This is a genomic window from uncultured Polaribacter sp. (assembly GCF_947501385.1).
Taxonomy (GTDB): Bacteria; Bacteroidota; Bacteroidia; order Flavobacteriales; family Flavobacteriaceae; genus Polaribacter.
This window is the reverse complement of record NZ_CANMVP010000012.1, coordinates 57672-115342: the sequence shown is the minus strand read 5'-3', so window position 1 is coordinate 115342 and position 57671 is coordinate 57672. Positions and strand designations below refer to the sequence as shown.

Sequence of the window (57671 nt, the reverse complement as noted above, 5' to 3'; positions counted from 1 at the left end):
TGATGTATTTATAAAAATTAATATTTCTTGTATTCCGTTTTTCCAGATTTCAAATAATTAATGATATGATCAATAGATCTTTCTTTTGCTTCTTGAAGTGTTTTTGTAAAGTTGAATAAAAAAACAGCTTTTTCACCTATAGAAACAAAATCTAGAACTTCTCTATTCTTTTTTGCATCATAAATCTCTACCTTTACATTAATAATACAATACTCTACAGAAGTTGTTTGCATTCCCCCTACTCCATTCATGCCCATACCTCCTGTATTTCTCCACTCTACTCTATTTGTGATTTCAAAGTTTGAAAAATGAATTACATAATCTGCATTTTCTTTATTTACGGAAGCGTAGGTTGAATTCTTAGTATCAATAGACACGTCAGCATACAAATAACTCGCACTTAATTTTTCAGAAAATTCGTTCAAATAATTTAAAGAAAAATCTCTCTTCTCAGCAAAGTTTTTTTCAAATGTTTTTTTAAATTCATTTACAGTAACCTCTTCTGTAGCGATTACTATTACATTTTTTGTTTTTGGTGCTACAATGTCTGCTTTTTTAGAGATGTGTTGAACATATTGTCTAGAAACTTTGCAAGAAGTAACCAGAATTGTAATAATAACTAGTAAAAGAAGCTGTTTTTTCATCGTTTTTTTTGACTACAAACATAAAGATATCATTTGATGTAAGAAAAATTTTAAACACGATTTACAAATAATCTCATTTATTTGCATCTTTTTCGTAACTTAATGTTCTATTAGGTGAACATTAAATAAAACGATCATGATAACTAAAAATGAATGCACTTGTAATTGTGAAGTTTGTAAAACTGGAGATTGTAAAAATTGTACCTGTACGGATTGCACTTGTAGCAATTGTAATTGCTAGTACTGAACTTATTTCAGTATCTTTTATCAGGAACTGAATTCATTTCAGTTCCTCGAATTATAAATAACTCTTATGACGACAAACCAAATTTGGGATTTATATTCTAAAGATTTAAAAACATTTATCATCAGTAAAGTTAAAAACCCAACGATTGCCGATGATATTTTGCAGGATACTTTTATCAAAATTCATACAAAAATGCATACTTTAAAAGAGGTTTCTAAACTAAAAGCTTGGTGTTTTTCGGTGGCAAGGAATTCGGTTTTAAATTACTGGAGAGCAAACAACAAAACGGTTGAAATTGCTAACCTAAATGCATCAGACAGGTTTTATAAATCGGAAACTGCTATTTTAGAGCATACACATACAGAACAAGATTGTTTACAAGAGATTCTTAAAACGTTGCCAAAGAAATACCGCGACCCACTTTTTCTTTCAGACATCAAAGGCTTCAAACAGCAAGAAGTCGCCAATCAATTAAACCAGACTTTATCGACAACCAAATCTCAAATTCAGCGTGGAAGGAAATTAATTTCGCAAGGTTTTATAGACTGTTGTGGGTTTATAGTGAATAAAAAGGGAGATTTAGTGGGCGAAATTCAAGACAAAGAAGACTGCAACATCTGTAATTAACAAAGTTTTAATTTTCAATTGTTTCTGTATAAATATATTTATGTTAGCTTCGCTTTATAAATCTTAAACAAATTCTTTTCGATGAAAAACAACCTTGCAAATATGATGTGTTTAGATGTATTTCTTTCATCTCAAGAAACATCAGAATACGAAGCTATCAAAGATTTATTGACTCCAAATGTATCTATAAAATCACCACTAATTAGTTTCGATTTTTACAATAATTATTTTTCTTCAGAAATGGAATTTCTTGATTTAGAAAACGATATCAATCATGTAAAAGGTTTAGCCTGTAAATTTAATTGGAAAAATAATTTTGATAAACTGTTTAACGATCAAGAATTTGATGCCATTGTAATTACAGACATCAACCAAAAAATTGTTTGGGTAAATGATGGATTTTCTAAAATGACGGGGTATCATAAAAGTTTTGCGTTAAAAAAATCGCCTTATTTCCTTCAAGGTGAAAACACTTCTCTCGAAGCGAAAAAAAGAATCCGAAAAAAAATAGCAAATGATACGCCGTTTCAGGACGTTGTTATCAATTATAAGAAAAATAAAACTCCGTATACATGTGAGTTGAAAATTTTCCCTCTTTTTTCAGAAAAAACGACTCACTACATCGCTTTAGAAAAGAAGGTAGTGTCTTTTGAGACCTAAAAAGTTAGTAACATTATACCTATTATTATTTTTTGTAACTTAGATGGGTTTAAATGCTTTGCTTTAAATCCTTAAATAATTACGCAATGAAAACACTTAAAAAAGAAGACATTAGCCAAGAAGTATTCGATTTATATGATGATTATGCCCATAACAAAATAGATCGAAAAGAGTTTTTACAAAAACTTTCTTTATATGCAGTAGGTGCAATTACAGTATCTTCTTTGTTAAGTTTTATTTCTCCAAATTATAAGGATTCGATTATAGTTCAGCCAGATGACCCAAAATTAAGATCAGAAATGGTTAACTATGCTTCACCAAAAGGCGGACTAAAAATGAAAGGTCTATTTTCTATTTTAAAAGATCGAAAAGAAAAATTACCCGGAATTATTGTGGTGCATGAAAATAGAGGTTTAAATCCGTACATAGAAGATGTTGGCAGAAGAGCAGCGCTAGAAGGCTTTGTAACCTTAGCTCCAGATGCATTATCGCCTTTGGGTGGTTATCCAGGAAATGATGATGATGGTAGAGCAATGCAAAGAAAAAGAGACAGGAATGAAATGTTAGAAGATTTTATTGCTGGGTACAAGTATCTAAAAAACCATAAAGACTGTAACGGAAAAGTAGGTGTTGTTGGTTTTTGTTTTGGTGGTTGGATTTCGAATATGATGGCGGTAAAACTTCCTGATTTAGCAGCAGCAGTTCCTTATTATGGAAGACAGCCTTCTAATGAAGAAGCCTTAAAAATTAAAGCACCTTTGTTATTGCAATATGCTGGTTTAGACAAAAGAGTAAATGCAGGTTGGCCTGCTTTTGAAAAAGTTTTAAAAGCGAATAATATTGAACATGAAGCACATTTTTATGCTGATGTAAACCATGGTTTTCATAACAATACTACGCCACGTTTTGACAAAGCAGCTGCAGATTTGTCTTGGGAAAGAACCATTGCTTTTTTTAATGAGCATTTGAAAAATTAATTGAAAATTATACAGTAAACTAAATACAATTGTTTAACCAAATGTCAGATTGAGCGTGTCGAAATCTACAAAAGACTTCGACAAGCTCAGCCTGACATTATTAGTTTTAATTATGATTGAATATTCTTTTAATGTATTGTAAGAAGATTAACATTGTCAAACTAATGGTTTCCAAATTTTAAAGTGCCGCAAAAAATTAAAAGAAATAGCAGCGATTTTAGGGAAAAGATTAAAAATAAAACTACCTCCTCTTTTTAGGAGCTCTACTTACCTTTTTCTTTCTTCTATTAAACGGAATCGTATCATCAAAAGTATGTTGCGCAGTTTTATGAGTGGTTTTATTCTTTTTCCAAGAGTTATTTTCTGGTAATAAACGTTGTAACAAATCTTGTCTTCCAACTTTGTTCAAGGTATTTTTAATCCAATCTTTATTTTCTTTTTTGTACCAAAAGAAAAACTTGTGTTGGTCTTCTTTCTCTTTTTTAGTTTTCGGAGTTTTTGTTGGTTTTAAAGTATAAGGATGATAACCAGAATAATAAATAACCGTAGCAACCGTCATTGGTGTTGGTGTAAAACCTTGTACTTGCTCTAACTGAAAACCCATATCTTTGGTTTCCGCGGCCAAATTCGCCATATCTTCTACCTCACTAGCTGGGTGACTTGAGATAAAATACGGAATCAATTGTAAGTTCAATTTCTTCCTCACATTAATTTTATCAAAACGTTCTTTAAACTTATGAAAATAAGTAAAAGATGGTTTCCGCATCAACTTTAATACAGGATCTGATGTATGCTCTGGTGCCACTTTTAATCGTCCAGAAACGTGTTTTGTCATTACCTCTTCTGTATAGGCATCCAATTCTTTTGGGTCTGCATTTTTATTGAATTCAGGCACCAACATATCGTGACGAATGCCACTTCCAATAAACGATTTTTTAATTTTTGGATGCTTATCAACAGCTTGATACAATTCCGTTAAGGGTTTATGTGAAGTATCTAAATTCGAACAAATTACTGGCGAAATACAACTTGGCGCCACACATTTGTCGCAAATTGCTTGTACTTTACCCTTCATCTGATACATGTTTGCAGAAGGACCACCAATATCAGATAAATACCCTTTAAAATCGGGCATATTTGCCACTTTATCTACTTCTTTTAAAATAGATTCTTGACTTCTGCTTGCAATAAATTTCCCTTGATGTGCAGAAATTGTACAAAAGCTACAACCCCCAAAACACCCTCTGTGAATATTGATCGAAAATTTTATCATTTCAAACGCAGGAATAGGACCACGCTTGTTATATTTTGGGTGTGGCAATCGGGTAAAAGGCAAATCGAAAGAACCATCAATTTCTTTTTCGGTCATGGTAGCGAAAGGCGGATTTATCACCAACGTTTTTCCTTCCACATCTTGCAAAATTCGTCTTGCTTTTAATTTATTCGATTCTTGTTCAATCGTTTTAAAATTCGATGCAAATGTTTTTTTATCGCCTAAACAAGCTTTATGAGAATTGATTGTTACATCTTCCCAATCATTTACAACAGGTATTTTTTCTTTCTTTTGGTCTATTAAAACAGCCGTTTGTTTGATGTTTTTTAAGCTCGAAAACGGAACGCCTTTCTGCAATAATGCTACAATTTCTCGCAAAGGTTGTTCGCCCATTCCATAGACCAACATATCTGCTTTAGAGGTTTCTAAAATAGTTGGCAACAGCTTATCAGACCAATAATCGTAGTGTGTTACACGTCTTAATGACGCTTCAATTCCGCCAATTAAAACAGGAACCTCTGGGAACTTTTCTTTTAATATTTTTGAATAGACAGAAGTTGCATAGTCAGGTCTAAAACCCTTATCACCATTTGGCGTATACGCATCTTTATCACGTCTTTTTTTACTTGCAGTGTAGTTAGAAACCATCGGATCCATACAACCACCTGTACAGCCAAAAAATAATCTTGGTTTTCCTAATTTCTCAAAATCCTGCAAATTATCAGTAACACTTGGCTGTGGCACAATCGCCACACGCAGACCATAACTTTCTAAAATTCGTCCAATTACTGCAGGTCCAAATGATGGATGATCTACATATGCATCTCCACTAAATAGAATTACATCTAATGCTTCCCAACCACGAATTTTTACTTCCTTGTTTGTGGTTGGTAACCAGTCTGTTAATTGATGTTTATTCGTTTCTTGCATAGTTTGCAAAAATACAAGAAATTTAATGGATTAAATTGTTTTTTTGAAGCTATTTCCTGCTTTCAACACTCGCTTTTTTTCGTACCTCAAAAAGAGCTCAAACAATTAGCCTGTCTTGAGCGTAGTCGAAAGGTTCAATCAGGGCTAAGCTGTTTGCCAACTTATTGCATATTTTTGGAAGGAAAGCTCTAGTCCTGCAAGGTTTCTTTTAACATATAGGGAAAATGGAACTCTAAATTTATACCTACAAGGTTTTGGAAACCTTGCAGGAAGATCAAACCTCATCATCAAAAGGATTGTTAAAAGGCAAATCATCATCAATATCATAATCGTCATAGTTTACTCCTGGCGGATTAAACAAACCCCATCTATCAATACTATAATTCCATTCATCGAATGTTTTTACCCATTCTGCAAACAGAATTCTAAATTCTTCAATTTCATTACGAATCAAATCTAAATAATCTATTTCTTTAAAGCCTGCCATCTTTAAACCCGAAGTTGTTACTAGAATTGTGCGCGCTTCTTTTCTAATAATAGTCGCATTTTCCATTTTAAAATCATACAAAGTATCTTCATTAAAAACACCTGCTATTTTTGCAGGGATTCGTAAAGCACTTTCTTGAAGTTGCTTTTTGTACTCAACTAATAAATGATTTCCAAAATCATCTTTATCTTCATTGCCCTCAATTAATATCGAAACTTTATGCACCAAATCATAAATTTCTTGGGCTTTTATAAAAAGAGGGAATTTCTTTAATCTTTTATCCATACATACAAATTTAGCATTTATGAATGAAAACAGCTAAAATCATTAAATTTTAGAGACTCTTCAGATTTAAAAACCTGAAGAGTCTTGCCTTTTTGTTAAAAATACTGTTGCTATTCGAAAATCATAAAACTATGCAAACAAGTTTAGCCTATTCCCAGAATTTCGGGAGAAGTGGCATCCTTTGTATGCCAAACTTTATTCAGTACCTGTTACAGATTATGAGATGGCTTGTTTTCATAGCGAGATGCTTGAAATAAATTCAGCAAAAAGAGAGAGAACAGAAAGCTGGAAATAGCTTCAGAAAAAAATCGCATTTCATTTTAACAAAAGAATTCTCAACAACTCTTTTTAGTTTTGTAAATTTAGCATTCAAATAAACCAACCTTACAATGAAAAAATATCTTATTCTTTCTATTTTTAGTTTTTTATTCATTGCTAGTTGTAGCAAAACTGAAAAAGAAGAAACTCCAAAAAAAAGTACTTTTGTTGCTGATAATTACACAAAGAAAGAAGTGACTATTTCGATGAGAGATGGTGTAAAACTCCACACCACCATTTATTCTCCAAAAGATACTTCTAAAGAATATCCTATCTTAATGCAAAGAACTCCATATAGTTCTAAGCCTTATGGTGAAGGAATGAAAACTAAAATTGGACCTAATGTGCATTTAATGAAAGAAGGGAACATTGTAGTGTATCAAGATGTTCGTGGGCGCTGGATGAGCGAAGGTGTGTACGATAATATGCGCGCGTACATTCCCAATAAAAAGAAAAATCAATCTGATGAAGTTTCGGATACTTATGATACCATTGATTGGCTCGTAAAAAACGTAGAAAATAATAATGGAAATGTAGGTACTTGGGGAATTTCATATCCTGGGCATTACGCAACCGTTTCTACCATTGATGCGCATCCTGCATTAAAAGCAGCTTCTCCACAAGCCTGTATTGGTGATTTTTTCTTTGATGATTTTCATCATAATGGTGCCTTTTTATTGAGTTATTTTAGAGCCATTTCTTTGTTCGGAACCTATAAAGACACACCAACAGATACTGCTTGGTATTCTTTTCCGAAAATGAATTCACAAGATCAATATCAATTTTTCTTAGACAAAGGACCTTTAAAAAACCTCAACGAATATTTTCAGTATGATAAATTAGATGTTACCAATACAGAAAAGAAAGACAAAATAGATGATTATTTCTGGAAAGAAATTACAGAGCATCCTAATTATGATGCTGTTTGGAAAAGCAAAGGAATTATTCAGCATTTAGATAAAGTTCCATCTACCGTAGCCACAATGATTGTGGGTGGTTGGTTTGATGCCGAGGATTTATATGGTCCTTTAGAAACTTATAAAGCAATTGAAAAACAGGGTAAAGACAATTACAACACAATGGTTTTCGGACCTTGGGATCATGGTCGTTGGGCAAGTTCTGGAGTGAGAAATGCTGTTGGAAATTATTATTTTGGAGATTCTATTTCACTAAAATTTCAAACAAATGTTGAAACTAAGTTTTTCAATCACTTCTTAAAAGGAAAAGCAGATCATAATTCTGGTTTGCCAGAAGCTTATGTTTTCGATTCTGGAAAACTAGCATGGAAATCCTATGATGCTTGGCCTCCCGAAAATGTGGTAAAAGAAGATTGGTTTTTATCTAAAAATCAAGAACTAACTGCGGATAAAAAATCAACAGAAAAAATAAATTTTATAAGCGATATCAAACGTCCTGTGCCCTATTCTGAAGATATTAAAACGGTTTTTACACCCAGAAAGTATATGACAGACGACCAACGTTTTGCGGCAAGAAGACCCGATGTATTGGTTTTTGAAACCGATATTTTAACCGAAGATTATACCTTAGCTGGAGATATTGTAGCCAAATTAAAAGTGGCAACTACAGGAACTGCAGCAGATTGGATTGTAAAAGTAATTGACGTACATCCTTCTGACGCAGAAGAAAATAATGACAAATTACAAGACCATTTAAAAATGAGTAATTATCATCTAATGGTTAGAAGTGAAGTGATGCGTGGACGATTTAGAAATAGCTTTGAGTTTCCAGAACCTTTTATTCCCAATAAAAAAACCGACGTAAATATCAAACTACAAGATGTTTTTCACACCTTTAAAAAAGGACATAAATTACAAATTCAAGTGCAAAGTACTTGGTTTCCTTTAATCGATTTGAATCCGCAGACCTATGTAGAGAATATTTACAAAGCAGATGAAAAAGACTTTAAAACACAAACACATACTGTTTTTACAGATTCATCCATCCAATTTTCAGTTCTAAAATAAAGCAATTAACATGAAAAATAAATTCCAATTTATCCTATTATTTCTTATAGCATATTCTTTGCAAGCACAAGAAAAAGCTACACCAATTTTTAAAGATGGAGAAGCACAAATTGTAGCAGCATTTAACAATCCAGAAAAATGGATTCGTCATGATTTGTGGGTAGAAACTACTTTTGATTCTGACGGAGATGGAAAATTAGACAGAGTTCATGTAGCTGTTACGAGACCTGAACAAACAGATTCAGAGGGTTTAAAACTGCCTGTTGTGTATGAATCGAGTCCGTATTACGCAGGAACTGCAGGAAACGCTCCGGGTTTATTTTGGGAAGTAAAACATGAGATTGGTGCAAAAGAAAAACCAAGAACCAAAGTAGAAGTTGTTAGAAGAGGAAAACGACCAATTATTTCAAATTCACAAATTAAAACTTGGGTACCAAGAGGCTATATTGTGGTGCATTCTTCATCACCAGGAACGGGCTTGTCTGATGGTGCACCAACCGTTGGTGGCGATAATGAATCTTTAGCGCCAAAGGCTGTTATAGACTGGTTAAATGGTCGTGCAAAAGGATATGCTTCAAGAGAAGGAAATGAAACAGTTGCTGCTTTTTGGTCTACCGGAAAAGTAGGAATGACAGGAACTTCGTACAACGGAACAATTCCTTTAGCCGCAGCTACAACTGGCGTTGAAGGTTTGGAAGCCATTATTCCTGTGGCACCAAATACTTCTTATTATCATTATTATCGTTCTAATGGCTTAGTGCGTTCTCCTGGAGGATATTTAGGTGAAGATATTGATGTTTTGTACGATTTTATCCACAGTGGAAAAGAAGAAAATAGACCCAGAAACAACAAAATTGTCAGAGATACTGAAATGGCAAATGGTATGGACAGAGCTTCAGGAGATTACAATGATTTTTGGGCAGGAAGAGATTATTTAAATGATATAAAACCAATGAAAGCGGCACTTTTAATGTCTCATGGTTTCAACGATTGGAATGTGATGCCAGAACACAGTTATCGAATTTATAAAAAAGCATCAGAAATGGGCTTGCCAACTCAAATTTATTATCATCAAAACGGACATGGTGGACCACCGCCAATGAAAATGATGAATCGTTGGTTTACGCGTTATTTACATGGCATTAAAAATAATGTTGAAAACGATGCAAAAGCTTGGATTGTTAGAGAAAATGACAAAAGAGAAGAACCAACAGCTTATGCAGCATACCCAAATCCTGAAGCAGAAAACGTTACTTTTTATCTAGGTGCTGGTGCGCCAGGTGTAGGAAGTCTAAACGTTGATAATTCGGCGTCAAAAGGAAAAGAAACGTTGGTAGATAATTATTCTTTTTCTTCGGAAGCTTTGGCAAAAGCAGATTATACAAACCATCGTTTATTATATGTAACTCCTATTTTAAAAGAAGATGTACACATTTCTGGAGTTGCTACAATTACCATAAAAGCAGCAAGTTCTAAGACAGCTGTAAATCTATCTGTTTACTTAGTATCACTACCTTGGAATTCTAGCAGAAGAGCAAAAATTACCGATAATATTATCACACGCGGTTGGGCAGATTTACAAAATTACAAGTCGTTAACTAAAGGTGCTCCTTTAAAAGTTGGTAAATTCTATGAAATGACATTTGAATTGCAACCCGATGATCAAATCATAAAAAAAGGACAACAAATTGGTTTGATGATTTTTTCTAGTGATTCTGAATATACTTTATTACCAAAACCAGGAACGGAATTAACGGTAGATTTATCCGGAACTAGCATTACAATTCCTGTTGTTGGTGGTAAAAATACTTTTAAAAAGTCTGTTGAATAAATTTTAAACATAAGAAGGTTTCGATAAATATTTATTGAGACCTTATTTTTTTTATGAAAGCAATTCTAATTTTTTTTATGTTTTTCTCGCTATTTTCTTTTGGTCAAAATATCAAAAAACATCAATGGGAAAATCGTGTCATTTTAATAATATCTGATAATAAAAATACTTCTGAATTTCAAAATCAAGTTCAGGTTTTAAAAGATAAATCATCAGAATTAATAGATAGAAAATTAGTTATTTACCAAATCATTGAAAAAAGTTATTCTTTTAATTTTGATGAAAATTGGATTTTGTCATCGAAATTATATTCAAAATTTAACGCTAAAAAAAATCCTTTTAAAATTATTTTAACTGGCTTAGACGGTGGAATAAAACTATCTCAAACCGAAATTTTATCTGCAAAAAAATTATTTGCAATTATAGACGGAATGCCGATGCGAAAAAGAGAACTTATAAAAAATAAAAAATGACCTCGACAGAAATAGCATTGCTTTTAAACAATGATGCCGAAAAAATTACCAGAATTGGAGAAATTATTGGAAAGAAAATTCAAGAAAAAGATAATTTTGATCAATTAAATGAATATGAAAAAACGTTTATATACATCGATGTATTAGAGCAACATGTAACTGAAGGTGGCTTTATTCAATTCTTCTTTAAATCTTCTGGTCAGTTTACCCATGAAATTTTTCAAGCCTACCTCGCTATAAAAGCAAAAAAAACGGTGGATCTTTTAACGGAAGCCATTTTTTTATTTCCAGAAATTCCTGTTCCAAAAAATTTAAGAATACGTCAACAAATTTTAATGGAAAAGGAATCTAATATCGATTTATGGGACGATTTAGACCTTCAGTTTGAAAAATATGAAGACGATATTCTACAACTCACTTTACATTATGTTAGAGAAAATATTGCTCATTTTGATTAAAATTTTGTCATGTACAACCAGAAACGAATTGAAAAATATAAGATTCTTCAGTTATGCGCTTTTTTTGGTAGCTATTGTGTACCCGTAAGTATTTATTAAATTGATTTATGAACGATTTGTTTTGATTCCAGATCAAAAGTATCATTTACCTGTACGCCTTAGAACCACTAGAAAGCTAATAAATAGAGAAAATCTTTACAAAAGTGTAGAAGCTGAACCTATAGCAATAAGTGATACCATTACACTTCCTACCGACAGTAGAAAGCATCAATACAAAAGATAAGCAGAAATAGAACTACGCTTTACTTTATACTCCATTAAGTGTCCATCAAATTTAAAAAAATAAAGACTATCCCGAATCTTTAGAGGTAATTTGTATTTCTGTAAAAGAGGCTACAGCTAGTTTACATGCGATTCATTGAAAATTATTTACTACTCATAAAGTGGAGAGCTATCAAAACCTTTTAACCATAAGTAGAATGTTATAGTGTACAATGGTATATATAAAAACTGTTTAGATTACTAAAAAACAGGGCTTTAAAATATAACAAGTAGATTTAGAAAGTGGTTGGGTGGCTTGGTTTATCGATCCCTTAGAAACCTGGAAAGAGTATGATTCTTAAGAACCGTAAAGTGTAGTAATTTAAAAAAGAGGTTTAGACAGGCTTCTATATAACAAAGGAATTAACATAGCAAAAGATGCGGGTGCATAGTAGCTGCTGCAGGTAGGTCAACTGTTTCCTATTATATATTTTTTTAAAATAAAAAAAGGATGCCATTTCTCCCGAGAATTCAAGAAAGGCTAAACTTAATAAGCAGCAAATATAAAATAGATACACATTTAATAATTTTAAACTAATTATTGTAATCAATTAAAAAAGATTTCGTCTACATCATTAAGAAAAAACATCCAATGAAAAAAATACTGTTACTATCCATTACACTTTTTACTTTCTCACAAGTACATGCGCAAACCTCAATATTTAACGATTTACTACAAAAGCATGTTACGGAAGACGGAATTGTAGATTACAAATCCTTTAAAGCTGATGAAGCGAATTTAGATACGTACATCTCTTATTTAGAAAAAACATCTCCGGCAAATTCTTGGTCAGATAATAAACAAAAAGCTTTTTGGATAAATGCTTACAATGCATATACCATCAAACTCATTTTAGAAAATTATCCACTAAAAAGTATCATGAACATCAAAGAAAGTGGCAAAACCGCTTGGAAAATTCCGTTTGCTAAAGTGGGCGGACAAACATACACCTTAGATCATATAGAGCATGAAATTTTGCGTAAAAAATTATTTGACCCAAGAATTCACGTAGGTGTAAATTGCGCCTCTGTTTCTTGTCCAAAATTAGGAAATATGGCTTTTACAGAAGAAAACGTAGACGCTTCATTAGAAAAATTAATGAAAGAATTCATCAACGATACTTCTAGAAATAAAATTTCTAACAAGAAAGTTCAAGTCTCTTCAATTTTTGATTGGTTTAAAGAAGATTTTACTAAAAATGGTTCTCTAATAGAATATTTAAACAAATATTCTGAAACAGAGATCAACAAAAAAGCAAGAACAAATTATTTAAAATACGATTGGTCTTTAAACGGAAAATAATTTTTTTATCTTTCGATTTTAATAATAAAAATAAGATGCATGTCTAAAAATTATTACGATGCTAACGATTTAAGAAAATTCGGAAAAATTACTGAATGGAGCGAAGATCTTGGCAATAAGTTTTTCGATTATTATGGAAAAGTATTTGAAGAAGGTGCTTTAACGGCCCGAGAAAAGTCTTTAATTGCGTTGGCAGTTGCCCATACAGAACAGTGCCCTTATTGTATAGATGCGTATACAAAAGATGGTTTACAAAGAGGTATTACCAAAGAACAAATGATGGAAGCGATTCATGTGGGTGCAGCTATAAAAAGTGGCGCCACTTTAGTGCATGGAGTTCAAATGATGAATAAAGTGAATAAATTGGAAATGTAAGCAGACTCTAATTTTTGCTTTTCGCAAAAATTTTAGAGGTTGCTTATCCCAACGAAAGTTGGAATCTAAAAAATAGGTTTAACTAAGATTTTAAAGTTTACAAAACACTTCGACAAGCTCAGTGTGACATTCGTTAGCCAAAATGAATTTACAAAAAAACCAAAAGCATCATTTTTTTCTAAATACTAAGCATATTTTAAAGTACTAATTAAAAAGAAGCTGAAATAGGATCAGCATTAGCAAGTTCAGCATATATGGCTACAAAATCATTAAAAGCAAGAAATAACGACATTGCAAATACATCTCGTCAAATGGAAATTCTTTCCAATGGCATTTTCGCTGATGGTGAATTACCAACGTTTGCAGCAAAAATTAAAGAGACAAATCAGTTTCCTTTGCGTCCTAAAAAATTAGAAATTCTACAGATAAATTTAGGATATATGTGTAACCAAGTTTGCGAACATTGTCATGTAGATGCGGGTCCAGACAGAAAAGAAATTATGACTTTAGACACCATGAAGCAGTGTTTAGAAGTCATTCAAAAGACAAAAGCACATACCTTAGATTTAACGGGTGGCGCACCAGAGATGAATCCTAATTTTAGATGGTTTGTAGAAGAAGCATCTAAAGCAGGAATTAAAGACTTTATTGTACGTTCTAATTTAACAATTATCAGAGCGAATAAAAAATATTACGATTTACCCCAATTCTTCAAAAAACACAATGTACACGTAGTTTCTTCTATGCCACATTGGACGCGCGGAAAAACCGACAAACAACGTGGAGATGGAGTTTTCGATAAATCGATAAAAGCTCTGCAAGAATTAAACGCTGTTGGTTACGGATTAGCAGGCTCTGATTTAAAATTAGATTTGGTGTACAATCCTTCAGGAGCATTTTTACCTGGTGACCAACAAGCTTTAGAAAATGATTTCAAAAAAGCTTTGAAAGATGAGTTTGATATTGATTTTCATAGCCTTTTTGCCATTACCAATTTACCTATTAGTCGTTTTTTAGATTATTTGATTGCTTCAGAAAATTATGAAGATTATATGATTTCTTTGGTAGATGCTTACAACCCTACTGCTGTAAAAAATGTAATGTGTACAAATACTTTGTCTATAAGTTGGGACGGTTGGTTATTTGATTGTGATTTTAACCAAATGTTAAATTTAAAAGTAGCTAGTAAAGTAAAACACATTAAAGATTATAACGAAGAATTGCTACAAGACAGAAACATTATTATCAATCAACATTGTTATGGTTGCACTGCGGGGGCAGGAAGTAGTTGTCAAGGCGTTGTTGCATAAGCCCCATGGTCATTCAGACATTTCCCCAAAGGGGAAAGTTGAGCAAGTTTGGTAAAATAAATTGTAACGAGCTTAAGCCCATTGCAATTTATTCCTGCAAGGTATTTCCGAAGAATGAGGATTCCTTCTAGGTATAAAATTAGAATAAAACAAAATACCTACAAGGTTTTTGAAACCTTGCAGGAAAAAACAAAAAAATAAAATGAGTTATTTAGAAACCACACACAATGTATATAAAGAAGCAGCTTTAACCCCAGATGTTGGACTTTGCTGTACTACAAATCCTATTTGGGAATTACCAGGCTTAAAAATCCCAAGAATTATGCAAGAAATGAACTATGGTTGTGGTTCAACAGTACATGCAAGAGATTTAACGAACAACCCTAAAATGCTATATGTAGGTGTTGGTGGCGGTATGGAATTACTCCAATTTGCCTATTTTAACAGAAACAAAGGAGGCGTTATTGGTTTAGATGTTGTGGATGAAATGTTAGAAGCTTCTCGAAAAAATTTCAAAATAGCAGAAGCACAAAACGATTGGTTTAAAAGTGACTTCGTAGATTTACGTAAAGGTGATGCGATGGATTTACCTGTTGAAGATAATTCTATTGATGTTGCTGCCCAGAATTGTTTGTTCAATATCTTTAAGTCAGATGATTTAAAAAAAGCAATTGAAGAAATGCACAGAGTTTTAAAACCTCATGGACGCTTGGTGATGAGTGACCCAACTTGCGAACAACCGATGAATGACGAATTAAGAAATGACGAACGTTTGCGTGCCTTGTGTCTAAGTGGTAGTTTAACTATTGCTGATTACGTAAAAGCGCTAACAGATGCTGGCTTTGGAACCATTGAGATTCGAGCTAGAAAACCATACAGAATTTTAGACCCAAAAAACTATCCAACAGATGAATTAATTTATATCGAGTCTATTGAGGTAGCTGCAATTAAAGATCCAATGCCAGAAGATGGTCCTTGTATTTTTACAGGAAAAGCGGCTATTTATTATGGTGATGCAGCTTATTTTGATGATGGCTTAGGACATACTTTATTAAAAAATCAGCCATTAGCAATTTGTGACAAAACTGCTGCAGCTCTGCAATCTTTAGGTCGAGATGATATTTTCTTTTCAGCATCTACTTTTCATTATGATGGCGGTGGATGTTGCTAATATTTAGTTCTTAACTTATAAATTATGAAGAAAATATTCATACTTTTTTTACTAATAAGCTCCACAGTTTCTGCGCAAAAGAAATTAGATAAATTGTTGAACAAATGGAACAAGAGAAACGTTCCATATATGTCTGTGCAAACGCTAGCTTTACCAAAAACCAAAGCAATATTATTAGACGCTAGAGAGGAAAAAGAATTTAAAGTAAGTCATTTAAAAGAAGCCGTTTTAGTTGGCTATGATCATTTTAAATTGAAAGAAACATTACAAATATTACCAAAAGATAAAGATGCAAAAATTGTAGTTTATTGTTCTTTGGGAATTCGTTCTGAAACAGTTTCACATAAATTAATTCAAGAAGGGTATACCAATGTCTATAATTTATATGGTGGTATTTTTGAATGGAAAAACAACAATTTTCAAGTGGTTGACACCTTAGGAAACTCAACAGAAAAAGTACATGCTTTTAGTAAAAACTGGAGCAAATGGTTGAAAAAAGGGGAGAAAGTTTATTGAAAAAGTTGGCAGTAAGCAGTTGCAGTTTCCAGTGATTAGAGTTACAAAATAAATATTTTCAGGAATTAATAAGACAACAAATATAATTCAACATCTTAAAATAAGGAATAAGAATACCACATAGGTATATAGAAAACATAGACTATGTGAAATATGTGGTAAAACTTTTATTACTCAAATAGCATATATTTTCTAAATGAAAGAAAAATCAAACAACAAAAATTTACTTTTAATCTTCACTAGAAATCCAGAATTAGGCAAAGCAAAAACACGTTTGGCAAAAACTGTTGGTGATAAAACTGCTTTAGAAATCTATAAATTTTTATTAGAAAAAACGCGTGATATATCTTCTAAAGTCTCTTCTGACAAAGCCGTTTATTATTCTGTAAAAATTAGAGAAAATGATATTTGGAGTGAAAAAATCTATCAAAAACACCAGCAAGAAGGCGAAGATTTAGGCATTAGAATGTTAAATGCATTTCAAAACGGTTTTAATGAAGGCTATAAAAAAGTGATGATTATTGGTAGCGATTTGTACGATTTAACTTCAGAAAATATAGAAAAAGGGTTTCAAGAATTAGAAACCAATGATGTTGTAATGGGACCCGCAGAAGATGGTGGTTATTATTTGTTAGGCATGAAATCTCTACAAGAAAAAGTTTTTAAAAATAAAGAATGGGGAACAGCAACGGTTCAAAAAGATACGCTAACAGATTTAAAAGATAAAAAAGTGAAATTATTAGCTGTTAAAAACGACATAGATGTATATACCGATATTTTAGAGATCCCAGAAATCATGAATTTGTTTATCAACGCTAAATAATTAACTATGAAAACAACATTACTTTCCTTCTTTTTTACGCTAATTTTCTTGCAAATTACTGCACAATGCTCAGAAAATGCCACCGATTTTGGTAACAATACAACTACCGCTTCTTATAATGTTACAGGTGATGTTTCTGTAACTTTAAATACAAACAATACGGTTACTTTAAATTTAGGAAGCAATTTTAATACTGCCTCTGGCCCAGATGTAAGAGCTTATTTGGTGAATTCTGAAGGAAAAACGGATGCTGAATTAAGAAGTTCTTTAATTAGTAATTTAGAGAATTTTCAATTCGGAATGATCAGTTCGAGCGGTGCACAAACTTTTACAACGGCAATTCCTACGGGTAAAGACATTACAAAATTTGATACGGTTTTCTTTTATTGCCTTCAATTTAATGCTTTTTGGGATTTTGGATCTATCACACCTTTTAACAGTAACACTTGTGCTGTTTTATCTTTGGAGCATACTGTTTTTAATAAAATTAGCATGTATCCAAATCCTGCAAAAGACAAAATTCATTTTTCAAATACAGAGGCTCTTGTTGCTGAAATTCGTATTTTTAATGTTTTAGGAACACAAGTTTTTCATCAATCTAATGTAACAGAAGAAGTAATTGATATTTCTTCTTTTCACAAAGGAATTTATCTGATTAAAATAAATATTGATGGAAAATCGAAAACACAAAAACTAGTAATTCAATAATAAATACTAGCTGCTGACAAAACTTCGGCACAAGTAAATTCAGCATACATGAAGCAACAACAGTTACAAGAAACCATCTATTTTTTAACATCAAAAGGAATTGCAAATCCTGAAGTAGGCATTGTGTTAGGAACAGGTTTGGGGAAATTAGTAGACGAAATTTCTATTGAAAAAGAAATCTTATATGCAGACATTCCGCATTTTCCAGTGGCAACGGTAGAATTTCACTCAGGAAAATTAATTTATGGCGAATTGTCTGGTAAAAAAGTATTGGTCATGGCTGGCCGTTTTCATTTATATGAAGGTTACAATGCATGGGAGGTTACTTACGGAATTAGAACAATGCACGGTTTAGGAATTAAAAACTTACTAATTTCTAACGCTGCTGGTGCCATAAACTTAGAGTATAAAAAAGGAGATTTGATGTTAATTGAAGATCATATCAACTTACAAGGAAGTTCTCCTTTGGCTTTTAACGGCGCCAATAATTTCGGTAATATTTTTGTTGATATGTTAGCACCCTATTCAAAAACATTGAATACAAAACTGAATTTAATTGCTCAAGAACACAAAATACAATTGCACCAAGGTGTGTATACAAGTGTTTTAGGGCCGCAATTAGAAACCAGATCAGAATATAGAATGTTACAAATTTTAGAGACCGATGCGGTTGGCATGAGCACCGTGCCTGAAGTGATTGTTGCCAAACAACTCAACTTACCCTGTGCTGCCATTTCTGTACTAACAGATGAATGTGATCCTAAAAATTTACAACCTGTAAATATTGCAGAAATTATTGCCATTGCTGGGAAGGCGGAACCAAAAATGATTACACTTTTTAAGGAAGTGATTAAGGTAATATAATAAAACCTAACTTAGCAAGGGAGCACGCTCCCTTGTTAAAAATAGATAGCATGAACAAATACATAGAACTCATAAAAAACTCCTATTCCGATTATTGGAATTACATCAAAAAATCTGTTTTGATGGAATTGAACTGGGAGAATTATTTTTATGGTTTGATTATTATTTCATTAGTCGTTTGGGGTTTGGAGGCTATTTTCCCTTGGCGTAAAAATCAATCTTTGTTTCGAAAAGACTTTTGGTTAGACACTTTTTATATGTTTTTTAATTTCTTTTTGTTGAACCTAATTGTGCTCATCGCCTTATCAAATTCAGCAGAAGAAGTCTTTAATGATATTCTTGGGTTTGTAGACTTATCCGTTTCAAATTTTCAATTGTTAGAAATTAATTCCTTACCCTTTTTTGCAAGAATTTTCCTCTTTTTTATAGTGGTAGATTTTACGCAATGGTGGACACATAGATTGTTACACCGATTCGAATTTCTTTGGAATTTTCACAAAGTACATCACTCTGTAAAACAAATGGGTTTTGCTGCACACTTGCGTTATCATTGGATGGAACCCATAGTTTATAATTCTTTAAGATACATACCATTGGCAATTATAGGTGGCTTTTCTGCGCAAGATATTGCTGTTGTACATTTCTTTAATATTACCATTGGACATTTAAATCACGCCAATATCAATTGGGATTATGGTTGGTTAAAATACATTTTAAACAATCCTAGAATGCATATTTGGCATCATTCGAAAGAATTACCAGAAGATAGCAGATATGGTGTAAACTTTGGTTTGACCTTAAGTATTTGGGATTATTTGTTTAAAACCAATTATATTCCGTATTCTGGAAGAGATATTGAATTAGGTTTTAATGGTGATGAAGATTTTCCGAAGGGCTTTTTTCAACAAGAATTGTATCCTTTAAGTAAAAAATAGACTTTTTTCAGATTGCCTCATTGCGAGGCACGAAGCAATCTCTTAGTAAAAAGAATATATGTTATTTTAATATAGAGATTACTTCAGTCATACTTCCTTCGTAGAGACGCATAAATAGATTTTTTCTGATATGAAAACTACTTATTCCTCCCTTTTTCATTTGGGTATAAATCTGGCAAGAAATCACTTTGAAAATATGCTTTTGTATCAATATTTATTGCTGTAATTTTTCCTTTAAAAGCTGCGCCAGTATCAATATTCCATATATTAACAGCATTCATAGGTACGGTTTCTCCGAAGTTGGTTGTAGGAGTATGACCTATATAGATTTCATCATAGTGCTGTAATCTTTTAGGGTAACTTGAGCTTTCTTTGTCTATATTTTTATCGATAGACAATGCCATTTCCCATAAAGTTCTATCAAAATAAAAATTTTCTTTGAAAACTTCTCTTGCGACACCATGCATAGAAGTAAAACCCGCATGTAAAAACAACCTGTTATCTTTATCTAAATGATACAACGGCATGTTTTTGAAAAAAGTCAAATGTTTCTTTTTTTCCTTTTTGGTAAATCCATCATAACTAGCTATTGTTTCTTTCCCTCCATGCATAAACCAAGTAGGGTTTACATTCGCAGTTTTTAACCAATCTTGACACCAAACATCATGATTTCCTTTTATAAAAATACAATTTATTTTCTCTGATAAATCGATTAAAAATTGAATAACCTGAGCAGATTCACTCCAGCCATCAACATAATCTCCCACAAAAATTAAGGTATCTTCTTCTGTTACTTCTATACTCTTTAAAACTTGAAGCAAGGCTTTTAAACCTCCATGGATATCTCCTATTGCAAATGTTCGCATCTTTTTCTTGTGAAAATAAGCCAATTATTAATTATTCTCAAATAAAATGTAAACGTTTGTAAAAATCTTTTTATTTTTTTTGACCTATTTCGATTTCGCTAACTATCTTTAGGAAAAAAATCAACCATAAAAATTATTATCGATGAAAATTAAAAAAGTATTGGTAGCTAACCGAGGTGAAATTGCTATTAGAATTTTTAGAGCATGTACAGAAATTAGTGTGCAGACTGTAGGAATTTATACTTTTGAAGACAGATATTCTCTGCACAGATACAAAGCAGATGAATCTTATCAAATTGGTGAAGACAAAGAACCTCTAAAACCTTATTTAAATAGTGACGAAATTATAAGAGTCGCTTTAGAATGTGGTGCAGATGCCATTCACCCTGGTTATGGTTTTTTATCTGAAAATGCAGAATTCGCTAGAAAATGTAAAGAAAATAATCTTATTTTTATTGGACCTAAAGTAAGTGTCTTAAAAGCTTTGGGCGATAAAATAACGGCAAAAAAAGTAGCTGTAGATAATCATATTCCTATTATTCAGAGTAACACAAAATCGTTAGATTCCATTGAAACGGCATTAAGCGAAGCCCAAATAATTGGATACCCTGTGATGTTAAAAGCCGCTTCTGGTGGTGGTGGACGTGGCATGAGAGTAATTAGAAAACCAGAAGAGTTGCAAAGTGCTTTTAATGAAAGTAAAAGAGAAGCGTTAAATGCTTTTGGTGATGACACTGTTTTTCTAGAAAAATTTGTAGAAAATCCAAAACATATAGAAATTCAAATTGTTGCCGATAATTTCGGGAATATTGTGCACTTATTTGAGCGCGATTGTTCTGTACAACGTCGCTATCAAAAAGTAATCGAATTTGCACCTTCTTTTGGATTGGAACAACAAACAAAAAATGCCCTTTACAACCATGCTATTAAAATTTGTAAAGCAGTAAACTATAATAATATTGGTACTGTAGAGTTTTTGGTGGATGATGATGACAGCATTTATTTTATTGAAGTAAATCCAAGAATTCAAGTAGAGCATACGGTTACAGAAGTCATCACAAATATAGATTTAGTAAAGACCCAATTATTTATTGCGGGTGGCTATCAATTAGACGATCAACAAATAAAGATTCCGAATCAAGAAAGCATTCAAATTAATGGATATGCGTTACAATGTAGAGTAACCACAGAAGACCCTCAAAATGATTTTAAACCAGATTACGGAACCATTTCTACCTACAGAAGTGCCTCTGGGTTTGGTATTCGTTTAGATGCTGGAAGTGTCTATCAAGGCGTTACCATTTCTCCTTTTTTCGATTCTATGCTGGTAAAAGTTACTGCAAATAGTAGAACCTTAGATGGTGCTTGTAGAAAAATTAGAAGAGCGTTGGCTGAGTTTAGAATTAGAGGTGTAAAAACAAACATGCTATTTTTAGACAATATTTTAAAACATGAAACTTTTAGAAAAGGAGAAGTAACTGTTAACTTTATAAAAGAAAATCCAGATTTATTTATTTTTAAAGCACCTAGAAATAGAGCAACAAAATTAGTTACGTATTTGGGTGATGTTATTGTAAACGGAAATAGCGATGTTAAAAAAACTGATTCGACAAAAATATTTATCAAACCAAAAGTACCGAAAGTTATTACAAATATTCCACATCCAGAAGGCACCAAAGATTTGTTAACAAAACTAGGACCAGAAAAATTTTCTGAATGGTTAAAAGCAGAGAAAAAAGTACATTTTACAGATACTACAATGCGAGATGCGCATCAAAGTTTACTGGCCACTAGAATGAGAACGTACGACATGCTAAAAGTTGCCGAAGGATATACCAAAAACAATCCTGAAATTTTTAGTATGGAAGTTTGGGGTGGCGCTACTTTTGACGTTTGCATGCGCTTTTTACAAGAAAATCCTTGGGAACGTTTGCGATTGCTTCGAAAAGCAATGCCAAACGTGTTGTTGCAAATGTTAATTAGAGGTTCTAACGGAGTTGGGTACACAGCATATCCCGATAATTTAATTGAAAAATTTGTAGTTTCCTCTTGGGAAAATGGCATCGATATTTTTAGAATTTTCGATTCTTTAAATTGGATGAAATCATTAGCACCTTGCATAGAACATGTAAGAACAAAAACCAAAGGTTTGGCAGAAGGTGCCATTTGTTATACTGGCGATTTATTAGATCCGAAGAACACAAAGTACAATCTAAAATATTATACCAGATTAGCAAAAGATATCGAAAATGCGGGAGCGCATATTTTAGCCATTAAAGATATGGCTGGTTTATTAAAACCCTATGCAGCGTTCGAATTGATTAGCGCATTAAAACAAGAAGTAAACATTCCAATTCATTTGCATACACATGATACTTCATCCATTCAATCTGCAACTTATTTAAAAGCCATTGAAGCGGGTGTAGATGTTTTAGATGTTGCTTTGGGTGGTTTGTCTGGCTTAACCTCGCAACCGAATTTTAATTCGATGGTAGAAATGTTGAAATTTCACGAAAGAGAAAACCCCATGAACACAGATTCTCTTAATGAATATTCTAACTACTGGGAATCTGTAAGAGAATATTATTATCCGTTTGAATCTGGTTTAAAAGCAGGTTCTGGTGAAGTTTTTAAACATGAAATTCCTGGTGGACAATATTCAAATTTAAAACCGCAAGCAGAAGCCTTAGGATTGGAAGATCGTTTTTATGAAATTACCAAAATGTACAGAGATGTAAACCTACTTTTTGGAGACATTGTTAAAGTAACGCCGAGTTCTAAAGTTGTTGGCGACATGGCACAATATTTAGTCAGTAATAATTTAACGGTACAAGATGTGTTGGAGCGTGGAGATACCATTTCTTTTCCACAATCTGTTGTGAGTTTTTTTAAAGGAGATTTAGGACAGCCCGTTGGTGGTTTTCCCAAAGATCTTCAAAAATTAATTTTAAAGGATGAAAAATCTTATACAGACAGACCAAATGCACATTTAGCACCAGTTGATTTTGATAAAGAATACAAGGAATTTAAGCAGATTTTCGAGAACGATTTAGGAAGAGCCATTGATTTTACAGATTTCCTATCCTATAAATTATATCCAAAAGTATTTACAGATGCTTTTAATAAACATATTAAATATGATAATTTGATGAACTTGCCTACCAAGAATTTCTTTTATGGTATGGAAAGAGGAGAAGAAATTATTGTTGATTTAGACAAAGGAAAAACACTTTTAATTACATTAGATTCTATTGGAGAAGCTAAAGAAAACGGAATGGTTACCGTTTATTTTAAAGTAAACGGTCAAAGCAGATCTGTGCAAATTAAAGATGCATCTATTAAAGTTGATAAGGTGGAACATTTAAAAGCAGACAAATCGAATGCAAAAGAAATTGGTGCACCTCTGCAAGGAATGTTATCTGCTGTTTTGGTGAAAAATGGTGAAAAAGTAGCTAAAAATCAACCTTTATTTATCATTGAAGCTATGAAAATGGAAACCACCATTACGGCAACAGAAAATACAACAATCAACAAGATTGTTTTAAAAGCTGGAATTATGGTGAATTCTGAAGATTTAGTTATCATAACAGCCTAAAAAAAATAGTTTTAAAAATACTGCCCAATTCCAAAAACAAAGCCGCCTTTAGAATTGTTTTTCTGGTTTAAAACACTAAAGCCATAATCGATTCTAAAAGTGGCATTGTATATTTTTTTACTGATAAAACGCAAGCCAAATCCGCTGTAAATTCTAAGATTTTTATTTTGAAAAAAATCAGATAATTCGCCTCCAGGATTTCGCCAAGAACCAATATCAGAAAAAACATTTGTTTGAATTGCCAACCAATTTTTATCATAAACGGTATGTCTGTACTCTGTATTTAACACAAAACTTCCAGTGCCTCTATCAACCAAAATACCCACACCACGCAGATTCACATTGTTATCTAAGGCAAAAGGAGCAAAAGGCGTTTCTTCATTAGAAGCCAAACCAAAACGCAATCTATTTGCCCAATTTCCGTTACTACCGAGTCTTTTGTAATAGAAAAAATCATTCCAGGCTATTAAAAAATTATTCTGAAAATCATTTTCTGTAATTACATATTGTGCAAAAAAAACACTTTTAAAGCCACTTACATATTGATAATTATAATTTAAGCTATTATAAGAATACACTATTTTTAAAAGCGCTTTGTCTAAATTTAGAAATAGAGGAACTGAAGGACTTGTAGCTCCTGATAAATATTTATATTTTTCTCTAAAAATATTTAAACCAAAATCGATACTGTTTTTTAGATTGAATTGATGCAACGCCAATACTTCAAAAGAAATGTTATTATATAAGTAATTTGCAGAATTATTCTCAAAATATAAAGGCTCTTCACTTTTCCAATTTTGATGATGTATTGCCAAACCCCATTTTTTAGAAAACAGATTTGGTGCTCTAAAATTGATCCCGTAAGAATCAAATCCGTTGTTTTGATAAAAACCCCCTAACGTGATATTTCTTCCTGAAAAATTATAATCATACAACCCAACTTTATAAGCAAATTGTTTGTTGGTGGTAGTCCAAAAGTTAAGTTCTGGGATGATTGAAAAGTTTTCTTGAATGATAAATTGTACTTCAAATACATTTTCTTTTTCTTTTTTAACTTCAAAATAAGCATGACTTACTGCGGGCAATCTTTTTAGGAAAACAATGTCTTTTTCTATCGTTGCTGAATCTAAAACGATTCCGCTCTCTGTAGAAAGTATTTTGTATAAATAAGAAGTTTTTAGTTTTTTATTACCGATGATTTTAAATGAGGAAATTCTTTTTTCTTGTCCATAATTACAAAACATTAAAAATGAAAAAGATATTAAAAAGAAGAATTTCTTAGCACACATTATTCTGCTATGAATGTTGTTTGAATCACCAGATTTATCCAATTATCAGGGCTAATTCCAAATAATGAAAATTTATACTCGTCATCTAAAACCAATGCTGGTGGTGTGTCTGAATGAATTTTACCTGTTATATTAGATTCATCATAATATTGAAATGTTTTCTCTGTGGTAAAAGTTCCAGTGATAAAAGTGTCATCAATTTGCGTAAAAACTTGAAAATAGGTTTCGGTATCATCATACGTTCCGTCTGTCCAAGTAAATCTTGGTTTTAAAGTTTCAGAAATATCAATAGCCACGTCAGTTGTCCATTCTGTTTCCCTAGAATTATTTTGAGTTTTAATAGGTTCAGAAATATGGAGTTTCCCTTCTGTAATATACGTAACCAAACACCAAACCTCATCTGAAGAGTTCTTTGTAAACCTTCTAAATTCACCACCAAAAACAGCTGTTTCTGTTAGATTTCTTCTTTTATAATTTGCAAAATCGGTTTTATCAACTGTAGTATCTTCAGTTTCGTAATATCGGTAATTAAAAGCACCTTCAATAGGATCAAAATAAATATAGGTTACCTCTTCATTTCCATTGGCAGAACCTGCAAATGCGAATAATGTATCTATGGTTTTCTCTGTGTTTGTCGCAATATATTCTTCTAAATTTCTTGGTATAAATTGCTCTTCGATAATTAAGTTTACCCAATTGTCTTCACTTACACCCATCATGGTAAAATTATAAATTTCGTCTTCTACCAAATCTACAGGTGTTGTTGTATTTATTGTTAACGTAACATTGGTTTCATCATAATATTGAAAAAATGTATTCTCTGTATAGGTTCCAGAAATAAAGTCACCTTCTTCATCTGAAATTACTTGAAAATAAATTACATTTTCTTTTACAGTGCCATCTTCCCAAGAAAAATTTGGTTCTAAAGTAGTTTTATAATTTATAGCAACTTCATTTGAATATTCGGTAGCTTTTGTGTTATTTTTTAAACGAATAGGATCTGAAATATGAAATTTCCCATCTTTTATATAGGTAACCAAGCACCAAGATTCTGTTGCTCCCGATCGAGAAAAGCGTTCTAGTTTTCCTCCAAAAATAGCTTCACTTGTTAAACTTTGTCTTCTATAATTTGTATAATCAGTTGGGTCTACAGAAGTATCTTCAGTTTCATAATAGCGAATATCTGTTGCGCCTTCTTCTGGATAATAAAAAATATAATTTAATTCTATGTTGGCTTCTGCATTTGCTGCGCAAGCAATAACCACATCTTTTTCTTTGTCTGAATTTTCATCCATATATTCTTGAAGATTTCTTGCTACAGTGATATCATTATCTTCTGAACAAGAAATGATGGTAAATAACAAAATGCTATAAAAAAGAAAACTTTTGAAATTCATGTATTGTATTTATATTTTATATGTCATTATTGGTAGTGAAGAATGGTTTGATAAATCTTCTGAGATACTTCCAGAAAAAATATGTGCCAATCCTTTTCTACCCCGTGTGGCTGTAGCAATTAAATCTGCACCAATTGCATTTGAAAAATTTAAAATCCCTTTTTCTATAGATCTTGCACACACAAAATTGACATTAATTAATCTGTCTATATTTCCTTCTGCCTTCATTAAAAAACTATGAGCTAAGGTATCCATTTCTGGTGTAGTTTTAAAATCTTCATTTGGTAAATTTACATACAAAATATGCTTTTTCGCATTAAAAACTTTTAGTGTTGAAAGCATTTTCTGAAAAGCAGGAATAGATGCTTCAGAAAAATCTGTCGCAAAAACAACATCATTAAAATGAATATCTAACAATTCACTTTTTAAAACTAATACAGGAACTTCTGAGAATCGAATTACTTTTTCTGTATTAGAGCCAATAAAAAATTCTTTTAATCCGCTAGCTCCATGAGAAGCCATAACAATTATATCTGCATGTACTTCTTTCGCAATCTCATCAATTTCGCTAAAAACTTTATAGTGCTTTACAACTGGTGTAATCTTTATATCTTTTAAAAAGTCTTTTTCTAAAAAGGTTTTAAATTGCTGCTCTGCTAATTTTAAATAAAAAATTGCTTTTTCTTGTTGGTAATTTGGACTTTCAGAATAATTTACTTCTTGGAGGTCTAACATGTGTAAAGCCACAATAGATGCTTTTGTTTTTGTTGCTAATAAAGCAGCTGTTTTTAAAGCGTTTTCTGAATGTTTTGAAAAATCGATGGGCACCAATATTTTTTTCATTTCTAAAATAGTTTTAAGGTTTTACTCAAAATTACTTCCTTTTTTATTTTTATTTTAAGATATTTATCATGTTTATTGTCTGTATAATTCTTTTAACAAACTTTCTGCGGGTTTGTTTTGTGGTGTAAATCTATTATTTTTTTTACCTCCAACCCTATCATGTGCATGAAACCATTTCCAAATAAAACCACCTGCAAACCATTCTTCTTTCCAAAATTGATTGTGAATTGCTTGTAAACCGTTAGACTGAGCATCAAAATTTATAGCACCTTCTACCCTATTTGAATCCCAAGGTTCTTTGCCCGCAAAATCGACACTTCTGTAACCAAATTCAGTAAACAAAACAGGTTTATCAAACTTCTTCTGAACCTTTAAAATTTCTTCTTTGTGTAATTTCCAACCCAATTCATACTCTGCAATTGTTGGAGATTCCTTTTCACTTAAAGGAAAATAGGCATCTATACCAATAAAATCTAAATCTCCCCAAAAAGTTACGCGTTTAAACTCATCCCAATTTGCGGCGTATGTTAACTTCCCTTTATAAACCTTTCTAATTTCTTTAATTAGTTTTCTCCAATATCTTGGTCTGTTTACTACAAATTGTTCTAATTCTGTTCCAATACAAAGAATTGTGGCGTTTAAATCTTCAGCTGCTTCTGCGTAGGTTAAAATAAATGCGCTATAAGAATCTTCTAAAATGGTCCAATTTTCTTCAGAATTCATGATAATATTCCCAGTAAATGCTCCTTTCCAGACCCAAATATGCGGTTTTACCATGATACCAACATTTTCTTTTTGGAATCTTTTAGCATATTGCAACAAACCATTTTTGGTTTCGCCAAACCATTGTCTCTTTGTATTGTGTACTATTTTTGGGGCTGACAATTCTTTGATAAAACCAAAAGGCATCAATGCAACATAATTGCTTTGTGCCTCTAAAACTGGTAATATGTGTTTGTTATTTATAGAATCTCTAGAAGCTACAAAACTAACGCCATTAATTTTTTTAGTTTGACTTTTGCAAGAAAAGCTTAAAACAATCAATAGTAAAAAAAGGAGTTTTAGTGTTCTCATAAATCTCCTTAAAAATAGTTCTTTTCCTTAGAACAGAGCTCTTAAACCAATGTTAAAACTTTGTCCTAATCCGTTATCTGTTCCTCTTACAAATTTACTGTACAGAACTTCTAAATTTAAAGTTTTATTAAGCTGATATTTACCACCAAAACCTAAAGCAGTAAAGTCTTGCGTAAAGTCTCCAAAACGCTGGTAATGTTGTACAAAACCCAAAATAGTAGATACATCGCTTGGAAAATAACTCATAAAAACACCTGGTGCAATAACGAATGTATTGTTTGCAAAACTTTCATCAGCACCAAAATTATACTCTGTTGCTAATTCTGTAAATAATTGCCAATCTCCACTTGGTAAAGTATAATCATAGAAAAATCTGTTTTGAAACATATAGGCGGTTTGATCTAAAAAAACACCATTCCCATCAAATTCACTTTTATTAATTGGAATATGGAAAGCACTTTGTATCGAAAAATTACCGATATTTTCAATGGGTTGCCATTTTAAAGCAGGTGCAAAAGAAGAAAGTCCTTTTCTTGAATTTACATCATTTCCTAAATCGAAAACTGAAGTTGCGCTTTTACCATTAATTGAATTTGATCTGTACTCTAACAACAAACCAATATTTAAACGATTGTTGTCTGAAACTCCTGTAAAAATATCTAAGGTAGATGTAAAATAATTTTCTCTTGGAATAGAGGCACTTTTTCCGTTTGAATTGGCTTCCTTATTTTGCGTATACAAATTATTAAAAAACTTAATATCCCATTGCCCTTTATCAAGCAACTTAGAAGGTGTGTAGGTTTGAATATTGCTTTTAGAAGTATCGTCTTCTTGTCCAAAAGAGATAAAACTAGCAAATAATAAGGCTCCTAAAATTATTTTTGATACTTTTTTGTTCATGGTTAGTTGAGTTTATTTTCTGTGAAAATTTTTATTTCAGTCTTATTTAGAGAGACTTACTTACAAAGATTTTGAAAATATTTTATTTATAATGATTCTAAATTTAAATAAAATCTAAAATAGTTTTTAAGTTCTTAACTTTAGCTTCGACATATAAGCAACAACCAACTAGACATGGAACACATCGTAATTATTGGTAATGGAATTTCTGGGGTTACCGCTGCCAGACATATTAGAAAAAATTCTGATAAAAAAATAACCATTGTCTCTGCAGAATCAAAATTCTTTTTCTCTAGAACAGCCCTCATGTATATTTATATGGGACACATGAAATTTGAGCATACACAACCTTACGAAGAATGGTTTTGGGAGAAAAACAACATTGCCCTTAAAGAAGGTTTTGTAGGTGCCATAAATACAGCTAAAAGTATTTTAGAATTTACAAATGGTGAAACCCTATTTTACGACAAACTAATTATTGCAACAGGCTCTAAACCCAATAAATTTGGTTGGCCAGGGCAAGATTTAGATGGTGTTATGGGAATGTATCACAAACAAGATTTAGATAAACTAGAAAAATTTGCACCAGATAACGAAGCCTGTAATAGAGCTGTAATTGTTGGTGGAGGACTTATTGGAATTGAATTGGCAGAAATGTTGCGAAGTAGAAAAATTCCTGTTACTTTTTTAGTCCGTGAAACTAGTTTTTGGAACGGAGTTTTACCAGCCCTAGAATCTGAAATGATTAATGAGCATATTAAAGAACATCATATCGATTTGCGTTTAAATACAAATTTAAAAGAAATTAAATCTGATGAAAATGGCTGTGTAAAATCTATTATTATTGAAGAGACAGGTGAAGAGATATATTGCAATGTTGTTGGTTTAACAGCTGGCGTAACGCCAAACATAGATTTTATAAAAAATACTGGAATTGAATTAGGACGTGGTGTAAAAGTGAATCGTTTTTTAGAAACAAATATGCCTAATATTTATGCGATTGGAGATTGTGCAGAACAGCACGAAGCTATTGGCCAACGTAGAAATATTGAAGCTGTTTGGTACACTGGAAGAATGATGGGAGAAACCGTTGCACAAACTATTTGTGGTAATAAAATGGAATATAAACCCGGACATTGGTTTAATTCTGCAAAATTTTTAGACATCGAGTACCAAACCTATGGTTGGGTTTTTAGTGAAAAAGGGAAAAAAGAAAACGAAGCTTATTTTCAATGGAAACATCCCGAAGAAAACAAATGCATTACCATTTCTTTTGATAAAAACACCCATCTTTTTTTAGGAATTAACACCTTCGGAATTCGGATGCGTCATGAAATTTTCGACAAATGGCTAACAGGAAATAAATCTATTGAATATGTTTTAGAATATTTAGCAGATGCCAATTTTGATCCTGAATTTTACAAATTACACGAACCTGAAATTGTAGCAAAATTCAACGAAGAAAACAATACCAATATTCAACTTAAAAAGAAGAGCTGGAAAAGAATTTTTAGCAAAGTATAGATATGAAAACAATAAAATATACAGGTCTAGTCATTTTTTTATTAGGTTTAGCCATCTTTACAGGAACTATTTTTTCAGGTTCCTTCAACTTAACAAAATCTGAATTAGATACTTTTTTAAGAGAGCAGAATTATAAAAGTACCGTTATAGAAAGTGCCTTAGAAAAAGCCGTTGTAACGTCAGAAGATTTAAATATTTTCGAATTTTCAAGCCGAGTTAGAAATGCGTATTATGTTTCCAACAATTATTATGACAATCTTATTAAAAAATACGATGCAGAAAAAAATTGGGATAAAAAAGGCGAACAATATCAATATAAAATCTACGGAAAACCACATACGTTAAGTTATACATTGGCTAAAGAAGCAGGCAAAGGTTTTGTTGTTGAAAATGCAGGTCTGGTTTGGTTTTTAACCTTCGGCTTAGGTATTATAGGAGCCTTGTTATTTATTCTTCCGAATTTAATTTTGCTAGGAAAACCAGGCATTAAAAATGATGGTATTTACCTCAACTCGGCAACTAACAGAGGCTGGATAGCTTGGTTGGTATTGATTTTTTTAGTGAGTTTTTATTTGACACTCTATTTTATGCCAGATTACGTAGTAAACTGGACCTTTATTTTAGACCCCATAAGTCAGGCTTTAGCTGGTCGTCCTGCAAGCCAGTGGTTTGTATATGGTTTCTTGTATTGTACAATTATGCTAACAATGGGCGTTAGAATGTTTATCAAATACAGACACAACAAATATCAAATTGTAAGAACTATCTCTGTTTTATTTTTTCAAATTGTATTTGCTTTTCTAATTCCAGAAATTATGGCAAGTTTACAAATGCCAGAATATGATTTTAAAAATGCATTTCCTTTAGATTATGATTTTTTCTTTGAATGGAACTTAAAAAGCTTAGCAGAAACTGGCGGTATTGGAATTTTTATTCTAGTCTGGGGAATTGTTTTAACCTTAGTTATTGTGCCTGTTATGGTCTATTTCTTCGGAAAGAGATGGTATTGTTCTTGGGTTTGTGGTTGTGGTGGCTTGGCAGAAACCTTAGGAGATCCTTATAGACAACATTCAGATAAAAGTTTAAATGCTTGGAAATTAGAAAGATGGTTAATTCATGCTGTTTTAGTTTTCTCTTTAGTCATGACATTGGTTACGCTGTATTGTTATTTTACAGGTGCAGCATCGTTTATAGGTATTAAATCTCAATGGATAAAAGATACGTACAGCTTCTTAATTGGCGCTTGGTTTGCAGGCGTTATTGGTACCGGTTTTTATCCCATTTTTGGCAACAGAGTTTGGTGTCGTTTTGGTTGTCCTCTGGCAGCGTATTTAGGCTTAGTACAACGCTTTAAATCAAGGTTTAGAATTACCACAAATGGTGGGCAATGTATTTCTTGCGGAAATTGTTCTACCTATTGTGAACAAGGTATTGATGTAAGAGCATATGCGCAAAAAGGAGAAAATATTGTGCGTTCTAGCTGTGTAGGTTGTGGTATTTGCTCTGCGGTTTGCCCTAGAGGTGTTTTAAAGTTAGAAAACGGACCTGAAAGCGGAAGAATAAATCCTACAGATGTTTTATTAGGCAATGATGTAAACTTGATGGATTTGGTAAATAAGAAATAAGTTGGGAGTTAAAAATGAAATTGTAATGCTCAACTTTTAGAAATGTAAAATGTATCAATGAAAAAATGTCTCCTATTTTTCTTTTTAATGCTGATGAATTTTACTGCGTTCTCACAAAAAAAATACATCAAAAAATACTATAAGAATCATCAAATAAAAGAAGAAGGTTGGCTAAAAAACAATACTAAAAACGGTTATTGGAAGTATTATTTTAGAAACGGAAATTTAAAAAAAGAAGGGCATTACAAAGATCATTTAGAAGTAAAATATTGGTACTTTTATCGCCCAAATTCTGTTGTAGAAAAAGAAGGACATTACAAAAGAGGACAAAAGAATAACTGGTGGTTATTTTATAATGACACCGGAGTTATCATTCACAAATGTCAATTAAAAAACAATCAGAAAAACGGATACTGCTTTTTGTATGACCAAAAAAAAATAGTGAAAGCTTCTAAATACAAGAACGGAAAAAAAATAAAAGAATGGACAGATTTCTCATCGTTTAAAGATGAAAACAATCTAAATGATTTAAGACAATGACACCCATCATAAACGTTATTATTCCTGCTTACAATGAGCAAGATTCTATTGCAAATGTAATTCAAGATATTCCTAGTATAGTGAATGAGATTATTGTGATCAGCAATAATTCTACAGACAATACCATCAAAAATGCTAAAAATGCGGGCGCTACTGTTTTATCTGAAACTAAAAAAGGCTATGGTTATGCCTGCTTAAAAGGTATGGACTACATTTCTAGGAAAAAAATAAAACCAGAAATAGTTGTTTTTTTAGATGGTGATTATTCAGATTACCCAGAACAACTAACAACACTTATTCAGCCAATAATAGCAAACAACATAGATTTTGTTATTGGGGCTCGGGTAAAAGAATTGCGTGAACAGGGTGCTATGACACCGCAGCAAATTTTTGGGAATTGGTTAGCAACGTCTTTAATGCAATTTTTCTTTGATGCAAAATTTACAGATTTAGGCCCATTTAGAGCCCTAAAATATGATAAATTATTAGCCTTAGAAATGGAAGATAAAACCTACGGCTGGACCGTAGAAATGCAATTAAAAGCATTGAAACAAAAATTATCTTATATAGAGATTCCTGTGAAATACAGAAACAGAATTGGTGTTTCTAAAGTGTCAGGAACAGTTAAAGGTAGCATATTTGCAGGTGTAAAAATATTAGGTTGGATTTTTAAATACAGTTTTAAATAATGATTATAGAATACAGCATCATTATCGTTTATTCTTTAGCCCTTTTGCTTATTTTTATGTACGCATTGGCACAATTAAACTTGTTGTTTAATTATCTAAAAGCAAGAAAAAAGGAAGACACATCAGAAAAATTCGATTTTTCAAACGCAGAAGAAATTCCTTTTGTAACCATACAGTTACCGGTTTATAATGAATTGTATGTAATGAAACGTTTGTTAAAGAATATTGCAAAACTAGCATATCCTTTAGAGAAGTTAGAAATTCAGGTTTTAGATGATTCTACAGACGAATCTATAGAGACTACCGCAAAACACATCAAGAAAATTCAAGAAAAGGGTATAGATATTCAGCACATCAGAAGAAGCAATAGACAAGGTTTTAAAGCGGGAGCTCTTAAGGAGGGTTTAAAAATCGCAAAAGGCGAATTTGTTGCCATTTTTGATGCTGATTTTCTACCGCAAAAAGATTGGCTATTAAAAACGGTTCCCTATTTTAAAGATGCAGAAATTGGCGTTGTGCAAACACGTTGGGGACATATCAACAGAAATTATTCGACCCTAACAAAAATACAAGCATTTGCTTTAGATGCGCATTTTACTTTAGAACAAGTGGGTAGAAATAGCAAAGGGCATTTTATAAATTTTAATGGAACCGCAGGAATTTGGCGTAAAGAATGTATTTATCAGGCTGGCAACTGGCAAGGTGATACACTTACAGAAGATTTAGATTTGAGCTACAGAGCCCAGTTAAAAAACTGGAAATTTAAATACTTAGAACACATCGTAACTCCTGCAGAATTACCAGTAATTATTAGTGCTGCAAGAACACAACAATTTAGATGGAATAAAGGGGGAGCAGAGAATTTTCAAAAAATGATGAAAAAAGTGATTCTAAATAATAACATTTCTTTTAAAACAAAAATTCACAGTCTGTTGCATCTTTTAAATAGCTCTATGTTTACATGTATTTTTTTAGTGGCTGTGTTAAGTATTCCAATGTTGTATATTAAAAATGAAAATGAAGACTTAAAAATATATTTTTATGCACTAAGTTTCTTTGTGATCAGTTCCTTCATTTTCTTTATTTGTTATTGGTACATGTATAAAAATATTTACGGAGGCGGTATTAAAAATTTCTTTAAATACATTGCTGCTTTTTTTACTTTTTTCTCAATTGCTATGGGTTTTTCTTTACACAATACCATTGCCGTTCTAGAAGGTCATTTTGGAAAAAAAAGTGAGTTTGTAAGAACACCAAAATTCAATATCAAAACAATAAAAGACAGTTGGAAAACCAACAAATACATTAAGAAAAGACCTTCTGTACATGTAATTTTAGAAGGCATCTTAGCCTTATATTTTGTATTTGGCATGTACAGCGCTTTTGTTGTAGGAAATGAAGGTGGAGATTTCGGTTTGTTCCCTTTTCACTTGATGCTTTTTATAGGCTTTAGCTATGTTTTTTTTAAATCGATATTTTCTAAAGCCTAATGTCTTTTTTAAAAAAATATAGAAACCCAATTGCAATTACTTTAAGTATAATTCTGTATTTTTTCTTTGCTTATTTTTTAGAGAGAACGCAGTTTTACACGGTTTGTTTTTTGTGGTTTTCTTTGTTTGGATGTTTTTATGTCTTGATAAAAAACAAAAAAACACCCTTTGCAACATTCGTAGGAATGGCACTTTTGTTTAGATTGGTGTTGCTATTTTCTATTCCGAATTTATCACAAGACTTTTATCGTTTTATTTGGGATGGACGCATGCTTTTAAATGGTTTTAATCCTTATTTATCCTTACCAGAAACCTTTATTCAGCAAAACTTACAACCCGTTGCAGAAACTGCTATTTTGTATGATGGAATGGGCGAATTGAATGGAAGTCATTATACAAATTACCCACCATTAAATCAATTATGCTTTTTTATTGCAGCCTTTTTTGCTAGTAAAAGTATTTTCGGGTCTGTCATTGTGCTTAGAATTATCATTATTTTAGCAGATTTTGGAATTCTATATTTTGGAAAAAAACTACTAGAACATTTAAACTTACCAATAAAAAATATTTTTTGGTATGTTTTAAATCCGTTTATAATTATAGAAATGACGGGTAATTTACATTTTGAACCCGTCATGCTATTTTTCTTAATTTGGTCTTTGTACAAATTGCACCAACAAAAATGGATTTGGGCTGCAGTGCTATTGGCTTGTTCCATTTCTATAAAATTAATTCCATTGTTATTTTTACCTTTATTTTTTCAATGGTTTGTAACACCATCCGACTCTGCCCAAAATGGTAAATCGATGTTTTTACGAGCGCTCCCAAATTTTCGAGTAAACACTATTGGTATTTTTAAGCTAATGGGTTTTTACGCAATCATCTTAATCATAACAGTCCTTTTATTTTTCCCATTTTATTCATCAGAATTCCTAGCAAACTATACAAATTCAGTTGGTCTATGGTTTCGGAATTTTGAATTTAATGCAAGTTTCTACTATGTTTTTAGAGAAATTGGGTATTTATTTAGAGGATATAATGAAATTGCCATCATTGGTAAAATAACACCTATTGCAACTATTGTATTCTTGTTATGTCTTTCTTTTTTCAGAAAGAATAAAAGTGAAATACAATTAATTACTGCCCTATTGTTTGGTTTGTGTTTTTATTATTTTACTGCCACAACCGTGCATCCTTGGTATTTGGCAACTCCATTAATTTTAGGGGTTTTTACAAAATACAAATTCCCTCTTGTTTGGACTTTAGTCATTATCTTAACATATCAAGCCTATGCAAACAATCCATGGAAAGAAAATTTATGGGTTGTTGCTATAGAATACCTGATAGTTTTCTCTTATTTAATTTATGAACTTCTTCCAGCTAATAAAATGAAGAAATTGTAAAATAATCATGTTTCATCTCTTTTTTAATGAGATTTTTGTATTTTAGTAGCTTACATTTTATCATATATGAAAAGACTTACTATAAAAGACATAGCTCAAGAATTTAGTGTTTCTATTTCTACAGTTTCTAAAGCCCTGAATGATAGTTATGAAATTAGCGTAAGCACTAAAGAAAAAATTCAAAAATACGCTAAAGAGCAAAATTACAAGCCAAATTTTAATGCGTTAAGCTTAAAAAATAGGCAAACAAAAACCATTGGAATCATCATTCCGAATATGTTGAACTACTTTTTTGCCCAAGTTTTTAACGGAATCGAAAAAGTTGCAAATGACAAAGGGTATAAAATAATTTCTTGCATTTCTAATGAATCTTTTAAGAAAGAAGTAGAAACTATGGAAACGCTTTCTAATGGAAGTATTGATGGTTTTATACTTTCTTTGGCAGAAGAAACCGTGCTAAAAAACGATTTTAAACATTTTGAAGAAATTCTAGAAAACGGAACACCTATTGTGATGTTTGACAGAGTTGCAGAACCTATCAATTGCGATAAAGTGATTACAGACGATTTTAAAGGTGCTTCAAAAACAGTAAAGTATTTAACAAAATCTGGCAGTAAGAATATTGCTTTTATTTCTACAATTAGCAATTTAAAAGTTGGTAAAAAAAGACATCAAGGATATTTAAAAGGTCTAGAAAAAGCAGGTTTACCCATAAATAATAACCTTATTATCAATATCATAGATGAAGATTACAAAAACTATGAAAATATTTTAACTCCAATTTTTGAAAAAAATGAAATTGATGCGGTGATTGCAACCGATGAATCTTCTGCAATAGCCGCAATGAAAGTTGCTCAGAAAAAAGGATTTAAAATTCCAGAAAACTTTGCTGTTGTCTGTTTTTCTAACGGAATTTTAGCAAGACATTCGAGTCCAAAAATGACCACTGTGAGTCAACACGGAGAAAGAATGGGTGCAACGGCTGCAAGTATCTTAATAGATAGACTCGAAAATAAATCTGAAGAAGCACCAAAAACAATGATTATTAAAACCGATATTGTAGAACGTAATTCTACGAAGAGAGCTTAATTTATGAATTTAAGCAATGTAAAATTAGTGGTTTCTGATATGGATGGAACACTCTTAAACTCTAAAGGAGAAGTCAGTGATCATTTTTTTGAACTCTTTAAAAAACTGCAACAACAAAATATACATTTTTGCGCTGCAAGCGGAAGACAATACAACAGCATTGTAGATAAATTAGCATCCATTAAAGATGCCATTTACGTAATTGCAGAGAACGGCGGAATTGCGAAAAAAAACGATACAATTTTACTTTCAAATTCTTTAGAATCTCAAAAAATCATTGATATTATTCCTATATTAAGAAAAATAAAAGGCGCAAATATTGTTTTGTGTTCGCAAGATGCAGCATTTATAGAAAGTTCAGACGCTACATTTATCAATTTATTTCAAGAATATTATTACAGTTTTCAAAATGTTGATGACTTAATTGAAATTGCAAAAACGACTACTATTTTAAAGATTGCTGTCTATCATTTCAATTCTTCGGAAGCATTTGTTTATCCAAAAATAAAACATTTAGAAAAGCACTATCTGTTGAAAGTTTCAGGACAAAATTGGTTAGATATTTCTGATGAAAAAGCAAACAAAGGAAACGCGCTAAGAGAGGTTCAGAAAATTTTAAACGTTACCAAAGAACAAACCATGGTTTTTGGAGATTACCACAACGATATTGAAATGCTACAAGAAGCTGATTTTAGCTTTGCCATGGGAAATGCACACAAAGACATTAAAGAATTAGCAAATTACGCTACCAAAAGTAATAATGAATTTGGTGTAGAAAGTATTTTAGAAAAGTTGGTTGCTTCTATCAAATAATTTACTATCATGTCTCCTCGAGCATTACTGAAATGAAAAGTCATTTTCATTGAGAGTACCTAGCGAAGCTATCGAGAGGTTCTTTAGGTCTTGACTGTACTCGAGGGGACAATCTAAACAATTCAACATAAAATCTAATCATCATAAGAAACCGTACTTTGTCTTTCCCTATTCACATGTAATTTGGTTACATCTGGTCTTGAATAATGGCCCACAACATCAAAGTTTTGTCTTTCCTCTAAAACTCTATTAAAATCTAACGTTTCTATGATTAAACCCTCTTTGTTTATTACAGGTGCTACTAACCATTCTCCGTCTGGTGCGGCAATACAGGAACCTCCATTTGCCAGAATTTCTGGTGCATCTTTTGTGATTTCATCAAAGTGAGGAACGTCTTCAGGAAAATCTGATTTTGCCATTAAACTAGAAACAGAAATTACAAAAGAACGAGCTTCTCTTGCAATAAAACGAGTAATGTCTTTGGTATTATGATCACTTCCAGGCCAAACAGCAATGTGTAAATTTTCGCCCAAACCATACAGCGCCGTTCTTGGCAAAGGCATCCAGTTTTCCCAACAATTTAAACCACCAACCGTAAATTCTTTTAACGGATGTACTTGCAAACCATTTCCATCTCCAGGAGCCCAAGTTAAACGTTCATCATAGGTAGGTTGTAATTTGCGATGTACAGATTTTATTTCTCCTTCTTCGTTTATGTAAACCAAAGAAGCATAAATACTATGTCCGCCTCTGTTTTGAGCGCGCTCCATAATTCCTAAATAAACGGCAATTTTATGATCTTTAGCCAATTTACAAATGGAATCTAATTCGCCTTTTTCTATAGTTACAGCATTTCGAACATAATGCGCATGAATTTCTTTCTGAGTTTTAGAATTCCATTCTGCGCCATTTGTCAAGGCAACCCAAAACGGATATCCAGGCAATAAAGCTTCACCAAAAACAACGAGTTCGCAGTTTTCTTCTGCAGCATCTATAATTGATTTTTCAATCTTTTGAATTGTTTTTTCTTTGTGTAACCAAACGGGAGCAATTTGTGCTAATGCTACTTTTAGGATGTGGTTTTTCATAAGATTTAATATACTGGACTTGGAGGTGGAGGTAAAGGTTGATGTCTTGAATCTTTGTAATAATGGATTAAAATATCAAGATTACAACTATCTTTATATTTGAATTTTGCTTTTTCATAAGATTTAACAATATATAATAATTTGCTTTTATTTTTTTTATAATTTGAAATACTATCTAAAATCAATTTAATAAAAGCTCTTTTATAAGAATATGGTAAAAAATATTCTTTTCCGTTATTCCCATAATGTAACTCAATTAAGCCTTCTAGATTATTTAGTGGTTGTTTTTTATATTCCCACCATACACTATCATTATCTATATCTAATGAATTTATTTCCTTAATTAATCCACCTGTATAAGTAAAAGGTGATATTTTATAAATTTGATTATTATTTTCTATTGTAACAAAATGCCTTTTATTTTTGAATATTTGATTAGTTAAAGAATCTACAATTTCTCCATAATTTAAATTATGAGTAATGATTTCTGTAGGATTATTCTCTTCAAAAAATTGTTTTGAAGGATAATAATGAACCTCTTTTTTACAGGCAGAAATCAAAATCAACAAAAACAGAACTTTTTTCATAATTATATTTCTATAGCAACCACCAACCCTTCATTGCTTCTAATATTAAAGACGGTTTCATCTTCAAAAATTAAATACTGTCCTTTTATACCTACTAATTTTCCTGTATAACTGGGTGTTTTTTCTAAATTCAAGCTTTTTGGTTTTTCTGGATACCTTGTTACAGGAAATTGTAAGTTGGTTTCCGCATTATTTTCAATAAAATATGGCATTGCTTCCTCTGGAATGTATTGCTTTAATTTATCTCGCCATGCTACCAAATTGACATCTTCAATATCATTTTTTAGCATTTTACGCCAATTGGTTTTATCTCCAACATGGTCTTTTAAGGCAACTTCTGTAATTCCGGCCAAATACCTGTTAGGCACTTCTACAATTTCTATGGCTTCGTGCGCGCCCTGATCTATCCAACGTGTTGGCACTTGTGTTTTTCTAGTTACGCCAACTTTTACATTGCTAGAATTTGCCAAATACACAATATGTGGTTGCAACTGTACAGATTTTTCGTAGGCCAAATCTCTATCTTCTTGTTCTAAATGCGCTGTGCTTAGTTCGGGTCTCATAATCCAATCGCCCGCATTTGGCGTATCAAAAAAACAAGATTTACAAAAACCTTGTCTATAAATTTTCTTTTCTAAATGACAGTTTAAACATTCATAGCTAACAAAATTTAATGAAATTTCTTTATTCAGCAACTGATTCATATTTAAAAAATCAGTTTTCATATCTAAATAATACTGAATTTCGGCTGCATTTTCGGTCATCATTTTTTTTAAAACTCCTTGGTAAATCATCTCACAAATTTTAGTATTTTTAAACTTCGATTTTAAAGCGATCTTCGTTAAAAAATCGAACTAAACAAACTTACGAATTTCTATGGCTTTTCAAATTATCAATTCTATAATTTCTTGGTTTTTAAAGAAACGAAAACATCAAATCGAATTGTTTTTAAAATACCCAATAGACGTTCAAAACGAGTTGTTAACAAAGCTCTTAAATACTGCAAAAAATACTGAATTTGGGAAAGAAAAAAACTTTTCAACCATAAAAAATTATACAGATTTCACAACCAATGTTCCGATTCAGAAATATGAAACTTTCGAGCCTTTGATTGAAAGATGTAGAAAGGGAGAACAAAATTTATTTTGGCCTTCAGACATTAAATGGTTTGCAAAATCTAGCGGAACCACCAATGCAAAAAGTAAGTTTATTCCTGTTTCTGATGAAGCTTTAGAATATTGCCATTTAAAAGCGGGTAAAGACATGCTTTGCAATTATATAAACAACAACCCTAAAACACAATTGTTTGCGGGCAAAGGTTTGCGTTTAGGCGGTAGTTCGGAAGTGTATCAAGACAACGGTTCTCATTTTGGCGATTTATCTGCAATTATCATAGAAAACATGCCTTTTTGGGCAGATTTTAGCTCTGCTCCTAGTCAAGAAGTGGCGTTAATGAGCGATTGGGAAACAAAAATGGATGCCATTATCGATGAAACCATCAATGAAAATATTACAAGTTTAGCTGGTGTACCGAGTTGGATGTTGGTACTACTAAATCGTGTTTTAGAACGTTCTGGCAAAGACAACATTCTAGAGGTTTGGCCAAATTTAGAAGTCTACTTTCACGGAGGTGTAAACTTTAATCCATACAGAGAACAGTACAAAAAAATCATTCCTAAAGAAACGTTTAAATACTATGAAATTTACAATGCTTCTGAAGGTTTTTTCGCTATTCAAGATCGAAATAATTCTAAAGAATTATTATTAATGTTAGATTACGGAATTTTCTATGAATTTATCCCAATGAGCGAATACAAAGGGGAAAGTTCTAGAACAATTACACTTGCTGACGTTAAAAAAAATATAGATTACGCGTTAATTATAACTACAAATGGCGGATTGTGGCGTTATTTAATTGGCGATACCATTCGGTTTACCTCTTTAGATCCTTACCGAATTAAAATCACGGGACGCACCAAACATTATATCAATGTTTTTGGCGAAGAATTAAACATAGAAAATGTAGAAGATGCTTTAAAACTAGCTTGCGATAAAACAGCAGCAAGCATTTCTGATTATACAGTGGGGCCAATTTTTATGGAAGGAAAAGAAAAAGGGGGCCATGAATGGATCATAGAATTCAGCGAAAAACCAGCTTCCATGGGATATTTTTCTGAGGTATTAGACAATGCGTTGAAATCTATCAATTCAGATTATGAAGCGAAACGTTATTTAAACATTACATTAATGGCACCTAAAGTGCACTTGGCAAAGGAAGGTTTATTTTATAGTTGGCTTAAGAAAAAAAACAAGTTAGGCGGACAACATAAAGTACCAAGATTGTCTAATGCTAGAGACTTTGTTGAAGAACTATTGGAGTTGTAAGGCGTTTGATCTTTTTTAAATAGCATTTGGGAAGTTAAATCTTACGTTCTACAACATAATCAATCATTTTAAGCAATGATTTTTTGTAGTCAGAATCTGGAAAATCTGCAAGTATGGCTAATGCTTTATTTTTGTAATCGTTCATTTTAGTAGTGGTATACTCAATACCACCATTTTCTTTTACAAAAGTAATGACCTCTTTTACCCGCTGTTTATTTCTATTGTGTTTTTTGATCGAATTGATCAACCAAGCTTTTTCCTTTTTAGAGCAAGTGTTTAACGTACGAATTAAAGGCAATGTCATTTTTTGTTCTTTAATATCAATCCCAGTGGGTTTGCCAATTTTTGCTTCAGAATAATCGAATAAATCATCTTTTATTTGAAAAGCGATTCCAATATATTCTCCAAACTTCCGCATTTGCTGTACAACATCTTGGTTTGCCCCAACCGAAGCTGCACCAATACCACAACAGGCTGCAATTAACGTTGCTGTTTTTTTACGAATGATATCAAAATAAATAGCTTCTGTAATATCTAATTTTCTTGCTTTTTCTATTTGAAGCAATTCGCCTTCGCTCATTTCACGAACGGCGATAGAAATCAATTTTAACAAATCAAAATCCTCATTATCAATGGATAATAACAATCCTTTAGACAACATAAAATCGCCTACCAAAACTGCAATTTTATTTTTCCAAAGTGCATTTATAGAGAAAAAACCTCGACGTCTGTTGCTGTCATCTACAACATCATCATGTACTAAAGTAGCGGTATGAATTAGTTCTACAACAGAAGCGCCTCTATAAGTTCGTTCATCAAAACCGCCATTAGAAACCATTTTTGCGACTAAAAAAACAAACATCGGTCGCATTTGTTTTCCTTTTCTACGAACAATATAATAGGTAATTCTATTTAAAAGCGGCACTTTAGAAAGCATCGATTCTTTGAACTTTTCTTCAAAGAGTTCCATTTCTGATACAATGGGAAGTTTAATTTCTTCAACTGGATTCATGCGTAACAAAAATACGAAATATAAACAAGATTTGATTGTTTTTTAAAACTGCAAAATTCAGAAAAAAATGACACAAATTTTACGAATTGACACGAATAAAATAGTAAGATGGTTACACCAATTGAAAAAACGAAAACAATTCGTGAAATTTATGAAATTCGTTTCTTTTACTAAGATTTATTCGCCAATTGCCCACAAGCAGCATCAATATCTTTTCCACGAGAACGTCTTACATTTACAGTAATATCATGCATTTCTAAATTAGAAATATAATTATTTATGGCAGCATTACTTGCTTGTTGAAATTGCCCGTCGTCTATGGGATTGTATTCTATTAAATTGACCTTACAAGGCACGTATTTGCAAAAGGCTACCAATGCTATTATATCTTCTTTACGATCGTTAATTCCACCCCAAACAATATATTCATAGGTAATTGGGCGGTTTGTTTTTTCGTACCAATATTCTAAAGATTCTTTTAAATCTTTTAACGGAAAAGTGGTATTAAATGGCATTATTGAAGTTCTTATTTCATCTATTGCAGAGTGCAGAGAAACGGCTAAATTAAATTTAACTTCTTCGTCTGCCATTTTTTTAATCATTTTTGGCACACCAGAAGTAGAAACTGTAATTCTTTTTGATGACATTCCTAAACCTTCAGGAGACGTTATCATTTCTATAGATTTTAGTACATTTTTATAGTTCATTAAGGGTTCTCCCATACCCATAAAAACTATGTTTGTTAATTTATGATTAAAGTACAATCTACTTTGTTTGTCGATCACTACTACTTGGTCATAAATTTCATCAGGGTTTAGATTTCGCATTCTTTTTAAACGCGATGTTGCACAGAACAAGCAATCTAAGCTACAACCCACTTGACTAGAAACACAGGCTGTGGTTCTTTTTTCAGTAGGAATTAAAACAGATTCCACTATCAAACCATCGTGAAGTTTAATTCCGTTTTTGATGGTGCCATCCTTACTTTTTTGCATGGAATCTACTTTGATATGGTTGATGACAAAGTTTGCTTCTAACATTTCTCTGGTTTCTTTAGAAATGTTTGTCATGGCTTCAAAAGTATGCAGAGACTTGCTCCAAAGCCATTCATACACCTGATTACCACGAAATGCTTTGTCGTCATTTTCTACAAAAAAATCTCTTAATTGTTCTTTTGTTAATGCCCTTATGTCTCTTTTTTTTGTTTCCATTACGTTGCAAAAATACAAAACCTCGCATTAAACATGCGAGGTTTGTGAATCTATAAATTGTGTGTACTTATATAATTAACATTGCGTCTCCATAGGTAGAGAATTTATACCCTTCTTTGATTGCTACTTTATAAGATTCCATTAAAAAATCGTATCCTGCAAAAGCGGCTGCCTGCATCATTAAAGTAGATTTTGGTTGATGAAAATTAGTAATCATAGCGTTTGCAATACTAAATTCAAAAGGAGGAAAAATAAAACGATTCGTCCAACCTTCAAAAGCATTTAATTCTTGTTTAGAAGAAACTGATGATTCTACAGTTCTCATGACAGTTGTACCCACAGCACAAATTCTTCTTTTTTCCTTTTTAGCCTTATTAATCATCTTAGCAGTAGCTGCTGGAATCACAATTTGCTCAGAATCCATCTTATGCTTCGATAGATCTTCTACTTCAACATTACTAAAAGTACCCAGACCAATATGCAAAGTCATATCTGCAAAATCTACTCCTTTAATTTCTAAACGTTTTAATAAATGTTTAGAAAAATGCAAACCAGCTGCTGGTGCGGCTACAGCACCTTCATGTTTTGCATAAATTGTTTGGTAACGTTCTTCGTCTGAAGCTTCTACTTCTCTATTAATTTCTTTTGGTAAAGGTGTTTGACCTAATTCCAATAACTTCGCTCTAAATTCTTCATAACTTCCATCAAATAAGAAACGTAAGGTTCTTCCTCTAGAAGTTGTATTGTCTATAACTTCTGCCACTAAACTATCATCCTCACCAAAAAACAGTTTATTTCCTATTCTAATTTTTCTTGCAGGATCTACTAAAACATCCCACAATCTATTTTCAGCATTTAGTTCTCTTAATAAGAAAACCTCAATTCTAGCACCTGTTTTTTCTTTGTTTCCAAACATCCTGGCTGGAAAAACCTTGGTATTATTCAACATCATTACATCACCTTCATCAAAGTAATCTATAACATCTTTAAATATTTTGTGTTCAATAGTTCCTTCTTTTCTATTCAAAACCATTAAACGAGACTCATCTCTATGTTCTGCAGGATATATTGCTAATAATTCTTCTGGTAATTCGAATTCGAAGTTAGATAATTTCATAAAAAAATTTAGTTATAAAGGTCGCAAAGATACGATATCGGAATAGGCGTTGTCAAGTGTTTGACGGTTTAATTTAAATCTCTTTGATATTTATTCCCAACTGGCACATATCGTCCCAAAATTTCTGATACGATTTTGTAACCACTTCTGCATCTAAAATTTCAATTGGAACCTTTAGTGCCAAGGGTGCAAACGCCATTGCCATTCTATGATCATTGTAGGTTTTTATAGCAATATTTTTATTTATTTCTGATGATGCTTCTAAATGCAAACTCTTATCTGTCACAGAAATAGTAGCGCCTAATTTTGTCAATTCTGCCTTTAAAGCTTCTAACCTGTCTGTTTCTTTAATTTTTAAAGTATGTAAACCCGATAGATTACAAAAAATTCCTTCAGAAAAACAAGTTACAGCAATTGTTTGCGCAATGTCTGGTGCATTTTTTAAATCAATTTCTAAAGTTTCTTTCTTTGTGGATGCTCCTTTTTTTAAGGTGATACAATTCTCGCCAAAGGTAGTGATAACTCCAAAATGCTGGTAGATTTCTACCAAACAAGAATCGCCTTGTAAACTTTCTTTTTTGTAGGCAGACAATTTAATTTCTGAACCAATTTCTGAAGATGCAATAATCGAATAAAAATAACTCGCAGAAGACCAATCTGATTCTACAACAACGGTTTGTTTTTTTATTTTTTTCTTCGGAAGAACCTTAATTTTATTTTCTTCAAAACTAGCTTCAATGCCCAATTGATGCAACAAACTCAGAGTCATATTTATATAAGGAATGGAAGTTACTTTCCCCAGCAGTTCAACTTCCAAACCGTTTTCTAATTTTGAGGCAACTAACAACAAAGAAGAAATATATTGGCTACTTACATTCCCGTTGATTTGAACTTTATTTTTAGTGATCTTTCTTCCTTTGATTCTAATAGGAGGATACCCCGTTTTGGCCTCATAAGAAATATCTGAACCCAAATCTTTTAATGCATTTACCAAAATCTCAATCGGTCTGTTTTGCATTCTCTCAGAACCTGTCAAAATGACTTCTCTCCCTTCTTTTACAGCGAAATAAGAGGTTAAAAATCGCATGGCTGTTCCTGCATGCCCAATATCTACGATTTCCTTTCCCGAAGTTTCGGGAATAGAAAGTGCATGCTGCATGTGCACAGCATCATCTGAATCGGATAGATTTTCAATCGAAATTTCAGGAAACAAATTTTGTAAAATCAACAACCTGTTGGATTCACTTTTAGAACCAGAAATTGTTATTTCTTCATTTATTTTCTTGTGCTCTAAAACATTTAACAATATGTCCATTCTAAAAACTGATTTTAATTCTTATTTTTATAACTTAAACTACAACCAACCATGATGAAAAAAATACTTTTTCTGGCAATTTGCATGCTTTTTTCTGTAAATGCCAAAGTTACTGCACAAAAAAAAACTACCAAAGTTTCTAAAGAATATTTTAGCGCAGTAGAATGGCGAAATATTGGTCCTTTTAGAGGTGGAAGAAGTGCTGCTGTTACTGGGGTTTCTGGCAAAGCCAATCTTTTTTATATGGGATCTACTGGTGGTGGTGTCTGGAAAACTACAGATGCTGGCAATACTTGGCAGAATATTTCTGACGGATTTTTTGGAGGTTCTGTAGGTGCTGTTGCCGTTTCTGAATCTGATCATAATGTAATATATGTTGGAATGGGCGAAAAGACCGTTCGTGGAAATGTTTCTTCTGGAGACGGAATTTGGAAATCTGAAAACGCAGGAAAAACTTGGAAACATGTAGGACTAAAAAATTCACGTCACATTCCTAGAATGAGAATTCATTCTAAAAACTCGGATATTGTTTTTGCAGGAGTTATGGGAGACCTATACAAACCAACGCAAGAAAGAGGCGTTTACAAATCTATTGATGGTGGCGAGAACTGGAAAAAAGTACTATTTGCTAATGAAAATGCTGGAGTTATCGACTTGATCATCGATCCAAATAATCCACGAAATTTATACGCAACTACTTGGAATATTAGAAGAACACCTTATAGCTTGTCTTCTGGTGGTGATGGTTCTGCTTTATGGAAAAGTACAGATGAAGGTGAAACTTGGACAAATATTTCAACCAATAAAGGTTTACCAGATGGCGTTTGGGGAATTAGCGGTGTTACGGTATCTCCAGTAAATTCTGATATTGTTTGGACATTGATTGAAAATAAAAAAGGAGGAATTTACAAATCTACAGATGCTGGTAAAACGTTTAAATTGATAAATTCTGAACGTAAATTGCGTCAAAGAGCTTGGTATTACACACGTTTGTATGCAGATACCCAAGATGAAGATATTTTATATGTGTTGAATGTTCGTTATCACAAATCTACAGATGGCGGTAAAACATATACAACGTACAATGCGCCACATGGAGATCATCATGATTTATGGATTGCGCCAGAAGACAACCAAAGAATGATTATTGGTGATGATGGTGGTGCGCAAATTTCTTTTGATGCAGGTGAAAATTGGAGTACCTATATGAACCAACCTACCTCTCAATTTTACAGAGTTACTACAGACAATCATTTTCCGTATCGAATTTTAGCAGCACAACAAGACAATTCTACGGTTAGAATTTCTCATAGAACTGCGGGAAGATTCATTACAGATTCTGATTGGGAATCTACTGCTGGTGGAGAAAGTGCCCATATTGCGGTAGATCCTTTAAATGATGAAATTGTATACGGTGGAAGTTATGGCGGCTTGTTAACAAGAAAAAATCACAAAACCGGGGAAACAAGAGCGGTAAATGTTTGGCCAGATGACCCAATGGGTCATGGTGCTGAAGATTTTAAATATCGTTTTCAATGGAATTTTCCAATCTTCTTTTCCCCAAATAATAAAAAACGATTGTATGCCGCTTCGAATCATTTACATGTTACCGAAAATGAAGGGCAGTCTTGGAAGTTAATAAGTCCAGACTTAACAAGAAATGATCCAAAAACATTAAAATCTTCTGGCGGGCCAATTACCCAAGACAATACAGGTGTAGAATATTACGGAACTATTTTCGCAGCCACAGAATCTGCTATGGAGCCAGGTTTAATTTGGACAGGTTCTGATGATGGTTTGGTACATGTTTCTAAAAATAATGGCGAAACTTGGAGCAATGTAACTCCAAAGAAAATGCCAGAATGGATGATGATTAATTGTATTGAAGTAGATCCATTCACAAAAGGTGGTGCTTATATTGTAGGTACAAAATACAAATCTGGAGATTACAAACCATACATCTATAAAACAGAAAACTACGGAAAATCTTGGCAACAAATTACCAACGGAATTGGAGATGAAGATTTTACAAGAGCTTTAAGAGCAGATCCCAAAAGAAAAGGCTTGTTGTATGCAGGAACAGAAAGAGGTATGTATATTTCTTTTGACGATGGTAAAAACTGGGAGTCTTTTCAGCAAAATTTACCAATTGTACCCATTACAGATTTGGCCATTAAAAACGATAATTTAATTGCAGCTACACAAGGTCGTTCGCTTTGGATTATAGATGACTTAACACCTTTGTATCAATTAAATGCAGCTACTTTAGAAGAAGATGTAGTTTTATACAAGCCAAAAGACGCGTATAACATGAGTGGCGGAAATGGTAGGACTTCGAGAACGCAAGGCACCAATCATGCTGGTGGCGTTGCGGTAAATTACTTTATCAAAGAGAAAAGCGAAAAAGATACTGTTTCAATCTCATTTTTTGATGCTAATAATCAATTGATCAAAAAATATAGCACAAGCCCTGATAAAGAGAAAAAAGAGGAAGAACTAAAACTCGAAGATGGTAATAATATTTTTTATTGGAACATGATGTATCCTGGCGCAGAAAAAGTAAAAGGAATGATTTTATGGTGGGCTTCCTTAAGCGGCCCTATGGCTTTACCTGGAAATTATAAAGTTGAGTTCGCAATGAACGACACAAAAATGTCTCAGAATTTCAATATTTTGAGAAACCCAACTTCGGAAGCTACAGAAAGTGACCTAAAAGCACAGTTCGATTTTATCAATGGGATTAATCATAAGATGACAGAAATTCATAAAGGCTTAAAAAATGTTCAAAAAGTTAGAAGTCAGGTTGGATTGTTAAAAAAATCGATCAAAGACAAAGAAAAGTATAAAGAGCTCATAGCATACGCAGATAACTTGTTAAAAGACATGACGAAGATTGAACAAACCTTGTATCAAACAAAGTCTAAAAGTGGTCAAGATCCTTTAAATTTTCCGATTCGATTAAATAATAAATTGGCACATTTAAACTCGTTGACAAGAATTGGCAATTATGCTCCTACCCAACAAGCCATCGATTTTAAAAATGAAATTACTAAAGAAATAGATGTTGAATTGGCAAAATTAAATGCGCTATTTACAAATGGGGTAACAGAATTGAATAAAAAAGTAAAAGAAAGTGATATCGATTTGATTCAGTTGGATTGATATTGCTAATTATCAATATTGCCTGCAAAATTCTGATCGGGCTTATCATTTAATAAAAACTCAGGATGTCACACTGAGCTTGTCGAAGTGCAGCAAAAAATATTCGACAAGCTCCTGACTGACATTTATGAAATGAATTATTATTAACTCGTTGTGCATTTTGAGTTAAATGTATTCCAAAATGTCAGTTCGAGACCCGAGAAAAAATTTTATCAAGCGGTTGGAATGACGTTAAATAAATGATTGTAAGCATGTCTGTTCGAGCGCAGTCGAGAACTGTTAATTTACTTAAAATCATGTAATTAAACAAACACGTCAATGGTAGTGATTTTTGATAAAAAAAATCTAAAGGAAACTTCGGGAGAGAACTAGTTTAGAAATGAAAATTCTTATTCTCGATACAAATTTCACTTATTTCAATCGTGAAATTCACTCGAATTGACAGAATTTATCAAAATGCACAACAGGTTATTATTAGTAATAAAGTAGCAACATTCAAACTTAAATCGATAAAACCTCAGCATGTCAATTCATTTTTTTATGAGTCACATACAATCCATAAAAAACACTGATAAATGTTTTTAGCCCCCAAAAATTTTTCCATTTTTCATCAGCAAAATTTATCTCATTCACTTTTGTAAAATCACCTGCAAAAATGGCTCTCCAGCTATTTAAAAATAGTGATATTAAGGTGACGATCATAAAAAAAGGAATCGCAACTTTTGCAAAGTTTATCCAGAAAATTTTAGTTTGCATTCTTGCAAAAACAATTTTAGCTCCTGCTGTAAAGTTATCAATAAAACTCATTTATTTTAATTTTTGATTCTTTTGATGGCGATCATGATCGCGTTTTGTTTTGATCTCTAATTTCTTTTCAAAAGCATCTTGTAAATTGATTCCTGTTTGATTTGCCAAACATAAAACTACAAATAGTACATCTGCTAATTCTTCGCCTAAATCTTTGTTTTTATCCGATTCCTTTTCACTTTGCTCACCATAACGTCTTGCAATAATTCTAGCTACTTCACCCACTTCTTCTGTCAATTGCGCCATGTTGGTCAACTCATTAAAATATCTGACTCCGTGCTTTTGAATCCAATCGTCTACTTGTTTTTGTGCGTTTTCTATGTTCATTTTGCTTTAGTTTCAGAATTACAAAGTTACAAAGTCTAAAAGATAATTGTTATGTAATAATTTAATTTGTTTCTATACCTAAAAGCATATAACTTCGTAATTCAGAAACTTCGGAACTGACATACATCATTAAAACGATATTATATTAGTTTTTATGTTGGCAACTGTAAGAAAATGAAAACCTGTGAATGCGTCATATGCAGTAATAATCTTCCATTCGAAATACCGAATGAAATTATCGAATCTTTAATTAAAGGAGATTTGGTTCTTTTTGCAGGTGCTGGAATTAGTACAGAAACAAAATCTATATTTAAAACTACTTTCTACGAAGATATTCTGCAAGAACTTGAATTGGAAAACGAAGGTGATATTTCTTTTCCAGAATTGATGTCTAAATATTGCTCTACTTATAAAAATGGAAGACAAAAATTATTGGAGAAAGTAAAATACAGGTTTGATTATTGTCATCAGTTTAAAGATTTATATAATTCTGCTTCTGCATTTCACAAAGAAATTGCACCCATTTGGATGCTTAAAAATATAATCACAACTAATTGGGATGATTATTTTGAAAGAGAATGTGATGCAATTCCAATTGTTACACCTAAAGATTTTGCATTCTACAATATAGATCAAAGAAAAGTTTTTAAAATTCACGGTTCTATTAGCAACTATGGAAGTTTAGTAGCTACAGAAGAAGACTATCACGAATGTTATGAAGAGTTAAATTCGGGATTGATTGGCGCTAACTTAAAAACATTAATGACAACCAAAACAATTCTTTTTGTTGGATATTCTTTCAGAGATTTTGACTTTTTAAAAGTTTTGGAATTTTTAAAAAAAGAAATGGGAAACGTTTTTCCTCATATATATGTAGTAACTCTTGATGAAAATATCTCTGATCGAATTTCAGACCTTGATTTAACAGTTATTAATACTAATGGAACATTCTTCTTCAAATCTATAAAAGAACATCTGGAGAACAAAGGATATATTATTCCATATAAGAATGTTTCAAAAATTTACGAAATAGAATATTTAAAAATGATTTCTCATAGTGAATTATCTGATTTCTATTTCGATAAACGAAGAACAAGCTCAATAATATATTGTTTAATGTATCAAGATGGAATTCAACACGCAGTTGATTATCTAAAATATAAATGTAAATCAGGAGAAACATATTGCCCAGAAGATTTATATTATCAAATAGAGTTATACATAAAGGACATTAGAAAAAAACTTTCTAAAGCAAAAAATTATATGGATTTAGCTTATGTGGATGGATATATAGAAGGATTAACAATACCATTTTTTGATAGAGAAATTAAAGGTTTCCCTTTGTTTTACATTTTTGGAATTGGACCAACTAATGATAAAGAATTGGTATTTGAAACATTTACAGAAAATATCATAAGGCATAAAACAGCTGAAAAATATGGCAAAAAGTATTTTAAACAATTTTTGAATCCTGAAAATAAAATTATTCCTGACCATAGACCCTTTTTCTAAATTACAGTTGCCAAGCCGTGTATAATTAATTGCTTGATTTTAGCCAATTTTCGAAAGTCCTCTCGGGCTTTTTATCTGTGATTTTATTTACTAACTTTAGTGATTAAAACACGTAACTCTCAATATATACATAAACGTTAGCGAATTTCAAAGATCACTTCCATTTAATTCCACAGCCTACACTTGGTTTTTGGTTTTCGATAACTGGCTTGTTTTCTAACAAATTATCTAATACTTTTCTAATATCTTTTCCTGATAAGGGTTTCCCATTTCTAGGTCTAGCATCATCTAATTGCCCATGATAAATAGATTTTAAATCTTCATCAAATACATAAAAATCTGGTGTACAAGCAGCATCATACGTTTTTGCTACTTCTTGTGTTTCATCAAATAAATACGGAAAAGGATAGTTTAACTTTTCTGCAACTTGCTTCATGTATTTTGGTGCGTCTTGCGGATAGTTTTTAATCTCATTAGAACTAATCGCAATAAATTCAATGCCTTTTTCTTGGTATTCATTTGCCATTTTAATCAACTCAGGGTTTACATGAATTACAAACGGACAATGATTGCAGATAAACATGATGACCGTTCCTTTTTCGCCTTTTGCATCCGCTAAAGAAATCATTGTATTGTCTACTGAATTTACAAGTGTAAAATTGGGTGCTTTTGTTCCTATTTTAAATTCGTTTGATTCTGTTAATGCCATAATTAGTTGTTGGTTGTTAGTTATTGGTTATTCCGCTAAAGCTTCTGCACAAATATAACCGCCTGTCCATGCGTTCTGAAAATTAAATCCGCCAGTTACTGCATCAATATTTAAAACTTCACCTACAAAAAAGAGGTTTTTATGTTTTTTACTTTCAAAACGTTTAAAATTAATCTCTTTTAAATCTACACCACCAGCGGTTACAAATTCGTCTTTAAAAGTAGTTCTACCATTTGCATTATACATTCCTTTTGTTAACTGATTTGCTAAATTTTCTAATTGACGATTGTTTACATCTGCCCAATTTTGGATTTTAGAAATATCTGAAAACACCACAAAACGCTCCCACAATCTTTTTGAAATTTCTGAAAAAGGAGATTTTAAAATGACCGTTTTACGAGGTTCCTTCTTTTTTAAATTCAATAAAACATTCAATATTTTATCTGTGGGTCTAGACAACCAGTTTACCTCGACATTGTATTGATAATTTTTGTCGGCTAAAATTCGTGCTCCAAAAGCAGATAATTTTAAAACTGCAGGTCCGCTCATTCCCCAGTGGGTAATTAATAAAGGTCCTGAAGCTTCTAATTTTGTTCCTGAAATTGTTACTGTTGCGTTGGGAACAGAAATCCCTAACAAATCAACAATTCTTTTATCATTGATATTAAAGGTAAATAAAGACGGAACTGGTGCTATAATAGCATGGTCTAATGTTGCACAGAGTTCCCAAACTTTCTTAGAACTTCCTGCGGCAATGACTACTTTATCTGCTTTAAAAGTTTGTTCTTTTGTGTTGACAATCCATGTATTTTCTTTTTGCATCACCGAGTTTACTCCATGATTTGTTAAGACTTTGATTCCTAAATGATCAATTGCTTTTTGAAAACAATCTATAATTGCCTGACTTGTATTTGCTTCAGGAAAAACACGATTATCGCTTTCTATTTTTAGTGGCACTCCTCGATCATCAAACCATTCAAAAGTATCACCCGTCATAAATTTATGAAAAGGACCTAACAATTCTTTTTCTCCTCTTGGATAAAATTTCACCAATTCCTTAGGTTCAAAACAGGCGTGTGTTACATTGCATCTTCCACCTCCAGAAATTTTTACCTTCTGTAAAACATCTTTCCCTTTTTCAAGAATGGTAATGTCTAAATCTGGATTGCTTTCTTTCGCGTTTATCGCTGTAAAATATCCAGCTGCTCCTCCTCCAATAATAATTATTTTTTCCATTACTTGTTTTAGACCTCTCGACTGCGCTCGAGGAGACATTTAATAAATTGAATTGTCAGGTCGAGCGCAGTCGAGACCTAAAATATCTTATAAAATCATTTCTGAATACGAAAGAATTGTTTCAAATCCTTTTTCTTTAAAATAGGTTGGTGTTTTTTCATTTCCTGTAACCAATACAAAATCGCCACCCCAAGCTCCTAAACTCTTTATTTCTCCGAAATAATCTGGAAATAACTTTTCTTTTACTGGTGTTAGTTTAATAATTGAACTGATAATTTTTTCATGTTCAATAATTAATTTATCTAATTCTAAGATTGATTTTGCTTTCAAAAATTCTTCAGAAATAATAGATATTCTTTCTATTTCATCACTAAAATCTTCACCACTCTCTCTAAATTTTGCAATGCCTTCTTTAGAATCTTGCTTCTGATTTAAATGTACAAAAAATAAATGTTCTTTAAAACTAGGGTTGAATTCAACTTTTTGCACTTTGGGTGTCATCTCAATCGCAAACGAGAGGTTACCTTCAATTTGATAAAATATTGGCGAATCATGTTGCGCACAGGCAATATCGTAACCACTTCCTCTAAAAGAATTCCATAGTAATTGAAACGCATCTACTTTTGCCCAATTGGCAATTGAATTTATTAAGGTTGATGAACTTCCTAAGCCCCAATTTCTTGGAAAGTTTAAGTTTGTTTTTACAACAAATCCGTTTTCTGTTTCTAAAAAACCAGTTCCGAGAATTCGGGACATTCGTTTTGCTTCTTTTAAAATACCCAATAAGGTTTCTGCTATCAAATCTGCATTTCCTTCTGTATCAGAATTAAAAGTTGCTGATATTAATCGTAGTTTTTTTAAGTCGAAAACTGCTTCAAACCAACATACTCCCGTATGTGTAAAACTTCCCCAAATAATTTGTGATTCCTTTATTTTTTCAACAGTTAAATTTTGCCCGAATTTTGTGGGTAGTGCTAAAGATTTTGCGCCATCTAACACAAGGTATTCTCCTGTTAATAATAATTTTCCGTTGGAATAAAAATTCATAATTATATTTTGTTTCAATATCCAATGGGTTGAAACCCATTGCTATTGATTATCATCAAATTCCTCAAAACCATATTTCAAAATAAATTCTTCATATTCTTCTTGAAAAGATTTTTTACTATGATGAATTTCTTGATTTTTAATATAATTTCTAACTTTATCAATTACAGATCCAGAAACTGAAACTGCAAAATATTCACTTTGCCATTGAAACTTTTCTTTCGTTAGTTTTTCTTTGTTAATCCAAAAAGATGATTCTCCCTTTATCAACTGCATCACTTTTTCTATAGTTTGGTTGCTACCTAAAGAAACTAAACAATGGCAATGATCTGTATATCCGTTTATAAAATCTATAAAGATTCCTTTTTCTTTTGCATTTTCTTTAATATGCTTCCAAACCTTTTGTCTAATTTCTTTTGTTTTCAGGAAAGGAATTCTATTTTTAGTACTCCAAACAAAATGTATGTAGACTTTGATAAAAGCATAATTTGTTTTTTGTTTTTAACGGGTTGAAAATTCTTACTATTTACATTCTTTTCAATGGGTTGAAACCCATTGCTATTGAAATTATATTAAACCAAACTGTTTAAAATGATGTGTAAAATGCTTTGCATGAAATTTCTTCCAATATTCATAATCTAATTCTCCAAAAAATGGATGGTTTTCTGTTTTTACATTTTCAAAATGCTTTTGAAAATCATTCGTTTGTAAAATCAAATTATTTATAGATTCTTGCATCGTTGAAAATTTTGCTGGATACGGCTCTTCAGATAACATGGGCGCTTTAAAACCAATCTGCAATTCACCTTCTGTATTTAAAAAGGCTTTTCTTCTTGCAGATTTATCATCTTCTACAAAGAAATCTGCATCTACTTTTCCGTTAGAAACTTTTAATAGAAAACTTACATGTTCTACCATTTGTTGTCCGTTCATTTTTCCAAAAAGTGGTTTTGCATCTGCTTTCAAACTAGAAAGTAAACTTCTTACGTTGTCTTCGTTTGTAAAATCAACCCAATGTATTTTTTCTTTTCTTAACTCTTCAACCTTTGAAACAACTGCTGAATGAGAAACTGTTTTACCATCAAAATGAGTTTCTATCTTTTTCTTTTCAACATTATTTGCACCTAATTGATTTAAAATATTCTGCAAGTGCATTTTCATATGTCCGTGTTGAATTCCCTTGGTTGTTAAGGCTCTTAAGGCTGCAAAATTTTGAGCCAAACCTGCCGTGGCAATTATTTGCATTAATTCTTTAGCAGATGGTTTTTGCAAAAGCTCTAGAGATAATTTTGCCAACGGATGCAGCGCCGTTAAACCACCTACGGTTCCTAAGGCCAGAGGAAGGTCAATCCAAAATTTAAAAATTCCGTTTTTAATTTCACAATGAGATAAACTGGTGTAATTACCAGAACGAGATGCATAGGCATGAACGCCTGCTTCCACAGCTCTAAAATCGTTTCCTGTAGCTAAAACTACAGCGTCAACCCCATTCATAATA

Annotated in this window: 51 protein-coding genes and 1 pseudogene (1 of these 52 only partly in view); 29 read left to right on the top strand and 23 right to left on the bottom strand. The window is 32.1% G+C overall.

What is annotated here, in order from left to right; genetic code table 11:
* Window positions 1–17 precede the first annotated feature (17 nt).
* A complete protein-coding gene (locus Q0998_RS09580; RefSeq protein WP_299669383.1) occupies window positions 18–644 on the bottom strand; it encodes a hypothetical protein in 627 nt (208 codons plus the stop codon).
* Window positions 645–957: 313 nt separating this feature from the next.
* Here Q0998_RS09580 and Q0998_RS09575 point away from each other — a divergent pair, with 313 nt between their 5' ends.
* The 3 genes from Q0998_RS09575 (at window position 958) to Q0998_RS09565 (ending at window position 3155) form a co-directional block, all read left to right on the top strand.
* The gene (locus tag Q0998_RS09575) at window positions 958–1518 is read left to right on the top strand and encodes a sigma-70 family RNA polymerase sigma factor (RefSeq protein ID WP_299669381.1); all 561 of its coding nucleotides are present in this window, start codon (window positions 958–960) and stop codon (window positions 1516–1518) included.
* A gap of 81 nt (window positions 1519–1599) precedes the next feature.
* Window positions 1600–2178, top strand: a complete 579-nt coding sequence (locus Q0998_RS09570; protein WP_299669379.1) for a PAS domain-containing protein — start codon at window positions 1600–1602, stop codon at window positions 2176–2178.
* A gap of 86 nt (window positions 2179–2264) precedes the next feature.
* Window positions 2265–3155: a dienelactone hydrolase family protein gene (locus Q0998_RS09565; RefSeq protein ID WP_299669377.1), complete on the top strand. Its 891-nt coding sequence runs from the start codon at window positions 2265–2267 to the stop codon at window positions 3153–3155.
* Window positions 3156–3396: 241 nt separating this feature from the next.
* On the opposite strand, the gene Q0998_RS09560 is transcribed toward Q0998_RS09565, so the two are convergent.
* Together Q0998_RS09560 and Q0998_RS09555 are read right to left on the bottom strand one after the other, a co-directional pair.
* On the bottom strand, window positions 3397–5358 hold the full coding sequence (locus Q0998_RS09560; protein ID WP_299669376.1) for a YgiQ family radical SAM protein: 1962 nt from the start codon (window positions 5356–5358) through the stop codon (window positions 3397–3399).
* A 274-nt stretch (window positions 5359–5632) separates the two neighbouring features.
* Window positions 5633–6130, bottom strand: a complete 498-nt coding sequence (locus Q0998_RS09555; protein ID WP_299669375.1) for a hypothetical protein — start codon at window positions 6128–6130, stop codon at window positions 5633–5635.
* Between the two features lie 389 nt (window positions 6131–6519).
* Between Q0998_RS09555 and Q0998_RS09550 the strand changes: the two genes are divergently transcribed.
* The 14 genes from Q0998_RS09550 (at window position 6520) to Q0998_RS09485 (ending at window position 19521) form a co-directional block, all read left to right on the top strand.
* Window positions 6520–8433 carry a CocE/NonD family hydrolase gene (locus tag Q0998_RS09550; protein ID WP_299669374.1) on the top strand — a complete coding sequence of 638 codons (1914 nt, stop codon included), beginning with the start codon at window positions 6520–6522 and terminating at the stop codon, window positions 8431–8433.
* A 10-nt stretch (window positions 8434–8443) separates the two neighbouring features.
* Window positions 8444–10264: a Xaa-Pro dipeptidyl-peptidase gene (locus Q0998_RS09545; protein WP_299669372.1), complete on the top strand. Its 1821-nt coding sequence runs from the start codon at window positions 8444–8446 to the stop codon at window positions 10262–10264.
* A 53-nt stretch (window positions 10265–10317) separates the two neighbouring features.
* On the top strand, window positions 10318–10737 hold the full coding sequence (locus Q0998_RS09540) for a DUF4174 domain-containing protein (protein WP_299669370.1): 420 nt from the start codon (window positions 10318–10320) through the stop codon (window positions 10735–10737).
* Window positions 10734–11195 carry a DMP19 family protein gene (locus Q0998_RS09535; RefSeq protein ID WP_299669368.1) on the top strand — a complete coding sequence of 154 codons (462 nt, stop codon included), beginning with the start codon at window positions 10734–10736 and terminating at the stop codon, window positions 11193–11195. The genes Q0998_RS09540 and Q0998_RS09535 overlap by 4 nt, the downstream gene beginning before the upstream one ends.
* A gap of 121 nt (window positions 11196–11316) precedes the next feature.
* A complete protein-coding gene (locus Q0998_RS09530; protein WP_299669367.1) occupies window positions 11317–11478 on the top strand; it encodes a hypothetical protein in 162 nt (53 codons plus the stop codon).
* 630 nt (window positions 11479–12108) lie between these two features.
* Complete coding sequence (locus tag Q0998_RS09525; RefSeq protein WP_299669365.1) at window positions 12109–12819, top strand: DUF547 domain-containing protein; 711 nt, start codon at window positions 12109–12111, stop codon at window positions 12817–12819.
* A gap of 39 nt (window positions 12820–12858) precedes the next feature.
* On the top strand, window positions 12859–13194 hold the full coding sequence (locus tag Q0998_RS09520; RefSeq protein ID WP_299669363.1) for an arsenosugar biosynthesis-associated peroxidase-like protein: 336 nt from the start codon (window positions 12859–12861) through the stop codon (window positions 13192–13194).
* 254 nt (window positions 13195–13448) lie between these two features.
* On the top strand, window positions 13449–14504 hold the full coding sequence (arsS, locus tag Q0998_RS09515) for an arsenosugar biosynthesis radical SAM (seleno)protein ArsS (protein ID WP_299669361.1): 1056 nt from the start codon (window positions 13449–13451) through the stop codon (window positions 14502–14504).
* A 202-nt stretch (window positions 14505–14706) separates the two neighbouring features.
* Window positions 14707–15675, top strand: a complete 969-nt coding sequence (gene arsM, locus Q0998_RS09510) for an arsenosugar biosynthesis arsenite methyltransferase ArsM (RefSeq protein ID WP_299669359.1) — start codon at window positions 14707–14709, stop codon at window positions 15673–15675.
* 24 nt (window positions 15676–15699) lie between these two features.
* Complete coding sequence (locus Q0998_RS09505; RefSeq protein WP_299669357.1) at window positions 15700–16191, top strand: rhodanese-like domain-containing protein; 492 nt, start codon at window positions 15700–15702, stop codon at window positions 16189–16191.
* A gap of 196 nt (window positions 16192–16387) precedes the next feature.
* A complete protein-coding gene (locus Q0998_RS09500) occupies window positions 16388–17014 on the top strand; it encodes a TIGR04282 family arsenosugar biosynthesis glycosyltransferase (RefSeq protein ID WP_299669355.1) in 627 nt (208 codons plus the stop codon).
* 6 nt (window positions 17015–17020) lie between these two features.
* Window positions 17021–17722, top strand: coding sequence for a DM13 domain-containing protein (locus Q0998_RS09495; RefSeq protein ID WP_299669353.1), 702 nt, complete (start codon window positions 17021–17023; stop codon window positions 17720–17722).
* Between the two features lie 48 nt (window positions 17723–17770).
* Entirely contained in the window at window positions 17771–18586 is an 816-nt protein-coding gene (locus Q0998_RS09490) for a purine-nucleoside phosphorylase (RefSeq protein WP_299669351.1), read from the top strand.
* Between the two features lie 50 nt (window positions 18587–18636).
* A complete protein-coding gene (locus Q0998_RS09485; protein WP_299669350.1) occupies window positions 18637–19521 on the top strand; it encodes a sterol desaturase family protein in 885 nt (294 codons plus the stop codon).
* A gap of 137 nt (window positions 19522–19658) precedes the next feature.
* On the opposite strand, the gene Q0998_RS09480 is transcribed toward Q0998_RS09485, so the two are convergent.
* Window positions 19659–20387: a metallophosphoesterase family protein gene (locus Q0998_RS09480; protein WP_299669348.1), complete on the bottom strand. Its 729-nt coding sequence runs from the start codon at window positions 20385–20387 to the stop codon at window positions 19659–19661.
* 142 nt (window positions 20388–20529) lie between these two features.
* On the opposite strand from Q0998_RS09480, the gene Q0998_RS09475 reads away from it, so the two are divergent.
* Window positions 20530–23982 (top strand): pyruvate carboxylase, encoded by a 3453-nt coding sequence (locus Q0998_RS09475; protein ID WP_299669346.1) that lies wholly within the window; start codon window positions 20530–20532, stop codon window positions 23980–23982.
* An 11-nt stretch (window positions 23983–23993) separates the two neighbouring features.
* Here Q0998_RS09475 and Q0998_RS09470 read toward each other — a convergent pair whose 3' ends face one another.
* From Q0998_RS09470 to Q0998_RS09450, 5 genes are all read right to left on the bottom strand, one after another.
* Complete coding sequence (locus tag Q0998_RS09470; protein WP_299669344.1) at window positions 23994–25226, bottom strand: outer membrane protein assembly factor; 1233 nt, start codon at window positions 25224–25226, stop codon at window positions 23994–23996.
* A gap of 44 nt (window positions 25227–25270) precedes the next feature.
* Complete coding sequence (locus Q0998_RS09465; RefSeq protein WP_299669342.1) at window positions 25271–26668, bottom strand: hypothetical protein; 1398 nt, start codon at window positions 26666–26668, stop codon at window positions 25271–25273.
* Window positions 26669–26677: 9 nt separating this feature from the next.
* Complete coding sequence (locus Q0998_RS09460) at window positions 26678–27511, bottom strand: universal stress protein (RefSeq protein WP_299669340.1); 834 nt, start codon at window positions 27509–27511, stop codon at window positions 26678–26680.
* Between the two features lie 72 nt (window positions 27512–27583).
* Window positions 27584–28585: a glycoside hydrolase gene (locus Q0998_RS09455; protein ID WP_299669338.1), complete on the bottom strand. Its 1002-nt coding sequence runs from the start codon at window positions 28583–28585 to the stop codon at window positions 27584–27586.
* A 27-nt stretch (window positions 28586–28612) separates the two neighbouring features.
* Window positions 28613–29485 carry a hypothetical protein gene (locus tag Q0998_RS09450; RefSeq protein ID WP_299669336.1) on the bottom strand — a complete coding sequence of 291 codons (873 nt, stop codon included), beginning with the start codon at window positions 29483–29485 and terminating at the stop codon, window positions 28613–28615.
* A gap of 174 nt (window positions 29486–29659) precedes the next feature.
* On the opposite strand from Q0998_RS09450, the gene Q0998_RS09445 reads away from it, so the two are divergent.
* The 8 genes from Q0998_RS09445 to Q0998_RS09410 all read left to right on the top strand — a co-directional run bounded on the left by Q0998_RS09445 (window position 29660) and on the right by Q0998_RS09410 (window position 38658).
* Complete coding sequence (locus tag Q0998_RS09445) at window positions 29660–31009, top strand: FAD/NAD(P)-binding oxidoreductase (protein ID WP_299669334.1); 1350 nt, start codon at window positions 29660–29662, stop codon at window positions 31007–31009.
* Between the two features lie 2 nt (window positions 31010–31011).
* Window positions 31012–32634 (top strand): 4Fe-4S binding protein, encoded by a 1623-nt coding sequence (locus tag Q0998_RS09440; RefSeq protein ID WP_299669332.1) that lies wholly within the window; start codon window positions 31012–31014, stop codon window positions 32632–32634.
* 57 nt (window positions 32635–32691) lie between these two features.
* On the top strand, window positions 32692–33174 hold the full coding sequence (locus Q0998_RS09435; RefSeq protein WP_299669330.1) for a hypothetical protein: 483 nt from the start codon (window positions 32692–32694) through the stop codon (window positions 33172–33174).
* Window positions 33171–33863, top strand: coding sequence for a glycosyltransferase family 2 protein (locus Q0998_RS09430; RefSeq protein WP_299669328.1), 693 nt, complete (start codon window positions 33171–33173; stop codon window positions 33861–33863). The genes Q0998_RS09435 and Q0998_RS09430 overlap by 4 nt, the downstream gene beginning before the upstream one ends.
* Complete coding sequence (locus Q0998_RS09425; RefSeq protein ID WP_299669326.1) at window positions 33863–35353, top strand: cellulose synthase family protein; 1491 nt, start codon at window positions 33863–33865, stop codon at window positions 35351–35353. The genes Q0998_RS09430 and Q0998_RS09425 overlap by 1 nt, the downstream gene beginning before the upstream one ends.
* Complete coding sequence (locus Q0998_RS09420) at window positions 35353–36756, top strand: mannosyltransferase (RefSeq protein WP_299669324.1); 1404 nt, start codon at window positions 35353–35355, stop codon at window positions 36754–36756. Before Q0998_RS09425 ends, Q0998_RS09420 begins: the two co-directional genes overlap by 1 nt.
* A 66-nt stretch (window positions 36757–36822) precedes the next feature.
* Entirely contained in the window at window positions 36823–37845 is a 1023-nt protein-coding gene (locus Q0998_RS09415) for a LacI family DNA-binding transcriptional regulator (protein ID WP_299669322.1), read from the top strand.
* 3 nt (window positions 37846–37848) lie between these two features.
* Window positions 37849–38658, top strand: coding sequence for an HAD family hydrolase (locus tag Q0998_RS09410; RefSeq protein ID WP_299669320.1), 810 nt, complete (start codon window positions 37849–37851; stop codon window positions 38656–38658).
* Between the two features lie 134 nt (window positions 38659–38792).
* On the opposite strand, the gene Q0998_RS09405 is transcribed toward Q0998_RS09410, so the two are convergent.
* The 3 genes from Q0998_RS09405 to Q0998_RS09395 are packed head-to-tail and all read right to left on the bottom strand — an operon-like array spanning window position 38793 to window position 41127.
* Window positions 38793–39746 (bottom strand): carbon-nitrogen hydrolase family protein, encoded by a 954-nt coding sequence (locus Q0998_RS09405; protein WP_299669318.1) that lies wholly within the window; start codon window positions 39744–39746, stop codon window positions 38793–38795.
* A gap of 5 nt (window positions 39747–39751) precedes the next feature.
* Window positions 39752–40333 (bottom strand): hypothetical protein, encoded by a 582-nt coding sequence (locus tag Q0998_RS09400; protein ID WP_299669316.1) that lies wholly within the window; start codon window positions 40331–40333, stop codon window positions 39752–39754.
* Window positions 40334–40335: 2 nt separating this feature from the next.
* Window positions 40336–41127, bottom strand: a complete 792-nt coding sequence (locus Q0998_RS09395) for a DUF2797 domain-containing protein (RefSeq protein ID WP_299669314.1) — start codon at window positions 41125–41127, stop codon at window positions 40336–40338.
* An 82-nt stretch (window positions 41128–41209) separates the two neighbouring features.
* Between Q0998_RS09395 and Q0998_RS09390 the strand changes: the two genes are divergently transcribed.
* On the top strand, window positions 41210–42718 hold the full coding sequence (locus Q0998_RS09390; RefSeq protein WP_299669312.1) for a GH3 auxin-responsive promoter family protein: 1509 nt from the start codon (window positions 41210–41212) through the stop codon (window positions 42716–42718).
* A gap of 34 nt (window positions 42719–42752) precedes the next feature.
* Here Q0998_RS09390 and Q0998_RS09385 read toward each other — a convergent pair whose 3' ends face one another.
* The 4 genes from Q0998_RS09385 to Q0998_RS09370 all read right to left on the bottom strand — a co-directional run bounded on the left by Q0998_RS09385 (window position 42753) and on the right by Q0998_RS09370 (window position 47373).
* Window positions 42753–43730: a polyprenyl synthetase family protein gene (locus tag Q0998_RS09385; protein ID WP_299669310.1), complete on the bottom strand. Its 978-nt coding sequence runs from the start codon at window positions 43728–43730 to the stop codon at window positions 42753–42755.
* A gap of 170 nt (window positions 43731–43900) precedes the next feature.
* Window positions 43901–44941, bottom strand: a complete 1041-nt coding sequence (rlmN, locus tag Q0998_RS09380) for a 23S rRNA (adenine(2503)-C(2))-methyltransferase RlmN (protein WP_299669308.1) — start codon at window positions 44939–44941, stop codon at window positions 43901–43903.
* 67 nt (window positions 44942–45008) lie between these two features.
* Entirely contained in the window at window positions 45009–46058 is a 1050-nt protein-coding gene (queA, locus tag Q0998_RS09375) for a tRNA preQ1(34) S-adenosylmethionine ribosyltransferase-isomerase QueA (protein ID WP_299669306.1), read from the bottom strand.
* Between the two features lie 73 nt (window positions 46059–46131).
* Window positions 46132–47373, bottom strand: a complete 1242-nt coding sequence (locus tag Q0998_RS09370; RefSeq protein WP_299669304.1) for a 3-phosphoshikimate 1-carboxyvinyltransferase — start codon at window positions 47371–47373, stop codon at window positions 46132–46134.
* A gap of 54 nt (window positions 47374–47427) precedes the next feature.
* On the opposite strand from Q0998_RS09370, the gene Q0998_RS09365 reads away from it, so the two are divergent.
* The gene (locus Q0998_RS09365) at window positions 47428–50535 is read left to right on the top strand and encodes a glycosyl hydrolase (RefSeq protein WP_299669449.1); all 3108 of its coding nucleotides are present in this window, start codon (window positions 47428–47430) and stop codon (window positions 50533–50535) included.
* 525 nt (window positions 50536–51060) lie between these two features.
* On the opposite strand, the gene Q0998_RS09360 is transcribed toward Q0998_RS09365, so the two are convergent.
* Both Q0998_RS09360 and Q0998_RS09355 read right to left on the bottom strand, forming a co-directional pair.
* A complete protein-coding gene (locus tag Q0998_RS09360) occupies window positions 51061–51342 on the bottom strand; it encodes a hypothetical protein (RefSeq protein ID WP_299669302.1) in 282 nt (93 codons plus the stop codon).
* On the bottom strand, window positions 51343–51669 hold the full coding sequence (locus Q0998_RS09355; protein WP_299669300.1) for a nucleotide pyrophosphohydrolase: 327 nt from the start codon (window positions 51667–51669) through the stop codon (window positions 51343–51345). It abuts the gene before it with no gap.
* 174 nt (window positions 51670–51843) lie between these two features.
* Between Q0998_RS09355 and Q0998_RS09350 the strand changes: the two genes are divergently transcribed.
* On the top strand, window positions 51844–53181 hold the full coding sequence (locus Q0998_RS09350) for an SIR2 family protein (RefSeq protein WP_299669298.1): 1338 nt from the start codon (window positions 51844–51846) through the stop codon (window positions 53179–53181).
* Window positions 53182–53335: 154 nt separating this feature from the next.
* On the opposite strand, the gene Q0998_RS09345 is transcribed toward Q0998_RS09350, so the two are convergent.
* The 5 genes and pseudogenes from Q0998_RS09345 to Q0998_RS09325 all read right to left on the bottom strand — a co-directional run.
* Window positions 53336–53890, bottom strand: a complete 555-nt coding sequence (locus Q0998_RS09345; protein ID WP_299669296.1) for a thioredoxin family protein — start codon at window positions 53888–53890, stop codon at window positions 53336–53338.
* A gap of 27 nt (window positions 53891–53917) precedes the next feature.
* A complete protein-coding gene (locus Q0998_RS09340) occupies window positions 53918–55126 on the bottom strand; it encodes an NAD(P)/FAD-dependent oxidoreductase (RefSeq protein ID WP_299669294.1) in 1209 nt (402 codons plus the stop codon).
* A gap of 87 nt (window positions 55127–55213) precedes the next feature.
* Window positions 55214–56173, bottom strand: a complete 960-nt coding sequence (locus Q0998_RS09335) for a GYDIA family GHMP kinase (RefSeq protein WP_299669292.1) — start codon at window positions 56171–56173, stop codon at window positions 55214–55216.
* Window positions 56174–56215: 42 nt separating this feature from the next.
* Window positions 56216–56656 (bottom strand): annotated as a pseudogene (gene tnpA / locus Q0998_RS09330) (IS200/IS605 family transposase); the annotation flags it as partial.
* Between the two features lie 84 nt (window positions 56657–56740).
* On the bottom strand, window positions 56741–57671 hold the 3' portion of the coding sequence (locus Q0998_RS09325; RefSeq protein ID WP_299669290.1) for a hydroxymethylglutaryl-CoA reductase, degradative. 797 nt of this gene lie beyond the right edge of the window; only the last 931 of its 1728 coding nucleotides appear in the window; its start codon lies off the right edge, out of view; the stop codon is at window positions 56741–56743.

Excerpts from the sequence above, each read along its gene's own strand:
- Q0998_RS09540 (WP_299669370.1), top strand. The coding sequence starts at position 10,318 with ATGAAAGCAATTCTAATTTTTTTTATGTTTTTCTCGCTATTTTCTTTT.
- Q0998_RS09400 (WP_299669316.1), bottom strand. The coding sequence starts at position 40,333 with ATGAAAAAAGTTCTGTTTTTGTTGATTTTGATTTCTGCCTGTAAAAAA.
- Q0998_RS09440 (WP_299669332.1), top strand. The coding sequence starts at position 31,012 with ATGAAAACAATAAAATATACAGGTCTAGTCATTTTTTTATTAGGTTTA.
- Q0998_RS09570 (WP_299669379.1), top strand. The coding sequence starts at position 1,600 with ATGAAAAACAACCTTGCAAATATGATGTGTTTAGATGTATTTCTTTCA.
- arsS (WP_299669361.1), top strand. The coding sequence starts at position 13,449 with ATGGCTACAAAATCATTAAAAGCAAGAAATAACGACATTGCAAATACA.
- Q0998_RS09430 (WP_299669328.1), top strand. The coding sequence starts at position 33,171 with ATGACACCCATCATAAACGTTATTATTCCTGCTTACAATGAGCAAGAT.
- Q0998_RS09455 (WP_299669338.1), bottom strand. The coding sequence starts at position 28,585 with ATGAGAACACTAAAACTCCTTTTTTTACTATTGATTGTTTTAAGCTTT.
- Q0998_RS09475 (WP_299669346.1), top strand. The coding sequence starts at position 20,530 with ATGAAAATTAAAAAAGTATTGGTAGCTAACCGAGGTGAAATTGCTATT.
- Q0998_RS09470 (WP_299669344.1), bottom strand. The coding sequence starts at position 25,226 with ATGTTTTGTAATTATGGACAAGAAAAAAGAATTTCCTCATTTAAAATC.
- Q0998_RS09420 (WP_299669324.1), top strand. The coding sequence starts at position 35,353 with ATGTCTTTTTTAAAAAAATATAGAAACCCAATTGCAATTACTTTAAGT.
- Q0998_RS09405 (WP_299669318.1), bottom strand. The coding sequence starts at position 39,746 with ATGAAAAACCACATCCTAAAAGTAGCATTAGCACAAATTGCTCCCGTT.
- Q0998_RS09480 (WP_299669348.1), bottom strand. The coding sequence starts at position 20,387 with ATGCGAACATTTGCAATAGGAGATATCCATGGAGGTTTAAAAGCCTTG.
- Q0998_RS09580 (WP_299669383.1), bottom strand. The coding sequence starts at position 644 with ATGAAAAAACAGCTTCTTTTACTAGTTATTATTACAATTCTGGTTACT.
- Q0998_RS09355 (WP_299669300.1), bottom strand. The coding sequence starts at position 51,669 with ATGAACATAGAAAACGCACAAAAACAAGTAGACGATTGGATTCAAAAG.
- Q0998_RS09390 (WP_299669312.1), top strand. The coding sequence starts at position 41,210 with ATGGCTTTTCAAATTATCAATTCTATAATTTCTTGGTTTTTAAAGAAA.
- Q0998_RS09550 (WP_299669374.1), top strand. The coding sequence starts at position 6,520 with ATGAAAAAATATCTTATTCTTTCTATTTTTAGTTTTTTATTCATTGCT.
- Q0998_RS09445 (WP_299669334.1), top strand. The coding sequence starts at position 29,660 with ATGGAACACATCGTAATTATTGGTAATGGAATTTCTGGGGTTACCGCT.
- Q0998_RS09495 (WP_299669353.1), top strand. The coding sequence starts at position 17,021 with ATGAAAACAACATTACTTTCCTTCTTTTTTACGCTAATTTTCTTGCAA.
- Q0998_RS09575 (WP_299669381.1), top strand. The coding sequence starts at position 958 with ATGACGACAAACCAAATTTGGGATTTATATTCTAAAGATTTAAAAACA.
- Q0998_RS09525 (WP_299669365.1), top strand. The coding sequence starts at position 12,109 with ATGAAAAAAATACTGTTACTATCCATTACACTTTTTACTTTCTCACAA.
- Q0998_RS09555 (WP_299669375.1), bottom strand. The coding sequence starts at position 6,130 with ATGGATAAAAGATTAAAGAAATTCCCTCTTTTTATAAAAGCCCAAGAA.
- Q0998_RS09365 (WP_299669449.1), top strand. The coding sequence starts at position 47,428 with ATGAAAAAAATACTTTTTCTGGCAATTTGCATGCTTTTTTCTGTAAAT.
- Q0998_RS09565 (WP_299669377.1), top strand. The coding sequence starts at position 2,265 with ATGAAAACACTTAAAAAAGAAGACATTAGCCAAGAAGTATTCGATTTA.
- rlmN (WP_299669308.1), bottom strand. The coding sequence starts at position 44,941 with ATGGAAACAAAAAAAAGAGACATAAGGGCATTAACAAAAGAACAATTA.
- Q0998_RS09340 (WP_299669294.1), bottom strand. The coding sequence starts at position 55,126 with ATGGAAAAAATAATTATTATTGGAGGAGGAGCAGCTGGATATTTTACA.
- Q0998_RS09360 (WP_299669302.1), bottom strand. The coding sequence starts at position 51,342 with ATGAGTTTTATTGATAACTTTACAGCAGGAGCTAAAATTGTTTTTGCA.
- Q0998_RS09545 (WP_299669372.1), top strand. The coding sequence starts at position 8,444 with ATGAAAAATAAATTCCAATTTATCCTATTATTTCTTATAGCATATTCT.
- Q0998_RS09505 (WP_299669357.1), top strand. The coding sequence starts at position 15,700 with ATGAAGAAAATATTCATACTTTTTTTACTAATAAGCTCCACAGTTTCT.
- arsM (WP_299669359.1), top strand. The coding sequence starts at position 14,707 with ATGAGTTATTTAGAAACCACACACAATGTATATAAAGAAGCAGCTTTA.
- Q0998_RS09350 (WP_299669298.1), top strand. The coding sequence starts at position 51,844 with ATGAAAACCTGTGAATGCGTCATATGCAGTAATAATCTTCCATTCGAA.
- Q0998_RS09460 (WP_299669340.1), bottom strand. The coding sequence starts at position 27,511 with ATGAAAAAAATATTGGTGCCCATCGATTTTTCAAAACATTCAGAAAAC.
- Q0998_RS09395 (WP_299669314.1), bottom strand. The coding sequence starts at position 41,127 with ATGATTTACCAAGGAGTTTTAAAAAAAATGATGACCGAAAATGCAGCC.
- Q0998_RS09435 (WP_299669330.1), top strand. The coding sequence starts at position 32,692 with ATGAAAAAATGTCTCCTATTTTTCTTTTTAATGCTGATGAATTTTACT.
- Q0998_RS09500 (WP_299669355.1), top strand. The coding sequence starts at position 16,388 with ATGAAAGAAAAATCAAACAACAAAAATTTACTTTTAATCTTCACTAGA.
- Q0998_RS09335 (WP_299669292.1), bottom strand. The coding sequence starts at position 56,173 with ATGAATTTTTATTCCAACGGAAAATTATTATTAACAGGAGAATACCTT.
- Q0998_RS09425 (WP_299669326.1), top strand. The coding sequence starts at position 33,863 with ATGATTATAGAATACAGCATCATTATCGTTTATTCTTTAGCCCTTTTG.
- Q0998_RS09465 (WP_299669342.1), bottom strand. The coding sequence starts at position 26,668 with ATGAATTTCAAAAGTTTTCTTTTTTATAGCATTTTGTTATTTACCATC.
- Q0998_RS09520 (WP_299669363.1), top strand. The coding sequence starts at position 12,859 with ATGTCTAAAAATTATTACGATGCTAACGATTTAAGAAAATTCGGAAAA.
- Q0998_RS09560 (WP_299669376.1), bottom strand. The coding sequence starts at position 5,358 with ATGCAAGAAACGAATAAACATCAATTAACAGACTGGTTACCAACCACA.
- Q0998_RS09485 (WP_299669350.1), top strand. The coding sequence starts at position 18,637 with ATGAACAAATACATAGAACTCATAAAAAACTCCTATTCCGATTATTGG.
- queA (WP_299669306.1), bottom strand. The coding sequence starts at position 46,058 with ATGAAATTATCTAACTTCGAATTCGAATTACCAGAAGAATTATTAGCA.
- Q0998_RS09410 (WP_299669320.1), top strand. The coding sequence starts at position 37,849 with ATGAATTTAAGCAATGTAAAATTAGTGGTTTCTGATATGGATGGAACA.
- Q0998_RS09345 (WP_299669296.1), bottom strand. The coding sequence starts at position 53,890 with ATGGCATTAACAGAATCAAACGAATTTAAAATAGGAACAAAAGCACCC.
- Q0998_RS09385 (WP_299669310.1), bottom strand. The coding sequence starts at position 43,730 with ATGAATCCAGTTGAAGAAATTAAACTTCCCATTGTATCAGAAATGGAA.
- Q0998_RS09450 (WP_299669336.1), bottom strand. The coding sequence starts at position 29,485 with ATGAACAAAAAAGTATCAAAAATAATTTTAGGAGCCTTATTATTTGCT.
- Q0998_RS09415 (WP_299669322.1), top strand. The coding sequence starts at position 36,823 with ATGAAAAGACTTACTATAAAAGACATAGCTCAAGAATTTAGTGTTTCT.
- Q0998_RS09490 (WP_299669351.1), top strand. The coding sequence starts at position 17,771 with ATGAAGCAACAACAGTTACAAGAAACCATCTATTTTTTAACATCAAAA.
- Q0998_RS09535 (WP_299669368.1), top strand. The coding sequence starts at position 10,734 with ATGACCTCGACAGAAATAGCATTGCTTTTAAACAATGATGCCGAAAAA.
- Q0998_RS09370 (WP_299669304.1), bottom strand. The coding sequence starts at position 47,373 with ATGGACATATTGTTAAATGTTTTAGAGCACAAGAAAATAAATGAAGAA.